Origin of the sequence: Spirillospora sp. NPDC052242 (assembly GCF_040679555.1) — a bacterium.
Lineage (GTDB): Bacteria > Actinomycetota > Actinomycetes > Streptosporangiales > Streptosporangiaceae > Spirillospora.
This window is the reverse complement of sequence record NZ_JBFAUZ010000017.1, coordinates 112,274-153,165: the sequence shown is the minus strand read 5'-3', so window position 1 is coordinate 153,165 and position 40,892 is coordinate 112,274. Positions and strand designations below refer to the sequence as shown.

The window sequence follows — 40,892 nt, the reverse complement described above, 5'->3', positions numbered from 1 at the left end:
GTCGCGATGACCGCGCTCGGCTTCGAGCGGGCCGGGATCGGCGCGACGATCAAGTACGAGCAGGCGCTCGCCGAGCGCCCCCGGCCGGACGGACGGCACGGCGCGGGCCGCGGGCCCGTTCGAGCCCGCGCGCGCCGCGGCCGTCCTCGCGCGCCGCGCGGAGGCGGTCCGGTCGGGCGACCGCGCCGCGTTCCTCGCGACCGTCGCCGCCGCGCCCGCCGGATTCCGCGCCGCGGAGGCGCGCCGCTTCGACAACCTGCGCCGGCTCCCGCTCGGCGGCTGGCGCGAGGAGATCGTCGACCCCCGCCTCGACGAGGACGGCGACGCGGTGGTCGTCCGCGTCGAGACCCGCTACCGGTTCCGCGGCTTCGACGACGGCGACGCCGCGCGCGTCCGCCAGCTGACGTTCGCGCCGCGCTCCGGCGCGTGGGCCGTGACCGGCGACGGCGCGGCCCGGGGGTTCGCCGACGACGCAGCGATCTGGGACGCCGGGCCGCTCGCCGTCGCCGCGGGCGCCACGAGCCTCGTCATCGGCGACACGACCGGGCTGGACGACCTCGCCGCGCTGCTCGACGCCGCGGTGCCGGCCGTCACCGACGTCGTCGGCACCGGCTGGGCGCGCCGCGCGGTGGCGCTCGCCCCCGCCGACCCCGCCCTGGCCGGAGACCTCGCCGGCGCCGGGACGGACGTCGCGTCGTTCGCCGCGCTCGCCGCCGTCACCCCCGGCCCCGGCGGGAAGGGCGGGCGGGACCGCGTGGTCGTGTCCCCCGCCGCGTTCGGCCGCCTCAACGACCTCGGCCGCCGGGTCGTCCTCACGCACGAGCTGACCCACGTCGCGACCGGCGGCGCCCGCGACGACACGACGCCGCTGTGGCTCATCGAGGGGTTCGCCGACTACGTCGGGTACCGCGGCGCCGGCATCGGCGTCCGCGACGCCGCCGCCGAGCTGCGCCGCGAGGTGGCGGCCGGGCGGGTGCCCGCGGGACTGCCCGCGCCGGACGACTTCGCCGGGGACGCGCGGCGGCTGTCGCAGGCGTACCAGGAGTCCTGGCTCGCCTGCCGGATGATCGCGGAGCGGTACGGTGAGGCGACGCTCGTCCGGCTCTACCGGGCCGCCGGGCGCACCCCCCTGGAGACCGTGCTGCGCGAGGAGCTGGGGCTCACCCCGGACCGCTTCACCGCGGAGTGGCGCGCCTACCTGACGAAGGAGCTCACGTGAGCGAGCAGGACGGGCGGCTGCGGCGCCCCCGGATCGCCGCGACCGTCGCCGCCGCCGCGCTGTTCGCCGCGGTCGGGACCGTCCTGGCCCTGACCACCCCGTGGAACCCGCTGCCCGGCCCGGTCCCCGGCGGCCGGACGGCGCCGGACCCGTCCGCGGACTACTCCCCCGCCGAGATCGCCCGCAGCGCCGCGTTCGACTCCGCGATCAACCCGCCCGCGTACGCGGGACTCGCCGCCGGGCTCGCGGTGGTGCTCCTCCTCGGCCTGACGCCGCTGGGGGCGCGGCTCATCCGGTTCGCGACGGCGCGCGTGCCGCGCCGCCCGCTGCGCGTCCTCACGGCCACCGTGGCGGTGACGACGCTGCTGTGGCTCGCCGGCCTGCCGTTCGACGTCTGGGGCGAGACGGTGCTGCGCGACTACGGGCTGTCCACGCAGGGCTGGTCCGCGTGGTTCGTGGACGAGCTGAAGTCCCTCGGGCTCACGTGGGCCGTCTACGGGCTCGTGCTGCTGCTCCTGTACGCGGCGGTGCGCCGCTTCCCCCGCTACTGGTGGACGGGCGCGGCCGTCGGCGGCTTCACGCTCGTCGTCGCGGCGTCGTTCGCGTATCCGGTGGTGGTGGAGCCGGTCTTCAACCGGTTCCACTCGCTGCCCGAGGGAAGGCTGCGCACCGACCTGCTGGCGATGGCCGAACGCGACGGCGTCCCGGTCGAGGACGTCCTCGTCGCGGACGCGTCCCGCCGGACGACCTCGCTGAACGCCTACGTGTCCGGGTTCGGCTCGACGCGCCGGATCGTCCTGTACGACACGCTGCTGGAGTCGCCGCCGGAGCGGGTCGAGTCCATCGTCGGGCACGAGCTGGGCCACGCCGACGACGGGGACGTGCTGTGGGGGACGCTCGTGGGGGCGCTCGCCGTCGCGGGCGGCGTGTGCCTGCTGTACCCGCTGATGACGTCGCCGCGGCTGCTGCGCCGCGCCGGGGTCGTCCCGCGCGGCCGGAGCGCCGACGCCGCGGACACCGGCGACGAGGGCGAGGGCGAAGGCGCGCACGCCGCCGCGGACGGACGGGCGGACGCCGCGCGGGGCGGGGCCGCGGACCCGCGGTCGGTCGCGCTCGTCGTGGCGCTGCTGGCGGTCGCGATGCAGCTCGCCGCGCCCGTGCAGAACCTCGTCAGCCGCCGGATCGAGGCGCGGGCGGACGTCCACGCCCTCGACCTCACCCGCGACCCGGCGACGTTCGTGTCGATGCAGCACGAGCTGTCGGTGCGCAACATCTCCGACCTGAGCCCGAACCCCGTCGAGCGGTTCCTGTGGATGACGCACCCGGCGGGACCCGAGCGGATCGCGAGGGCGCGCGACTGGGCGCGCCTGCACGGCGTCCGGGTCCCGCCGCCGCGCTCCGGCGGCTGAGCCCGGTCAGCTCCCGGCCGGCCGCCCGGCGGGCTTGTCGGCCTGCGCGGCCAGGTTCGCCGGGTCGGCGTTCGGCCCGATCTTCACGGACCGCTTCAGCGCGCTGCCCTTCACCCACTTCTTCCAGTCCATCTGCCAGTAGCTCCACCCGTTGTAGGGCTCCAGCTCCCGGTCGCTGCCCGTGACGATGATCGGGTCGCCGCGCATCGTCATCTCGTAGAACCACTCGGCGTTGGACGGGCTCACGTTGATGCAGCCGTGGCTGACGTTCGAGTTCCCCTGGCTGCCGACGGACCAAGGCGCGCTGTGGACGTACTCGCCGCTGTCGGAGATCCGCACGGCGTCGTCCACGACGAGGCTGTACCCGCCCGCGCTGCCCGGCGCGATCCCCATCCACGAGGACGTCATCGTGACGGGGTCGTCCTTCTGCATCGCCACGTGGATGCCGTTGGTGGTGGTGAACCTGCGCTCCGTCCCGTCGCCCATGCTGGTCGGGACCGTGCGCACCTTCTTGCCGTTGACCTTCACGACCATCTTGTGGGAGTCCTCGTCGGCGGTGCTGATCTGGGAGTCCCCGACCGTGAAGGCGACGTCGTGGTTCTTGCCGCCGTACACGCCCTTGCTCGTGCTCACGCCGGCCAGGTGCGCCTGGAACGTCACCTTGGTGTGCGCGGGCCAGTACTCCTTCGGGCGGAAGACGACCTGCTGGTCGTCGACCCAGTGCCAGGCGCCCTCGACGGGCTTGTTCGCGCGCACCACCAGCGCCCGCTCGACCTCGGCCTTGTCCTTGACCGGCTCCTCGAAGTTCATGACGATCGGGATGCCGACGCCGACGGTCTCCCCGTCGTACGGCGCCTCGAGCGTCATCGGGTTCGTCTTCTCCGCCGCCGCGGTGGTGAACTCGCTCCGCACCGTCCGGCTCCGCCCGTCCTCGCCGAGCGCCGTGGCGGAGACCGTGTACGTCTTGCCGGGCGTGAGCGCCCAGCGGGACCGCCACGCCGTCCCGTCCTCGGTCAGGCTTCCGTCGACGGCCGTCCCGCCGGTCGACACCGTCACGTCCGCGATCGTGCCGCGCTCCGCCCGGACGGCGATCGGCACGTCCGGCGCCACCGTCCCGCCCTGGCGCGGCGACACCGTGAGCTCGACGGACCGCGCCGTCGGCTCGTCCTGGGCCGTGCATCCCGCGGCCGCCGCCGCGCCGACGCCGACGAGCAGGGCGACGGCCCGCCGTCCCCGGTCCCTCGGTCCTGAGCAACGAAACCGCACTGTGGACCCCCCGGTCTCACCTGGGCGCCCATTTCGTCCGCTCCGGCCCGGTCGCTGGAGCGACGCCCAGTATGTGAAAGGGCCGGTACCCGGGAAATTCCGGATACCGGCCCTTCATGGGCGGTTTTTACCGATCAGTGGGCGAAATGACCCCGGTAGTACTCGAAGACCAGGCCGATCACCGACATCATGATGGCGACCGTACCGATGATCACGAGCCACCAGCCGAACACCAGGCCCAGCGTGATCGCCGCGGCCGACAGGCCGATGTACAGCGGCCACCAGCTGTGCGGGCTGAAGAAGCCCAGCTCTCCGGCCGCGTCCGCGATCTCGCCCTCCGGGTCGTCCTCGTACAGCGGGCCCGCGTTGGCCCGCTCGAGGCGCCGCACCGTGAAGTGGATGTAGAAGCCGATCAGGCCGGCGAGGCCGATCGACAGCGCGAGCGCGGTCGTCCCCGTCCAGTCCTTCGACCAGTACCAGTACACGATGTCGGTGATGAGGAAGAAGACGGCGCAGCCGTAGAACATGAACGCCTGAACGCGCATCGGTCAGTCTCCCTTCGAGACGGCCGAGCCGCCGGACGCGCCGGCCAGTTCGCCCTTCGCGCCCACGTGCGGGTGGTGCAGGTCGAACGCGGGCCGCTCGGACCGGATCTTCGGGATCGAGTTGAAGTTGTGCCGCGGCGGCGGGCACGACGTCGCCCACTCCAGCGACGCCCCGTAGCCCCACGGGTCGTCCACCTCGACGCGCTTGCCCTTCTTCCACGTGATGTAGACGTTGTAGAAGAACGGGATCATCGAGGCGCCGAGGATGAACGAGAAGATCGTCGAGACCACGTTCAGGCCCTCGAACTCGGCCGCGTAGTCGGCGTACCGGCGGGGCATGCCCGCGGCGCCCAGCCAGTGCTGGACCAGGAAGGTGCCGTGGAAGCCGATGAACAGCAGCCAGAAGTGCACCTTGCCGAGACGGTCGTTCAGCATCTTGCCGGTCCACTTCGGCCACCAGAAGTAGAAGCCCGCGAACATCGCGAACACCACGGTGCCGAACACGACGTAGTGGAAGTGCGCCACCACGAAGTAGGAGTCGGACAGCTGGAAGTCCATCGGCGGCGACGCGAGGATGACGCCGGTCAGGCCGCCGAACAGGAACGTGACGAGGAAGCCGAGAGACCAGAGCATCGGTGACTCGAAGGTCAACTGGCCTCTCCATATGGTCCCGATCCAGTTGAAGAACTTCACGCCCGTCGGTACGGCGATGAGGAACGTCATGAACGAGAAGAACGGCAGGAGCACCTGGCCGGTCACGTACATGTGGTGCGCCCAGACCGTGACGGACAGGCCCGCGATGCTGATGGTGGCGAACACCAGGCCGACGTAGCCGAAGACCGGCTTGCGGCTGAACACGGGGAGGATCTCCGTCACGATCCCGAAGAAGGGCAAGGCGATGATGTACACCTCTGGATGCCCGAAGAACCAGAAGAGGTGCTGCCACAGCAGCGCACCGCCGTGCGACGCGTCGAAGACGTGCGCGCCGAACTTCCGGTCGGCCTCCAGGGCGAGCAGCGCGGCGGCCAGCACCGGGAACGCGAGCAGGACCAGGATGGAGGTCAGCAGGACGTTCCAGGTGAAGATCGGCATCCGGAACATGGTCATGCCCGGCGCGCGCATGCACAGGATCGTGGTGATGAAGTTGACGGCGCCCATGATGGTGCCGAAGCCCGACATCGCCAGGCCGAGCACCCACATGTCACCGCCGATGCCCGGCGAGCGGACCGCGTTCGACAGCGGGGCGTAGGCGAACCAGCCGAAGCTCGCGGCGCCGTTCGGGGTCAGGAACCCGGCGAGGACGATCAGGCTGCCGAACAGGAACAGCCAGTACGCCAGCATGTTCATCCGCGGGAACGCGACGTCCGGCGCGCCGATCTGCAGCGGCATCACCACGTTGGCGAAGCCGGCGAACAGCGGGGTCGCGAACATCAGCAGCATGATCGTGCCGTGCATGGTGAACAGCTGGTTGAACTGCTCGTTGCTGACGACCTGGAGCCCCGGCTTGTACAGCTCGGCGCGCATGACCAGGGCGAGCACGCCGCCGATCAGGAACATGAAGAACGACGTGATCAGGTAGAGGTAGCCGATCGTCTTGTGGTCGGTGGACGACATCCACGAGGCGATGATCCGCCCCTTGCTCGTCCGCGACGCGGAGACCGGCGCGCTCGGTGCCTTGCTGATCGTCGTCAATTGGCACCCCCCGCGGCTTGGGTCGACGCGGCCTGCTTCTTGGCCTTGGCGTCGGCGATGAACTTGTCGTACTGCTCCGGCGTGACGACCTTCAGCTGGAACAGCATCCGGCTGTGGTCGACACCGCAGAGTTCGGCGCAGCGGCCCTCATAGGTGCCGAGCTTGTTCGCGGTGAACTCGAACTCGTTGGTGTAGCCCGGCATGACGTCCTTCTTGTAGATCATTGCCGGGACCCAGAACGAGTGGATGACGTCGTTGGCGTGCAGCCGGACGCGGATCTTCTCGTTCGCCGGGATCGTCATGACGGGCTTGGCGGGCGCCGGGCCGTTCGGGGCGACCGGCTGGCCGACCACGGTGGCGACGCTCTGGCCGTTCTCGACGTAGTCGAACTGCCAGCTCCACTGGAACGCCGTGACGTCGACGACGACGTCCGGATCGTCGGTGGTCTTCTCGACGAAGTTCTGGTCGCGCGCCGTGAAGTAGAACAGGACCGCGATGATGACGAACGGGACCGCCGTGTAGAGGATCTCGATCGGCATGTTGTAGCGGACCTGCGGCGGCAGGTCGTCGGAACGCTTGCGGTGGAACACCACAGCCCAGATGATCAGGCCCCAGACCACGGCCCCGACGGCGAACGCCGCGATCCAGGAGCCCTGCCAGAGCCTCAGCATGCGTTCGCCCTGGATGCTGATCGGCTCGGGCATGCCGAGGCGGGCCGCCTCACCGCTGCACGCGGTGGCGGTCAGCGCCAGCAGCCCTAGCGCGCCGGCGCTTGTGATTGCGCGGCGACTGCGCACAGGCGTACGCCGCTCCCTAGAGCGGGTCGGACTCACGGAATGCCTTCCCCACGGATGAAAGCCCGGTCGGCCGGGCGGTGTAGATCTGCTGTTACACGTGCGTTGGACACCCTAGCGCGAGGGTCGCGCGCACCCCCGATCGGGTGCCCGGTTAGTGTTCCGCCATGGCCGGAAGCAGCGGCTATCTCGACGCCGCCTCCACCGAACCGCCGCACCCCGCGGCGCGTGCCGCGCTGCTGGACGCGCTCGATTCGGCCTGGGCCGATCCCGCGCGCCTCTACGGTACGGCGCGCGGCACCCGCATCCTGCTCGACCGGGCCCGTGCGCGTGTCGCGGGCGTGCTCGGCGTCCGGCCCGACGAGGTGTCGTTCACGTCGTCCGGCACGCAGGCCGTCCACCTGGCCGTCCTCGGGGGGCTGCGGGCGCGGCGGCGGGTCGGCTCCCACCTGGTGGTGAGCGCCGTCGAGCACTCCAGCGTCCTGCACGCCGCCGAACTGCACGAGCGGGACGGCGGCGAGGTGACGGCCGTCGGCGTCGACCGGGCCGGCCGCGTCGACCCCGCCGAGTTCGCGGCGGCGCTGCGCCCCGACACCGCGCTGGCGTGCCTGCAGTCGGCCAACCACGAGGTCGGCACGCTGCAGCCGCTCGCCGAGGTCGCCGAGCACTGCCGGGCGGCGCGCGTCCCGCTGTTCACCGACGCGGCGCAGTCGCTCGGGCGCGCGGACGTCCCGGCGGGCTGGTCGCTGCTGGCGGGCAGCGCCCACAAGTGGGGCGGGCCCGCCGGGGTGGGGGTGCTCGCGATCCGCAAGGGGACGCGGTGGCGTTCCCCGCTGCCCGACGACGAGCGCGAGGCGCGCCGCGTCCCCGGGTTCGAGAACGTGCCCGGCGCGGTCGCCGCCGCCGCGGCGCTGGAGGCGCGGCACGTGGACATGGCGGCGGACGCGGCGCGGCTGTCGGCGCTCGTCGAACGGATCCGCGCGGAGGTGCCCCGGACCGTCCCGGACGTCGAGGTGGTCGGCGACCCGGTCCGGCGGCTGCCCCACCTGGTCACCTTCTCCTGCCTGTACGTGGCGGGCGAGGCGCTGCTCACCGAACTGGACCGGCTGGGTTTCGCGGTTTCGTCGGGGAGTTCGTGCACGGCGGATACGCTGCGTCCCAGTCATGTGCTGGAGGCGATGGGAGTGCTGACCCATGGGAACGTGCGGGTATCACTGCCTCGTGACGTCGAGGCGGCGGACGTCGAGCGCTTCCTGTCGGTGCTCCCCGGCACCGTCGCCCGGCTCCGCGGCGACCTGGGAGTGACCCCGCAGTGATCCGCCCCGCGACTCCTTCCCCCGGCACCCCCACTACCCCCGAGACAGGGAGGCGGTCCCGCCCATGAGGTTCCGAGGCCGCGCCAAGAACCGGCGGCCGGCGGCCGCGCCCGTCCCCGCCGCGCCCGAGCCGTCCGGTCCGGTGCCCGCGCTCGTCATCGACGCGCTGGGCCGCAAGTGCCCGATCCCGATCATCATGCTGGCCGAGCGGATCCGCGAGGTGCCGGTCGGGGAGGTCATCGCCGTCCTCGCCGACGATCCGGCCGCCCGCACCGACGTCCCCGCCTGGTGCCGGATGAAGTCGCAGGATTTCGTCCGCGAGGAGACCCTCGCGCAGGGCGGCTGGGGCTTCCACATCCGCCGGACGTACTGACCCCGCCGGCCCCGGCCCCGCCCCGGACGCGCGAAGGCCGCGCCCCCGGTGGGGACGCGGCCGGTCCGCGCGGACGTTACGGGTTCGGGCAGGTGACGTGCGGGGCCACCTCGGCGGACGCCTCCGGGCCGTAGGCGGCGGCGAAGCGGTCCAGGAACGCCTGGCGGGACAGCGTGTACTCCTGCGGGCCGGCGGCCTCGAGGGCGTGCGCGGCGATGGCGTTGCCGACCTGCGCGGCGCGCTCCAGCGGCAGGTTCCAGGCGAGGGCCGACAGGAAGCCGGCGCGGAACGCGTCGCCCACGCCGGTCGGGTCGACGATGGAGGAGACGGGGACGCACGGCACGTGGATCCCCTCCTGGCCCTCACGGTCGATGACGACGCCCTTGGCGCCGAGCGTGGTGACGCGGACGCCGACGCGGGAGAGGATCTCCTCGCCGGACCAGCCGGTCTTCTCCTCGCAGAGCGCCTTCTCGTACTCGTTGGTGAACAGGTACGCGGCGCCGTCGATGAGGCGGCGCACGTCCGGGCCGTCCATCCGGGCGAGCTGCTGGGACGGGTCCGCGGCGAACGGGATGCCGTGGGTGCGGCACTCGTCGGTGTGCCGCAGCATCGCCTCGGGGTCGTTCGGGCTGACCAGCACCAGGTCGAGGCCGCCGACGCGGTCGGCGACCGGCTGCAGCTCGATGGTGCGGGCCTCGCTCATCGCGCCCGCGTAGAAGGTGGCGATCTGGTTCTGGTCCTGGTCGGTGTTGCACAGGAACCGGGCGGTGTGGTGCAGCTCGGACACGTGCACCGAGGCGGTGTCGACGCCGTGCCGGTCGAGCCAGGAGCGGTAGTCGGCGAAGTCGTCGCCGACCGAGCCGACCAGGATCGACTCCTTGCCGAGGCTGCCCATCCCGAAGCAGATGTTGGCGGCGACGCCACCGCGGCGGATCTCCAGATCGTCCACCAGGAACGACAGCGACACCCGATCGAGCTGGTCGGGAAGGAGCTGGTCGGTGAACCTTCCCGGGAAGGTCATCAGATGGTCGGTCGCAATGGAACCGGTCACGGCGATGCGCACGCGTCGCTCTCCTCGTCGAGGTCGTCGTCCGGCTGGTTCACCGGCTGTTTCAGACTGGGAAAGCCTACTTGCAGCGGCGGCCGGTCACCTCGGGGGACGAACGGAAAGGGACGGCGCGGACGATCGTGCAGATCGTCCGGCCGTCCCTCCAGGCCGTGCGCACCTCGGCCGTGCGGCGGACGCCTCAGTTGAAGGAGTCGCCGCAGGCGCAGGAACCCGAGGCGTTCGGGTTGTCGATCGTGAAGCCCTGCTTCTCGATGGTGTCGACGAAGTCGATGGTGGCGCCCGTGAGGTAGGGCGCGCTCATCCGGTCGACGCGCACCGACAGGCCGTCGAAGTCCTGGATCTGGTCCCCGTCCATCTCGCGCTCGTCGAAGAAGAGCTGGTAGATCAGGCCGGAGCAGCCGCCCGGCTGCACGGCGACACGCAGCGCAAGGTCGTCACGGCCCTCCTGCTCGAGCAGGCCCTTGGCCTTCTCCGCGGCGGCGTCGGTGAGGACGACGCCCTGCTGCGTGGTCTCCTGCGTGGTCTCGCCTGAAACCGTCATGTGTTCAGCTCCCGGGTCTCGCTGCGCCGCGATGCGGCGATTTCCGCTTGTCCTGTGAGGACGCGTACGCCCCTTCCCGTAGGACAACGTACCTCGCCACAAGGCCATTCCGCTTCCGGGCGGTCTTGAACATCTCCCCGGTGTGCGTTCTACGTCACATCGGCGCACCCCGCCGGATGTGCCATCATTAGTCGTCAAAGCGACGATAAGTACGGTCGCCTGGAGGGAGATCCTCGTGAGCACACCGGTGCGCGACCTGCCCCTGCTGCTGCTCGGCAGCGGTACCGACCCGGCCAGCGAGCGCGGCGTGGACTGTCCCGGCGAGCTTCCGCCGGCCTCCGACCCGGACCTCGTCGAGCGGGCGGCCGCCGCGAAGGCCGCGCTCGGCGACCGCGTGTTCGTGCTCGGCCACCACTACCAGCGCGACGAGGTCATCCGGTTCGCCGACGTCACCGGCGACTCGTTCAAGCTCGCCCGCGAGGCCGCGGCCCGCCCGCAGGCCCCGTACGTGGTGTTCTGCGGCGTCCACTTCATGGCGGAGTCCGCCGACATCCTCACCGCCGACCACCAGCGGGTCGTGCTGCCCGACCTCGCCGCCGGGTGCTCGATGGCCGACATGGCCACGTTCGACCAGGTCGAGGACTGCTGGGACGTCCTGGAGGACGCGGGCGTCGCCGACGACGTGGTCCCCGTGACGTACATGAACTCGTCGGCCGACATCAAGGCGTTCGTCGGACGGCACGGCGGCGTCGTCTGCACGTCGTCCAACGCCAAGCGCGCGCTCGACTGGGCGTACGCGAAGGGCAAGAAGGTGCTGTTCCTGCCGGACCAGCACCTCGGCCGCAACACCGCCGTCCTGGAGATGGGCTTCTCGCTGGACGACTGCGTCGTCTACAGCCCCCACCGCAAGGAGGGCGGCCTGACGCACGGGCAGTTGCGGGACGCCAAGATGATCCTCTGGCGCGGGCACTGCTCGGTGCACGGCCGGTTCACCAAGGAGTCCGTGGACGACGTCCGCGCGCGCGTCCCCGGCGTGAACGTGCTGGTGCACCCCGAGTGCCGCCACGAGGTGGTGACGTCCGCCGACCTGATCGGCTCGACGGAGTACATCATCAAGACGCTCGACGCGGCCGCGCCCGGGACGTCGTGGGCGGTGGGCACCGAGCTGAACCTCGTCCGGCGGCTGGCGAACGCCCACCCGGACAAGAACGTCATGTTCCTGGACAAGACGGTCTGCTACTGCTCGACCATGAACCGCATCGACCTGCCGCACCTCGTGCGGTCGCTGGAGTCGCTCGCGCGGGACGAGGTCGAGAACGTCATCCGGGTCGACGAGGAGACCGCGCACTACGCCCGCCTCGCCCTCGACCAGATGCTCGCGCTGCCGTAGCCGGAACGCCCCGGAGAGCGCGTCCCGTGAACGGGGCGGGGCCGTCGCGCCCCGCCCCTCCCGGCTCACAGGCCGGGCGCGCCCCAGACCGGGAACCAGCGCCCCAGGTCGTCCTCGAACGGCAGGTCGGCGCCGACCGCGGCCCGGACCTGGAGCTCGAGGGCGTTGTCCCGCTTGTCGCCCGGAAGCGGGGCGAACGGGTAGAAGGTGCCGCGCTTGTAGAGGTACACGAGCGCGAGCCGCCGGCCGTCCGGGTCGCGGAACCCCACCAGGGAGCACAGCAGGTGCGGGCCGAACCCGCCCGACTCCAGGGTCGCGTTGACCGCGTGCAGGTCGGTGACGAGGTCGGGCAGCTCGTCCGGACGGTGCTCGGCGAGCAGCCACGTGAACCCGTAGGAGTCGTTGGAGAGCTCGACGGGCGGGCCCTCGTCGGCGTCCAGCAGCTCCCGGACGTCCTGCTGCAGGCGGGCGAACGCGCCGCCCTCCGCCGCCCGGAAGCACACCGAGCCGAGGCCGGTCGGGACGAACCCCGTCGCGGCCTCCAGCGTGACGGCGGCGGTGGACAGCGCGAACATCCGGTCGAGGTCGGGACGGGCCGGCTTGGAGCGGCCGAGCAGCGCGTCCAGGAATCCCACGGTCAGGCCCCCCTGCCGAGCTGGTCGGAGATCTTGCCGAGCTGGGCGAGTCGCTTGTCCAGCGACGGGTGCGTGGCGAACAGCGCCGCGACGCTCGCCCCGCGCCCGAGCGCCGGAGTGAAGAAGAACGCGTTGAACGGCTGCGCGGACCGCAGGTCGTTCGTCGGGATCCGGGCGATGTCGCCGCTGACCTTGGTGAGCGCGGACGCGAGCGCCGACGGGCGCCCGGTCAGCAGCGCGGCGGCCCGGTCGGCCGACAGCTCCCGGTACCGCGACAGCGCGCGGGTGAGCAGGAAGCTGACGGCGTAGGCGAGCGCGCTCGCGCCCACCACGGCCAGCAGGACGAGCCCGGTGTTCTGGTCGTTGCCCCGCCGGTTGAAGCCGCCCCACAGGCCGAACTGCAGCCCGAACCGGGTGATGAGGCCCGCGCAGACGCCGAGGAACGACGCGATCGTCATGACCGCGACGTCCTTGTGCGCGACGTGCGCCATCTCGTGCGCGAGGACGCCCTCCAGCTCGACCGGGTCGAGCCGGCGCAGCAGCCCGGTCGTCACGCAGACGACGGCCTTCTTCTGGTTGCGGCCCGTCGCGAACGCGTTCGGCACGTCGGTGTCGGCGATCGCGACCTTGGGCTTGGGCGCGTCCGACAGGGCGCAGATCCGGTCGATCACCCCGTGCAGTTCCGGCGCCTCCTGCGGCGAGACGACCCGGCCGTGCATGGCGAACAGCGTCATCCGGTCGGAGAAGAAGTACTGGGCGAGCAGGAACACCACCGCCACGGCCAGCGCGAAAACGCCCCATTCCGGCGCCAGCACGAAGAACGCCGAAACGAAGACGACATAGACCAGCCCCAGCAGGAACATGGTCACGAGCATGCGGGACGTCAGCCCCCTGTCGGGCGCATAACGAGTCCTGGCCATGCGCTCACCACCCCCCGGTGTCAACCCCGTTCACCAGGAAGAACGTGCGAGCGGCGTGTTTTGTGCCGGATGTCCCTTTCGCTGTGGGTGATCGGCCCCGTGGCTCCCCGTTCTCCCCCGCCTAGTCCGGAATCAGGCCCTCGTCGCCCAGCATGGACCGCACCTCGTCGATGTGCGCGTCCGCGGGCGGCAGGATCAGCTCCGACGGCGCCAGGCTGTCGGCGGGCAGCGGCTTGCCGACCTTGCGGACGTTGTCCAGCAGCGCGACCAGCGCGGCCCGGAACGTCGTCTCGTCGCCCGACTCGATCGCCGCCTCGAGCTCGTCGTCCAGCGCGTTGAGCGCCGTCAGGTCCTCGGCGGCGACGTCCAGCTGCCCCTCGCCCATCAGCCGGACGATCACTGGGCACCCCCGGGCTGCTGCGGCCACGCCTGCTTGGAGGTGTCCACCTGCGGCTGCTGCTGCCCGCTCGGGGAGCCCTCGTTCAGCTCCTTCGGAGCGGGCCCCTGGCCGAGTTCGGCCTTCATCCGCTCCAGCTCCAGGTCGACGCCGCCGCTCGCGCCCACCCGGTCCAGCTCGGCCTGGATGTCGTCCTTCGGACCGGAGAAGTCCTCGAGGGCGCCGGACGCCAGCAGCTCGTCGATCGCCCCGGCGCGGGCCTTCATGTTCTCGGTCTTCTCCTCGGCGCGCTGGATCGCCAGGCCGACGTCGCCCATCTCCTCGGAGATGCCGGAGAACGCCTCGTTGATCTTCGTCTGCGCCTCGGCCGCGGTGTAGGTGGCCTTGATGGTCTCCTTGCGCGTGCGGAAGGAGTCGACCTTGGCCTGCAGCCGCTGGGAGGCGAGCGTGAGCTTCTCCTCCTCGCCCTGCAACTGCTGGTACTGCGCCCGCAGGTCGTTCAGCTGGCCCTCGATCCCGGCGCGACGCTCGAGCGCCGTTCGGGCGAGGTCCTCACGGCCGACCTGGAGCGCCTTGCGGCCCTGGTCGGTCAGCTTCTCCTGCTGCTGTTCGAGCTGGTTGATCTGCAGCTCGAGACGCTTGCGGGAGGTGGCGACGTCGGCGACTCCCCGACGGACCTTCTGCAGCATCTCCAGCTGTCGCTGGTAGGAGTAGTCGAGCGTCTCGCGAGGATCCTCGGCTCGGTCCAGGGCCTTGTTCGCCTTGGCCTTGAAGATCATCGACATTCGCTTCATCACGCTCATCGCGCGGCGCCGGTCCCTTCGTGCTGTCGCTCAGTCGCAAACTGGGCTCAATGACCACTGCTGGGGTTCTTATCACCCTACGCGGTAACGTGCGAGGCAGTCACGACGTTCGCAGCCGGTAGGCTGATCCCGTGTTCAAGCGTCGTACCCAGGAAGCCCCTCCGAATCCTCCTCAGGTAGTAAAGCCGGGAGGAAAGGGCCGTCCCACGCCCAAGCGGCGGGAAGCCGAGAAGCGGAACCGGCAGCCGATCACCGCTCCGTCGAACCGCAAAGAGGCCTACAAGAAGGTCCGGGAACGGCAGGCCGCCGAGCGCGTCAAGGCCCGCGAGGGAATGCAGCGGGGCGACGACAAGTACCTCCTCAAGCGCGACAAGGGCCCCGTCCGCCGGCTCGCCCGCGACTACGTCGACTCGCGCCGGACGGTCGGCTCGTACCTGATGTACGCGATGTTCGCGATCGTCCTGCTCAGCCTCATCCCGATCCCGGCGGCCCGCCTGCTGGTGCTGTTCGCGCCGCCGCTGCTGCTGCTCGCGGTGTTCGGCGAGGGCCTGCTGCTCAGCCGCGGCATCAAGAAGCTGGCGGCCGAGCGGTACCCGGACGAGAACCACAAGGGCGTCGGGATGTACGCGGCGATGCGCGCGATGCAGATCCGCCGGCTGCGCGTCCCCGCCGCCCAGGTGAAGATCGGCGAGAAGGACAAGGTCTGACCGTCCGGTGACCCGGATCCGCCGGTACGCCCGGCGGGCTAGGGTTTTCGGCATGGAGTTCAGACACCTGGGCAGAAGCGGTCTCAAGATCAGCGAGATCGCGTACGGCAACTGGCTCACCCACGGCTCCCAGGTCGAGGAGGACGCCGCGAACGCGTGCGTGCGCGCGGCGCTCGACGAGGGCGTCACCACCTTCGACACCGCCGACGTCTACGCCGGCACGCGCGCCGAGGAGGTCCTCGGGCGGGCGCTGAAGGGGCAGCGCCGCGAGGGCCTGGAGATCTTCACCAAGGTCTACTGGCCCACCGGCCCCGGGCAGAACGACCGGGGCCTGTCGCGCAAGCACATCATGGAGTCGATCAACGGGTCGCTGCGCCGCCTCGGCACCGACTACGTCGACCTCTACCAGGCGCACCGTTTCGACTACGAGACCCCGCTGGAGGAGACCCTCCGCGCCTTCGACGATCTCGTCCGGCAGGGCAAGGTCCTGTACGTCGGCGTGTCCGAGTGGCGGGCCGAGGAGATCGAGCGGGCGCTGAAGATCGCCGACGAGATGGGCTTCGACCGGATCGTCTCCAGCCAGCCGCAGTACTCGATGCTGTGGCGGGTGATCGAGGACGAGGTCGTCCCGCTGTGCGAGCGGGAGGGCATCGGCCAGATCGTGTGGTCGCCGATCGCGCAGGGCGTGCTGACCGGCAAGTACAAGCCGGGGCAGCCGCTGCCCGAGGGGTCGCGGGCGACCGACGACAAGGGCGGCAGCGACATGATCAAGCGCTACCTGACCGACGACCACCTGACCCGGGTGCAGGAGCTGCGGCCGATCGCCGACGATCTCGGGCTGTCGATGGCGCAGCTCGCGATCGCGTGGACGCTGCAGAACCCGAACGTGTCGGCGGCGATCGTGGGCGCGTCCCGTCCCGAGCAGGTCCGCGACAACGTGAAGGCCGCCGGGGTGAAGCTGGACGCGGACGTCCTCAAGCGGATCGACGACGTGCTCGGCCCGGTCGTGATCCGCGACCCGGCCCGGACCCGCAGCCCCGAGTCCCGCCCCTGACCTCCCGCCGCACGCACGAGGGCCGCGGCGCTCCCGGTCTCCCGGGGGCCGCGGCCCTTCGCCGTCCCGCCGCTCACTCCGGTTCGTGCAGGCTCATCTCGTAGACGGCCGTGTCGCCCTCCAGCAGCGTCACCTTGTCGGCGCCGCCGGCGAGCAGGGCCCGCCAGTTCTCGCCCAGCCAGCTCTCCGCGTCCGCCTGGGTGGAGAAGGACTCCTCCGACACGCCCACGGTGCGCCCGTCGGCCGTCTCCAAACGCCAGCTCCACGCCATCGCGCCGTCTCTCCCTCGTGCCGCTCGTGCCCTGTCGCCGTGCCCTGCCGTGATCCACCGCCGTGGACGTGAGCGTAGCCCGTCACGCGGCGGCCTCGATGGCTTTGCGGAGCGCCTCGGGCGTGGCGATGTCGTCCTGGTCGAGGGTGCGGCCGTTCACCTGGACGGTCGGCGTGCCGCCCACCCCGGAGTCGACGTACCCCTCGCTGACCCGCTTGACCTCCCCGGCGTACCACTGGTCGAGCACGCACTCCTCGAACCGGGCGTCGGCCACCCCCGCCTCGGCGCCGATGGACACCAGCTCGCTGAGCGCGTACCCCTCGGTCTGCAGGTTCGCGGGCTGGTGCTCGTAGAGCGCGTCCTGGTAGGACAGCCACCGCGCGCCGTTCCCGACGCACCGCAGCGCGGACGCCGCCCGCAGCGCGTTGTCGTACGCCGGCTGCACGGACTCGTTGAAGATCACCATGGGGTGGAAGACGACCTTGGCGTCCCCGGCGACGGCCAGTTCCTTCAGCATCGGGTCGTTCGCCTTGTCGAAGGTCCCGCAGTGCGGGCAGGCGAAGTCGGTGTAGATGTCCACGACGGGGGCCGAGACGCCGGGCCGGGCCATCGCGAGGCTGCCGTCCTCGGCCGGAGTGGCCTTCGCCCCGCCGACGATGTCGCCGACCTGCAACTGGATCTCGCCGCCGCGTCCCCCGCCGCCCTCCTCCTCGGCGCCGCGGACCGCGAACACCACCGCCGCGACCGCGATGAGGACGACCACCAGCCCGCCGCCGACGAGCGCGATCACCAGCCCCGGGCCCCGTCCGCCACCGGACGGCGGGGGAACCGGCGGCCCGCCCTGCCAGGGCGCCCCCGGCCCGGGCGGCATCCCGCCCGGGGGCATCCCGCCCGGGGGCATCCCGCCCGGGGGCATCCCGCCGGGCGGCGGCGGAGGCGGCGGGAACGGCGAGTTCGGGGGGTAGCCCACCCGTGTCTCCTTCGGTCGACGTTTCGGTTCGATGGCGCGATTCGCCCATTCGGGAACTTCACCCCAAAGGCGATCTCCCTCCCGCGAGCGTAACGGCGCCCGCCCCGCCGTAGAGTCGTCCACCGACATGAACACCGAAGTCAACGCCCCCACCCCCGCCCCCGACGGGGACGACGCCGAGTCCGCTCCCGCCGGCGCCGGGACGGGCGGCACCACCGGACTTGGCGGGACGCCCCAGGGGAACGGTGGTGTGCCCGGGTCGGGGGTGGAGGTTCTGGGGGTCGCGTCGGCAGGCGGGTGGCCTGGGGACGGGTGCGGGTGCGCGTCGTGCAATGCGCTGCGGGCGCGCGGGGTCCGGTTCGAGGGGTTCGCCGCGACGGTCGGCGGGGTGCCGTGGGCGGAGTGCGACCGGACGGACGTGCCCGGCGGCCACGACGTGCGCGGGCCGTCGGGGGAACAGGTGCTCGTGGCGGCGGGGCCGGGGGCGCGCCCCGAGCCCGCCGGGGACGTCCGCTACGACGCGGCGCTCCTCGATCTCGTCGGGGCCCCCGAGCACCTCGGGTACCTGCGGAGCGTCGGCGCGGTGGCGGAGGGGACGCGCGTCGCGGCCGTCCACGTCGACCACCGCGTCCGGTCGCCGGCCGAGCTCGAGCGCCGGCTGGGGTTCTGGCTCCGCGCGGACGCCGGGCCCTGGCGGACGCTGTTGCTCGGCGGGGCGCGGTCGGGGAAGTCGGCGGAGGCGGAGCTGCGGTTAGCCGCCTGCCCGGAGGTGACGTACGTCGCGACGGGCGGCGCGCGGGACGGCGACGCCGAGTGGGCGGCGCGCGTGGCGGCGCACCGGCGGCGGCGCCCCGCCCGGTGGCGCACCCTGGAGACCACCGACGTCGCGGGCGTGCTGGGGTCGGCGACCGGCGCGGTCCTCGTGGACGGCCTCGGGACGTGGCTCGCGGCGGCGATGGACGAGACGCGGGCGTGGGACGAGCCTGCGGACGCCGTCCGCCGGGTCCTCCCCCGCGTCGACGCCCTGGTCGCCGCGTGGCGCGGCACCGCGGCGCGCGTGGTGGCGGTGAGCGACGAGGTGGGGTTGTCGCTGGTGCCGACCACGCCGTCCGGACGGGCGTTCCGGGACGCGCTCGGGCTGCTCAACCAGCGGCTCGCCGCCGAGTCGGAGGAGGCGGCGCTCGTGGTCGCGGGCCGCGTGACGGAACTGCCGTGATCGCGGGGCTCCGGCTGGCGGTCACGCTGCTCACCGTCGTGCCGTTCCCCGGCGAGGGACGGTTCGACCGCGCGACCGCGCGCACCGCGATGCTGCTCGCCCCGGCCGTCGGGGCGGTCACCGGGGGCGCGGCGGCGCTCGTCCTGCTCGCAGGCGGCGCGCTCGGCCTCTCCCCGGCGCTGTGCGCGGCGCTCGCGGTCGCGGCGTCGGCGGCGGTCACGCGGGCGCTGCACCTCGACGGCCTCGCCGACCTCGCCGACGGCCTGGGCAGCCGGAAGCCGGCCGCGGACGCGCTGGAGATCATGAAGCGGTCCGACATCGGCCCGTTCGGCGTCGTCACCCTGCTGCTGACCCTGCTGGTCCAGGTCGCGGCGCTGGCGTCGGCCCCGCACCCGGCGGTGGCGGCGCTCGTCGCGGGGGTCGCCGGACGGCTCGCGCTGCCGTGGGCGTGCCGCGCGTCCGTGCCGTCCGCCCGTCCGGGCGGGCTGGGGGCGCTCGTCGCGGGCACCGTGTCCGGGCGCGCGGCCCTCGCCGCCACGGCCGCCGTCCTCGCGGCCGCCGCCGCGGCCGGGGCGGCGTCCGGCGGAACGGACGGCGCCCTGCTCGCGGTCGCCGCCGCGGGGTTCGGGCTCGCCGCCGCGCTCGCGGCGCTGCGGCACGCGACCCGGCGGCTGGGCGGCGTCACCGGCGACGTCCTCGGCGCGCTCGTGGAGATCGCGGGGACGGGCGCGCTGATCGTCCTCGCCGCGGGATGAACCGGGACGAACCTTTGATCCCTGAGGACGAACCGGCCCCCCAAGAGGACTAACATCGGGCTACGTGACGACCATCAGCCTTGACAGCGCAGCCCCGGACAGCCTCGACGTCGACGCGATCGTGATCGGCGTCTCGCCCGGCGGGGACGGAGTCGCCCCCGCAGCCGGCGCCGAGGCGCTGGACCGGGCCCTGGACGGCCGGCTCTCCGCCGCGCTCGGCGCGCTGGGCGCGACCGGCAAGGCCGGGGAGATCACCCGCGTGCCCACGCTCGGCGCCGTGCCCGCGCCGGTGATCGTCGCCGCCGGGCTCGGCGAGGACCCCACCCCCGAGGACCTGCGCCGCGCCGCCGGAGCCGCCCTGCGCTCGCTCTCCGGTTCCGCCCGGGCCGCCGTCGCGCTGCCCGTCGCGTCCGCCGAGCAGGTCGAGGCGGCCGCCCTGGGCGCGCTCCTCGGCGCCTACTCCTTCGACTCCTTCCGCACCGGCGAGCACAAGAGCCCGGTCGAGGAGATCACGCTGCTGGCGGGCGGCGACGGCGCCGAGGCGGCCGTCGAGCGCGCCCGCGTGCTGGCCGAGTCGGTGAAGCTCGTCCGCGACCTGGTGAACACCCCGCCGTCGCACCTCTCCCCCGAGGACCTCGCGGGCGAGGCCGAGCGGATCGCCGGGGAGACCGGCCTGTCGATCGAGGTGCTCGACGAGAAGGCCCTGGTGGACGGCGGCTACGGCGGCCTCGTGGGGGTCGGGCAGGGCTCGGTCAACCCGCCGCGGCTGATCCGCCTCTCCTACACCCACCCCGAGGCGACGAAGACGCTCGCGCTGGTCGGCAAGGGCATCACGTTCGACTCGGGCGGCCTGTCGCTCAAGCCGTCCGAGGCCATGGACTGGATGAAGTCCGACATGGGCGGCGCGGGCGCCGTGCTCGGCGCGCTCGCCGCGATCGGCCGGCTCCGCCCGAAGGTCAACGTCGTCGGCTACCTCGCCGCCGCCGAGAACATGCCGAGCGGCACCGCGCAGCGCCCGTCCGACGTCATCCGCATCTACGGCGGCAAGACCGTCGAGGTCCTCAACACCGACGCCGAGGGACGCCTCGTGCTCGCCGACGCCCTGGTGCGCGCGGCCGAGGACGGCCCCGACCTGATCGTGGACGTCGCCACCCTCACCGGCGCGCAGCTCGTCGCGCTCGGCACCCGGACCACCGGGGTCATGGCCAACGACGACGCCGTCCGTGAGAAGGTGGTGGACGCGGCCGGGCGCGCCGGCGAGCCCTCCTGGGGCATGCCGCTGCCGGCCGAGCTGCGCAAGGGCCTGGACTCCGCGGTCGCCGACCTCGCCAACATCAGCGGCGACCGCTGGGGCGGCATGCTGGTCGCGGGCGTGTTCCTCCAGGAGTTCGTCGCGGACGGCGTCAAGTGGGCGCACCTCGACATCGCGGGCCCGTCGTTCCACAAGGGCGAGCCGTACGGCTACACCCCGAAGGGCGGCACCGGCGCCGCGACCCGCACGCTGGTGCAGATCGCCGAGGACCTCGCCGCGGGGACCCTCTGACGGCGACCCGGTGCGGCCGGAACGACAAGCGAATAGGTTTTCTCGTGGCGGTGGGGGCCCGTTGCCGGAGCGCCCCGCCCCGCCCCCGGCGCCGCGGTCCACGCGGCGCCAGAACCGGGAAAGGGAGCGTCCAGTGGCCAACAGCGGCCCCTTCGACATCGTGGTCCTAGGTGCCGGCAGCGGCGGATACGCGTGCGCGCTGCGCGCCGCCGAGCTCGGCAAGTCGGTCGCGCTCATCGAGCGGGACGAGTCCCTCGGCGGGACCTGCCTCAACCGGGGCTGCATCCCCACCAAGGCGCTGCTGCACGCGGCCGAGGTGGCGGACCAGACCCGCGAGGCCGCCAGGTTCGGCGTCAAGGCGTCGTTCGAGGGCATCGACGTCGCCGGCGTGAACGCCTACAAGGACAAGGTCGTCACGACGACCGTCAAGGGCCTCACCGGCCTCATCAAGGGCCGCGGCATCGAGGTCGTGCACGGCACCGGGCGGCTCACCGGCCCGACGTCCGTCGAGGTCACCGCGCAGGACGGAACGGTCCGCACGCTGGAGGGCGCGCACGTCGTGCTCGCCACCGGGTCCGCGCCGCGGTCGCTGCCCGGCCTGGAGATCGACGGCGAGCGCGTCATCTCCAGCGACCACGCGCTGCGGCTCGAGCACGTCCCCGGCTCCGTGGTCGTCCTCGGCGGCGGCGTCATCGGCGTCGAGTTCGCGAGCGTGTGGCGCTCGTTCGGCGCCGACGTCACGATCGTCGAGGCCCTGCCCCACCTGCTGCCGCTGGAGGAGGAGTCCAGCTCCAAGCGGCTGGAGCGGGCGTTCCGCAAGCGCGGCATCAAGTTCGAGCTGGGCGCCCGCTTCGAGGGCGTCAAGACCACGCAGGGCGGCATCGCGGTGTCGCTCGACAACGGCAAGACGATCGACGCGGAGCTGCTCCTCGTCGCCGTCGGCCGCGGCCCCGTCTCCGACGGCATCGGGCTCGCCGAGGCCGGCGTCGAGACCGAGCGCGGCTTCGTCAAGGTCGACGAGTACTGCCGCACCAGCGTCCCCACGATCTCGGCGGTCGGCGACCTGATCCGGACGCCGCAGTTGGCCCACGTCGGCTTCGCCGAGGGGATCCTCGTCGCCGAACGGCTGGGCGGGCTCACCCCGCCCCCGATCGACTACGACGGCGTCCCGCGCATCACCTACTCCGACCCCGAGGTCGCCTCCGTCGGCATCACCTCGGCGACGGCGCGGGAGCGCGGGCACGAGATCAAGGAGGTCACCTACGACCTGGCCGGCAACCCCAAGAGCAAGATCCTGGGGACGCAGGGCGAGATCAAGGTGATCGCGGCCGTGGACGGTCCCGTCCTCGGGCTGCACATGGTCGGCGCGCGCGTCGGCGAGCTCATCGCGGAGGGGCAGCTCATCTACAACTGGGAGGCCCTCCCCGACGAGGTCGCGCAGCTGATCCACCCCCATCCGACACAATCCGAGGCCGTCGGCGAGGCACATCTCGCCCTCGCCGGCAAGCCATTGCACGTGCACGGCTGAACGCCGCACGGTTCATTTCTTCGAAGGAGTCGCTGAGAGCCATGCCGGTCTCCGTCACCATGCCCCAGCTCGGCGAGAGCGTCACCGAGGGCACCGTCACCCGCTGGCTGAAGAAGGAGGGTGAGCGCGTCGAGACCGACGAGCCGCTTCTCGAAGTGTCGACCGACAAGGTCGACACCGAGATCCCTTCGCCCGCCTCGGGCATCCTGACCAGCATCACCGTCGCCGAGGACGAGACCGTCGAGGTCGGCGCGGAACTCGCCATCATCGGTGACGAGGGCGACGCGCCGTCCGGCGGCGCCGCTCCGGCCGCCGAGGAGAAGCCGCAGGAGGCGCCCGCCCCGCAGCAGGAGCAGGCCCCGCAGCAGCCGCAGGCGCAGCAGGCCCCGCCGCCCGCCGCCTGGCCGCCGCCCGCGCAGCAGCAGCCGGCCGCGCCGCCGGAGCCCGCCCCGCAGGCGCAGGCGCCGCAGCAGGCCCCGCCGGAGCCCGCGCCGCAGACGCCCGAGCAGCCGTCCGCGCCGGCCGCCGGGACGCCGTCCGACGGCCCGTACGTGACGCCGCTCGTCCGCAAGCTCGCCACCGAGCACGGCGTCGACCTGGCGTCGATCAACGGCACCGGCGTCGGCGGCCGCATCCGCAAGCAGGACGTCCTGGAGGCGGCCCGCGCCGCCAAGGAGCGGCAGGCGCAGCAGGCCGCCGCCCCGGCCGCCCCGGCGGCGCCCGCGGCCCCGGCCGCGCGCCCGGCGGCCCGCGCCGCGACCCCGCCGCCCGCCGCCGCCCCCGCCGAGCAGCTCGCGCTGCGCGGCAAGACCGAGCCGATGTCGCGGATCCGGCAGACGATCGCCCGCCGCATGGTGGAGTCGCTGCAGGTGTCGGCGCAGCTCACCACCGTCGTCGAGGTGGACGTCACCAAGATCGCGCGGCTGCGCGAGCAGGCCAAGGCCGACTTCGAGGCCCGCGAGGGCGTCAAGCTGTCCTTCCTGCCGTTCTTCGCGATGGCGGCGGTCGAGGCCCTCAAGGCGCACCCGAAGGTGAACGCCGTCATCAACAGCGAGACGAACGAGGTCACCTACCACGACGTCGAGAACCTGGGCATGGCGGTGGACGTCCAGGAGCGCGGCCTGATGGTCCCGGTGATCGACAACGCCGGCCAGCTCAACCTGGCCGGGCTCGCGCAGCGCATCGCCGACCTCGCCGAGCGGACCCGCACCGGCAAGGTCAGCCCGGACGAGCTGTCCGGCGGCACGTTCACGCTGACCAACACCGGCAGCCGCGGCGCCCTGTTCGACACCCCAATCCTCAACCAGCCGCAGGTCGGCATGCTCGGCACGGGCGCGGTCGTCAAGCGCCCCGCCGTCATCGACGACCCCGAGCTGGGCGAGGTCATCGCCGTCCGGTCCATGGTCTACCTGGCCCTGACCTACGACCACCGGCTCATCGACGGCGCCGACGCCGCCCGCTTCCTGGGCACCGTCAAGCACCGTCTGGAGGAGGGCAACTTCGAGGCCGAGCTCGGCCTCTGACCCTCCCCCGGTCACCGGAACCCCCGCCGCCCCACCGGGACGGCGGGGGTTCCGCGCGTTGTGCTCAAGATTCGTCAAAGTCGCGGCCCGCGATCCGCGGCGGCCGTACGGTGACAGCGACAGCGAACGGCCGTGCAGGACGGCCTTGAGGAGGGCGCATGAGCACCGACGGACAGCCGCACATTCTCGCGATCGGCGGCGGATCGTTCGTCCCCGACGGGCGGGAGGGGCTCGCGCCGAGCCCGCTGCTGCGCTACGCCGTCGACCTCACCGGGCAGGACCGTCCCCGCGTCTGCTTCCTCACCACCGCCCTCGGCGACGGCGCCGAGTACGTGTCCCGCTTCTACGCCGCGTTCGCCGCCCTGGACGCCGAGGTGAGCCACCTGGCGCTGTTCCCGATGCCGAACGTGGCGGACATGCGGGCGCACCTGCTCACCCAGGACCTCGTGTACGTGTCGGGCGGCAGCGTCGCCAACCTGCTCGCGCTGTGGCGGCTGCACGGCCTCGACGAGATCATGCGGGAGGCGTGGGAGGCGGGCGTCGTGCTGTCCGGGCAGAGCGCGGGGGCGCTGTGCTGGCACGTCGGCGGCAACACCGACTCGTTCGGCCCGCAGCTGCGCCCGCTGACCGACGGCCTCGGGTTCCTGCCGTACTCCTGCGGCGTCCACTACGACAGCGACCCGCAGCGGCGCCCCCTGCTGCAGCAGCTCGTGGGCGAGGGCACCCTGCCCGGCGGTTACGCGGCGGACGAGTCGGTCGCCCTGCACTACGTGGGTACCGAGTTCGTCCAGGCCGTCTCGTTCCGGCAGGAGGCGGGCGCCTACCGGGTGGAGCCGGACGGCCCGGGCACCGCGAAGGAGACGCGCCTCGAGCCCCGTCTCCTCGCCTCCCTCTGAGCTCTCGGGCCCTCAGGACGCGAACATCACCTTGTAGACGGCCTCGCCCTCGTCGGCGGCCGCGCGGAACAGGCCGGTGAGCGCCCGGTAGGCGGGCGCGAGCACCTCGTCGCGGGCGGCGGCGTCGAGACCGGCCGCCTCCTGGACGCCCGCGGCGTGCATCGCGGCGGGGTCGAAGCGGGCGGCGACGTCGGCGAACGGCGTCGCCGCGAGGTGGTCGGCGGCGGGCTTGACGCGGTCCGGGGCGAGGTAGACGACGTCCATGCCGAGCTCGTCGGCGCCGTCCTCGGTGAGCAGCCGGCCGCCGCACACCACGTCCGCCTCGGGCTGGCGGCCGTCCCACGCGTCGCCCGTCAGCAGGTAGTGCAGCGCCTGCCAGGCGCCGCCGAGGTCGACGGGCGCGGCGCGGCGGCGCCACTCGCGGTCGCCGAACACGTGGCGGGCGATCCGGCCGGGGTCGGTCTCCCCCTCCACCACGGGCGGCACCCTGAGGTACGACATTGCCAGACCCACCGCGCTCCTCCTGTCCGCTCGATGACCGTGAGACTCTTCGTGACGACAGGGAGCCACCCTAGAGACGTCCGGGGAAAGAGATGACCGAAACACGCGAATCCGCGGCGCCCCGCCGTTAACGTCACTCGTTCGAGATCCTCCCGATACGGCATCGACGCCGGGCGGGGCGGAGCGGGCGCGCGCGGTGTGCCGATCGCCGGAACCGCGACGTAGGCTGAACGGGTGACAACGGTGACACCAGAGGGGCGCAAGCTCCTGCGCATTGAGGCACGCAACAGCCAGACCCCGATCGAGCGCAAGCCGGAGTGGATCAAGACCCGGCTGAAGATGGGCCCGCAGTACCGGGAGCTCATCGGGCTGGTGAAGTCCGAGGGCCTGCACACGGTGTGCCAGGAGGCGGCCTGTCCCAACATCTTCGAATGCTGGGAGGACCGCGAGGCCACGTTCCTCATCGGCGGGGAGCAGTGCACCCGGCGCTGCGACTTCTGCAACATCGACACGGGCAAGCCCGCCGCGTTCGACCGGGACGAGCCGCGCCGCGTCGCCGAGTCCGTCGTGACGATGGGCCTGAAGTACGCGACCGTCACGGGCGTCGCCCGCGACGACCTGGAGGACGGCGGCGCCTGGCTGTACGCGGAGACGGTGCGGCAGATCCACGCGGCCGTGCCCGGCTGCGGCGTCGAGCTGCTGATCCCCGACTTCAACGCGGTGCCCGAGCAGCTCGCCGAGGTGTTCTCGTCGCGGCCCGAGGTCCTCGCGCACAACGTGGAAACCGTCCCGCGGATCTTCAAGCGGATCCGTCCCGGGTTCCGCTACGAGCGCTCCCTCGAGGTGATCTCCAAGGCCCGCGAGGACGGGCTGGTCACCAAGTCGAACCTGATCCTGGGCATGGGCGAGACCCGCGAGGAGATCTCCGCGGCGCTGCGCGACCTGCACGACGCCGGTTGCGAACTCATCACGATCACGCAGTACCTGCGGCCGTCCCCGCGGCACCACCCGGTGGAGCGCTGGGTGAAGCCGGAGGAGTTCGTCGAGCTGGCGGACGAGGCCAGGGAGATCGGCTACGCGGGCGTGATGTCGGGTCCGCTCGTCCGGTCCAGCTACCGCGCCGGACGCCTCTACAAGCAGGCGATCGAGGCCCGGGAGTCCTGACACGCACGCCGTTCGGGGACGAATCGGCTGTCCGGTGACGACCCCGACCCGACTATCCTTGGAACCATGTCGAAAAAGCCCGCAGACGGAGGCCAGGAGCGTCCGGGCCGCCTCAAGCAGATCCGCATGGTCGCCCAGGTGCTGCACCAGGCGAACCCGAAGGCCCTCCCGATCGTCTTCGCCTCGGCGCTCGGGACGCTGGCCGTCCTCGTCGTCATCGGGCTGATCTTCGGCCAGCTCTGGTTCTTCATCCCACTGGGCATCCTGGCCGCGTTCGCGGTCGGCATGATCGTGTTCGGTCAGCTGGCGCAGCGCGCCCAGTACAAGGTGATCGCCGGGCAGCCGGGCGCGGCCGCCGCGATCCTGAAGAACATGCGCGGCGGCTGGACGGTCACCGAGGCGGTGGCCGGCAACCGCAACCTCGACATGGTGCACCGCGCGGTCGGGCGCCCCGGGGTCGTGCTGGTCTCCGAGGGCCCCCGCAACCGGGTCGGGCACCTGCTCGGCGCGGAGAAGAAGCGCATTTCCCGCGCGGCCCAGCAGGTCCCCATCTACGACGTCCAGGTGGGCGACGAGGAGGGGCAGATCCCGGTGGACAAGCTGCAGCGGCACCTGATGAAGCTGCCGCGCAACCTCACCAAGGGCCAGGTCGCGGAGCTGAACGACCGGCTGCAGGCGCTGCCCCGCGCCATGCAGATGCCGAAGGGCCCGATCCCCAAGGGCGCGAAGATGCCCAAGGGCCCCAAGCCCCGGATGCGCTGACGACGGAACGACGAAGCGCCCTCTCCCGGACGGGAGGGGGCGCTTTCGCTCGGTCGGACGTGTGCGCGGTCGGGGCGGGGGTCAGATGTTCACGACGGCGGTGTTGGCCGCCCGGTCGTGCAGCCCGCGGTAGTCGCGGTCCCAGAGCAGGGCGGGGACGACGAGGAGCAGCAGGAGCGTGCGCGCGAGGCCCCAGCCGAGCCCGACCGGACGTCCGTCCAGCCGGATCACGCGGATCCCGCACAGCCGCTTGCCGATCGTCATGCCGATCATCGAGGTGAGCACCCACGCCTGGATGCCGAAGACGACGAGCGTCCAGGTGCTGCGCTCGGGCGGCCCCCAGTCGAGGGTGCGCGCCAGCAGGCTCGCGACCAGCATCGACAGCCCCCAGTCGACGAACAGCGCGCCGATCCTGCGCGGGTAGCTCGCGACGGCGCCGCTGCCGCTCTCCGGAAAACCGAACCGCTCCCCCGGGTCCCCGAGGTCGGCCCCTGCCGCGCGCGCGCCGCTCAGCCACGTCTGCGTCCAGCGCGGGCTCTTGCCACTGCTCATGTCCCTACGCTATCCGCTCCCCCGGCGGGTTCCGACGGGCCCTCACCCCGGACGACCCGTCACAGGAAGGACGGCCCGCGTAACACGCTCGAAACATATGGGACATGGCCGGGAAACGGCGGCTGCCTAGCCTCTTGGATAGCCAAGGAGTGCCAAGGAGGCCGGATGTTCAGCAGCGCCGAAGAGATCCTGAGCTATATCAGGGACGAGAACGTACGGTTCGTCGACTGCCGGTTCGTGGACCTGCCGGGGAAGATGCAGCACCTGACGTTCCCCGTCGAGCGCTTCGACGAGAGCATCTTCACCGAGGGCCTGATGTTCGACGGCTCGTCCGTCCGCGGGTTCCAGGAGATCCACGAGTCGGACATGCTGCTGCTGCCCGACCCGGCGACCGCCGTGATCGACCCGTTCCGGCAGCACAAGACGCTGAACCTGAACTTCTTCGTGCACGACCCGCTGACCGGGGAGCCCTACAGCCGCGACCCGCGCAACGTCGCGAAGAAGGCCCAGGACTACCTGCGCGGTTCCGGCATCGCCGACACCTGCTACTTCGGCCCCGAGGCGGAGTTCTACATCTTCGACGACGTCCGCTTCCAGACGTCGCCGAACGCCGGCTTCTACCACTTGGACTCCATCGAGGGCGCGTGGAACACCGGCCGCGAGGAGCCGGGCGGCAACCTCGGCGCCAAGCCCGGCTACAAGGGCGGCTACTTCCCCGTCCCGCCGATGGACCACTACGCGGACCTGCGCTCGGAGATGTCCGCGCAGCTGCTGAACGTCGGCATCGACGTCGAGCTGCACCACCACGAGGTCGGCACCGCGGGCCAGTCCGAGATCGGCGTCAAGTTCGACACCCTCCTGAAGGCCGCCGACAACCTCCTGCTCTACAAGTACGTCGTCAAGAGCGTCGCGCGCGCCGCGGGCAAGACCGTCACGTTCATGCCCAAGCCGATCTTCGGTGACAACGGGTCCGGCATGCACTGCCACCAGTCGCTGTGGAAGGACGGCTCGCCGCTCTTCTACGACGAGGTCGGGTACGCGGGCCTGTCCGACAACGCCCGCTACTACATCGGCGGCCTGCTCAAGCACGCGCCGTCCCTGCTGGCCTTCACCAACCCGACGGTGAACTCCTACCACCGCCTGGTGCCCGGCTTCGAGGCCCCGGTCAACCTCGTCTACTCGCAGCGGAACCGCTCGGCCTGCATCCGGATCCCGATCACCGGCTCCAACCCGAAGGCCAAGCGCGTCGAGTTCCGCGTCCCGGACCCGTCCTGCAACCCGTACCTGGCCTTCTCGGCGATGCTGATGGCCGGCCTGGACGGCATCAAGAACAAGATCGAGCCCGCCGAGCCGGTCGACAAGGACCTCTACGAGCTCCCGCCGGAGGAGGCCCGCGCGATCCCGCAGGTCCCCGGCTCGCTCCCCGAGGTCCTCGCGGCCCTCGAGGCCGACCACGACTACCTGCTCGAGGGCGGCGTCTTCACCCAGGACCTCATCGAGACCTGGATCTCGATGAAGAACGAGTACGAGATCGACCCGATCCGTCTCCGCCCGCACCCCCACGAGTTCGAGATGTACTACGACATCTAGGATGTCGTGATTCGCGTGGCCCCGGCGGGTTCCCCGCCGGGGCCACGCGGCGTTGTACGGGCCCGATGTCCAGGGCACGTCCGCGACGCGCGTCCCGGCGGGGACGTCGCCTGGCCGGCGGACCCCCGGAAGGCGTAGCCGGGGCCGCCGGAAATCAACCGGGAAGGCCTGGTGAACTCCACCCAAAGACCGGAGACGGCGTCGGGGTCGTACTACTCAGGTCTGAGGTGAAGACCGTTCGCTGCGGTGATCACATATCTGGGTCGCCGGAGAAGGATGGTCGGTATGGCCCAGATCGCCCCCCCGGTCGCCCACCGAGTCCCGGCCCACCCGGCCCCGCGCGGTGAGCGGCGACGGCCGGCCGCAACACCGCGGCGCCGGGTGTTCACGGTACCCCCGGTGTGGCGCGAGCTGCTGCTGATCGTCCTCTTCTACACCGGCTACTCGCTGACGCGCATCGTGCTGGTCCAGGACGGCACCGCGTCCGCGTTCGCCCACGCGGACCAGATCCTGCGGTTCGAGGGGGCGCTGGGCCTGGACGTCGAGCTGTCGCTCAACCGGGCGCTGCTGGATCTTCCGTGGCTGGCGAAGGCGGCGAACGTCTTCTACGCGACGATGCACTTCGCGGTGACGCTCGGCATGGTGGTGTGGCTGTACCTGCGCCGGCCGCAGGACTACCGGTGGCTCCGGACGTCCCTGATGATCGCGACCGGGGTGGCGGTGCTCGGCTTCTGGCTGTACCCGCTGGCGCCGCCGCGGTTCCTGCACGAGGAGGGGTTCGTCGACCCGGTGACGGCGCTGCAGTCGTTCGGCCTGTACGCGAGCGACGCGTCGGCGACGATGACGAACCAGTACGCGGCGATGCCGTCGATGCACGCGGGCTGGGCGCTGTGGTGCGGATTCATCGTGGTGCGGCTGGCGGGGCGGCGGTGGCTGAAGGCGCTGGGCGTGCTGTACCCGGTGACGACCACGCTGGTGATCCTGGCTACGGCGAACCACTACGTGCTGGACGCGGTCGCGGGGTTCGCGGTGGTCGCGGGGGCGCTGGCGCTGTCGTGGCTGCTGTACGCGCGGACCCCGCGGCGCCTGCTGGACGCGCGGGACCGGCTGTTCGGGCGGTCCGCGCCCGCCGTGCCCGCACCGGCGCCGCGGCCCGCCGCCGACGACCGTCCGGAACGGGTGGGCGCCGGTCAGTCGGCGTAGCCGTAGAAGACCCGCTCGACGACGGCGCGGGCGCGGCGGGTGCAGCGGCGGTGGTCCTCCAGCAGGTCCCCGGCGGTGGCGTGGCCGAGGACGCGGGCGACGGCGCTGCGGTCGCTGCGGTTGTCGGTGGGCAGCAGGTCGGACGCCCGGCCGCGGACGAGCATGACGGCGCCGCGGATGCGGGTCGCGAGCGTCCAGGCGGCGGCGAGCACCTCGGCGTCGGCGGGGTCGAGCAGGCCCGCGCCGGCGGCGGCGTCGAGCGCGGCGAGGGTGCGGGTGGTGCGCAGTTCGGGGACCTCGTGGGCGTGCTGGAGCTGGATGAGCTGGGCGACCCACTCGACGTCGGACAGGCCGCCGGGGCCGAGCTTGACGTGCAGGCGCGGGTCGGTGCCGCGCGGGAGCCGCTCGGACTCCATGCGGGCCTTCAGGCGGCGGATCTGCCGGACGGCGTCGTCGGCGATGCCGCCGGGCGGGCGGCGGATCGGGTCGATGAGGTCGCGGAACCGTTCGCGCAGCCCGGGGTCGCCGATGATCGGGTCGGCGCGCAGCAGCGCCTGCGTCTCCCACGGCTCGGACCAGCGGGCGTAGTAGGCGGCGTAGGACGCGAGGGTGCGGACGAGCGGGCCGCGGCGGCCCTCGGGCCGCAGGTCGGGGTCGATGGCCAGCGGCGGGTCGGGGGCGGGCAGCGACAGCAGCCGGCGCAGTTCCTCGGCGACGGCGCGGGCGGCGCGGTCGGCGGCGCGTTCGTCGGCGCCGGGGAGCGGGTCGTGGACGAACATGACGTCGGCGTCGCTGCCGTAGCCGAGTTCGCGCCCGCCGAAGCGGCCCATCGCGACGACCGCCATGCGGGTGGGGAGCGGCGCGCCGGTGCGGGCCTCGACCGCGTCGGTGGCCGCGCGCCGCGCGGCCTCGACGGTGACGGCGGCGATGTCGGTGAGCGCCTCCCCGACGGCGGTGACGTCGGCGAGGCCGAGCAGGTCGGCGACGGCGGCGCGGAACAGCTCGCGGCGGCGCAGGCCCCGCACGACGGTGACGGCGTCCTCGGCGGCGGCGGTGGCGACGTCGGCGCCGGTGGACGGGGCGTGCCTGCGGACGGCCGCGAGCGCCTCGGCGCGCAGCGCGTCGTGCGGGCGGGGCGCCAGTTCGGCGTCGCCGGCGAGCATCGCGACGGCCTCGGGGGCGCGCAGCAGCAGGTCGGTGGCGTAGCGGCTGGCGCCGAGCACCCACGCCATCCGCTCGGCGACGGTGATGTCGTCGCGGAGCAGCCGCAGGTACCAGGGGGTGGTGCCGAGGGCGTCGCTGACCTGCCGGAAGCCCAGCAGGCCGGCGTCCGGGTCGGGGGCGTCGGCGAACCAGCCGAGCATGACCGGCAGCAGGGTGCGCTGGATGGCGGCGCGGCGCGACACCCCGGCGGTGAGGGCCTCGATGTGCCGCAGGGCCCCGGCGGGGTCGTTGTAGCCGAGGGCCTCGAGGCGGGTGCGGGCGGCCTCGGGGGTGAGCCGCGCCTCCTCCTCGGGGAGCCGCGCGACGGCCCGCAGCAGCGGCGCGTAGAACAGCTTCTCGTGCAGCCGGCGGACCTCGCGGGCGTGCCGCCGCCACAGCGCGGTGAACTCGCCGACCGGGTCGGCGCGCAGGCCGAGGGCGCGGCCGAGGCGGCGCAGCTCGTCCTCGCCGTCGGGGACGAGGTGGGTGCGGCGCAGCCGGTGCAGCTGCAGGAGGTGCTCGACGCGGCGCAGGAACCGGTAGGCGGACGTGAGGGCCGCGGCGTCCTCGCGTCCGACGTAGCCGCCGCGCGACAGGTCGCCGAGCGCCTCGAGGGTGGTGGGGCTGCGGAGCGTGTCGTCGGTGCGGCCGTGGACGAGCTGGAGGAGCTGCACGGCGAACTCGACGTCGCGCAGGCCGCCGGGGCCGAGCTTGAGCTGCCGTTCGGCCTCGGCGGTGCGCCGGTTGAGGTCGGCCTCGACGCGGCGCCGCATGGCCTGGACGTCCTCGACGAAGCCCTCGCCTTCGGCGGCGGCCCACACGATGGGTGCGACGGCGTCGACGTAGCGGGCGCCGAGGTCGGCGTCGCCGGCGACGGGCCGGGCCTTCAGCAGCGCCTGGAACTCCCAGGTCTTCGCCCAGCGCTCGTAGTAGGCGCGGTGGCTGGCGAGGGTCCGGACGAGCGGGCCGGCCTTGCCCTCGGGGCGCAGCGCGGCGTCGACCTCCCAGAGGGAGCCCTCCTCGGTGCTGGCCGAGCAGGCCCGCATGGTGGCGGCGGCGAGGCGCGTCGCGGCGCGCAGCGCGGCGTCCTCGGGGGCGCCGTCGCGGGCTTCGGCGACGAACACGACGTCGACGTCGCTGACGTAGTTCAGCTCGCGGCCGCCGCACTTGCCCATGCCGATGACGGCGAGGCGGCAGGACGGGTGCTCGGGGACCTCGGCACGGGCGACCGCCAGGCCCGCCTCGAGCGCGGCGGCGGCGAGGTCGGCGAGCTCGGCGGCGACTCGGGCGACGTCGGCGGCGCCGACGAGGTCGCGCCCGGCGAGGTCGAGCAGGCGGCGGCGGTACGCGACGCGCAGCGCGGCGAGCACGCCGGCCCCCGCGGACGCGGCGACGGGCTCGGCGTCGCCGGGGCGGGCGCCGACGGCGGCGAGCAGTTCGGCGCGGACGTCGCCGAAGCCGGCGTGGTGGTCGCGCAGGACGTGCCAGTGCGCCGGGTGCCGGACGAGGTGGTCGCCGAGCGCGGCGCTGGCGCCGAGGACGGCGGTCAGCCGGTCGCGGAGGCCGTCCTCCTCGGCGAGGGCGGCGCGCAGCTCGGCGCCCTCGCCGTGCTCGTCGGCGGCGGCGAGCAGCCGGAGCAGCCCGCCGAGGGCGAGGTCGGGGTCGGCGGTGCCGCCGAGGACGCCGAGCAGCGCCTCCAGGAGCGGGCCGTCGAGCCGGACGCCGTCCGCCGCCTCGGCCTCGCGGACGAGCCGCTGCGCCCGTCCCGCGTCGGTGAAGCCGAGCCGCGCCAGGCGTCCGGCGAGGGACGGGCGGCGGTCGCGGCTCCTGGGCTCGGTGGTCCTGGGCTCGGTCACCCCTCAACCGTAATGCGCCGCGCCCCGGCCCGGGGTCACAGGACGGCCAGCAGCCGCCTGCGCTCGAACTCGGTGACCTCGCGGCGGTACTCCTCCCATTCCTGCCGCTTGTTGCGCAGGAAGAAGTCGAAGACGTGCTCGCCGAGGACGTCGGCCATCAGCTCGCTGCGCTCCATGGCGTGGATGGCCTCGTCGAGGTTCTGCGGGAGCGGCTCGATGCCGAGGGCGCGCCGCTCGGCGGGGGTGAGCGCCCACACGTCGTCCTCGGCGCCCGCCGGGAGCTCGTAGCCCTCCTCGATGCCCTTGAGCCCGGCGCCGAGGATCGCGGCGAACGCGAGGTACGGGTTGGCTGCCGTGTCGAGGGACCGGAACTCGATCCGGGTGGAGTGGCCCTTGTGCGGCTTGTACATCGGGACGCGGACGAGCGCGGAGCGGTTGTTGTGGCCCCAGCAGATGTACGACGGGGCCTCTCCCCCGGCGCCCGCGGCGGATCCGACGTTGCCCCACAGCCGCTTGTAGGAGTTGACCCACTGGTTGCAGACGGCCGTGATCTCGGCGGAGTGCCGCAGGACGCCCGCGATGAACGCGCGCCCGACCTTCGACAGCTTGTACTCGGCGCCCGGCTCGTAGAAGGCGTTGCGGTCGCCCTCGAACAGCGACATGTGGGTGTGCATGCCGGAGCCGGGGTGCTCGGTGAACGGCTTCGGCATGAAGGACGCGTGCACGCCCTGCTCGAGCGCGACCTCCTTCATGACCAGCCGGAACGTCATGATGTTGTCGGCGGTGGTGAGCGCGTCGGCGTAGCGCAGGTCGATCTCCTGCTGGCCGGGGGCGCCCTCGTGGTGGCTGTACTCGACGGAGATGCCCATCGACTCCAGCATCATGATCGCGTTGCGCCGGAAGTCGTGCGCGGCGCTGTGCGGGGTGTGGTCGAAGTAGCCGCCGGAGTCGGCGGGCTCGGGCTCGCTGCCGTCCTCCGGCTTGGTGTTCAGCAGGAAGAACTCGATCTCGGGGTGGGTGTAGAACGTGAACCCGAGGTCGGCGGCGCGGGCGAGCGAGCGCTTGAGGACGTACCGGGGATCGGCGAAGCTCGGCGACCCGTCCGGCATGAGGATGTCGCAGAACATCCGGCCGACGCCGGGCGACTCCGAGCGCCACGGCAGGACCTGGAACGTGGACGGGTCGGGCTTGGCGATCATGTCGGCCTCGTAGACGCGGGCGAAGCCCTCGATCGCCGAGCCGTCGAAACCGATGCCCTCGCCGAAGGCGCCCTCCAGTTCGGCGGGCGCGACGGCCACCGACTTCAGGAACCCGAGCACGTCGGTGAACCACAGCCGGATGAACCGGATGTCGCGCTCCTCCAGCGTGCGGAGCACGAACTCCTGCTGACGGTCCAAAGCCTTCTCCCTCGGTGCCTTGCTCCGCCGGCCCGCCCGGAGCGACGGGTCCGGCCACTGTGCAGTATGCCCGGCCGCTGTTACCACGACGTTACGCGTTCGGCGTCGTTCTCGTGGCCGCCGGGTGGCGTGTTCGCTCTCGGCCGTCGTCCGAAGGTATCGGACCTTTACCCCATACCGCCCGCCCATCCCGGCCCCGAGCAGCCGTTTCCCGAATCTTGACGTGCCGATCGGGCCTCCGCCGGGAACTGATCATTAACGTGAACCGCGTCGTGGACATCTCTCTTCTTCTCTCGACGGCCGACGGGGCCGCCGCGCTGGCGGCGCCCGCGGCCATGCACCCGGAGTCGTGGCGGCTGTGCGCGCAGGTGGAGACCTGGGCGCGCGGCCGCGGCCTGGTGCTCGGAGATCCGGACACCTCGCCGCTCGGCCGGGCCCGCTGCGAGCGGCTGGCCGCGCGCGTCTTCCCGGCCGCCGACCTCGCCGCCGTGGACCTGTTCGCCCGCTGGCTGACCTGGACGCTCGCGCTGGACGACATGCTCGACCACGCGCCGCTCGCCGACAGCGGCAGCGCCGTGCACGCGCTGTACGACGACCTGCTGCGCGCGACCCGCCGCGGGCACGCCCGTCCGGGGGCGCGGCCGCTGGAGGCGACCCTGGTGGAGCTGTGGCACGCCACGTCCAAGGGCATGAGCCGCGACTGGCGCCGCCGCTTCATGCTCCATCTGGAGGCGCACCGGGACGCCTGCGCGGAGGAGGCCGTGAACCGCCGCATCGGGCACGTGCCGGCGCCGCGCGAGTTCGCGCCGCTGCGCCGCCGCGCGTGCGGGCCGTTCCTGTACGACCTGATCGAGCCGGTCCTCGGCGTCGAGCTGCCCGCGCGGCTGCTGCGGACGCCCCGCTGGAAAGCGCTCGCGCACGCCGTCGCCGACGCCGTCGCATGGTCCAACGACCTCGCCTCGCACGATCTCGAGGCCGCGCGCGGCGACGTCCACGACCTGCCGGCGGTGCTCGCCCGGGCCGAGGGGACGGCGCCCGCGCAGGCCGGGCCGGCCGTGGCGGCGCGCGTCGCCGAGCGGATCGAGGACGCCCGGGAGGCCGCGCGGCGGCTGCCGGACATGCTCGACCGGCTGGAGCTGACCGTCGCGCAGCGCGCGGCGGCGGCCCAGGTCGTCCGGGTGCTGCTGGACACGCCGCGGGCGCACGTCGACTGGCTCGTCGAGTCCGGGCGGTACGAGGCGGGCGCGGCCGTCCCGGCGCCGCGGCTGGACGCGCTGGCGTCGCTGCGCTGACCCGGGCGGGGTCAGCGGGGCGCCGTGCCCGGCGCGGCGGCGAGGGCGTCGCCCGCCGCCGTCCGGGAGTACAGCACGCGGCGGCCGAGCCGGTGGCCGGTGACGAGCCCGCAGGCGCGGAGCACGCCGAGGTGCTGGCTGACCGCCGCGGGCGTGACGCCGAGCCGTCCGGCCAGCTCGGTCGTGGACGCCGGGGACGCGAGCGCGAGCAGCAGCCCGGCGCGGCGGCGGCCGAGCAGCGCGGCGAGCGCGGCGGCGGGGCCGTCCGGTCCGGCGGGGCGGCGCGTCTCCCAGAGGGCCGCGACGCCGGTCGGCGGGTAGCTGAGCATCGGCTGGTAGGGCGGGATCATCACCGACACCTCCGGCCACACGAACACGCTCGGGACCAGCAGCAGCCCGCGCCCGTCCAGGCCGCCGCGGAAGTCCCAGCGGCGGTCGATCGTCAGCGTTCCCGCCCGCCAGGCGACCGCCTCGTGCAGGCCGCCGAACACCCCGGCGGCGCCCTGCGCGGCGAGGGCCCGGGTGCGGCGCAGGACGTCGCCCTCCAGCAGGTCGCGGACCCGCGGCCAGTACGGCTCGACGGCCGCCGCCCAGTAGTCCTCGAGCAGATCGGCGACGACCGCGAGGGCGCGTGCGGGACGCGCCGCCATCTCCGCCCGGCCCGGGTCGGGCGGCATGAACCGCAGTTCGGCGGCGACGACCTCCGGCGGGGTGCCCCGGACGATCTCCAGTTCGGCGCCGAGGTCGGGCAGCGGGGTGTCCGGCGGCGGGGTGAGGAAGTCGGGAATGTACCCCCAGGCGGGGACGATCCGCCGCAGCGGCGCGAGGTCCAGGCCGCGCAGGCGGGGCCGGACGGCGTGCACCCACGGCAGGTGGAGGGCGTGCCCGGACGGGTCCGCGAGGACCCGCAGGCTGCGCACCATCTCCCACAGCGGGGAGAACGCGAACCGGACCCGCGCCGCGTCGTCCGGAGCGAACACCAGCTCGACCATTAAGTCCAGACTAAATCAATATCGCTCCCGCGATGGCTCCCCGAGCATCGGTCCGTGACCACCGCGCAACACGCCCCGCTCGGCCCGCCGCCCGGCCGGATCGCCGCGTTCCTCGCCCCCCGGATCGGCGGCTTCCCCCGCACCTTCTGGGTGCTGTGGGCGGGCACGCTGCTCAACCGGCTCGGCACGATGGTCGAGCCGTTCCTCGGCCTGTACCTGACCACCGTGCGGGGCCTGTCGCTGGCGCAGGCGGGCGCGGTGATGGCGCTGCTCGGCGCCGGATCGCTCGCCGGCCAGTTCGTCGGCGGGATCCTCGCCGACCGCGCCGGCCGCCGCGTCACGCTGACGGCCGCGACCGTCGGCACCGGCGCCGCGATGCTCGCCCTCGGCCACGCGCGGGGCCTCCCCGCGCTCGCCGCGTCCGCGCTCGTCCTCGGGCTGCTGCTGGACATGTACCGGCCCGCGTCGCAGGCGATGGTCGCCGACATCGTCTCCCCGGCGGACCGCCCGCGCGCCTTCGGGCTGCTGTTCTGGGCCGTCAACCTCGGCTGGGCCGTCGCGATGGTGCTCGGCGGGACGCTCGCCCGGCAGGGCTTCCTGTGGCTGTTCTGGATCGACGCCCTCACCTGCGCGGCGTTCGGCGTGCTGGTGTGGCGCGCCGTCCCCGAGACGCGGGACCGCGCGGCGCGGGCGTCGTCCGCCCCGGGCGGGTTCGGGCGCGCGCTGCGGGACCGCGTCATGGTCGCCTACGTCGTCATCACGCTGCTGTACACGTTCGTGCTGATGCAGGGCATGACGACCATGCCGCTGGCGATGCGGGAGGACGGCCTCGGCGCGCAGGCGTACGGGCTGGCGATCGCCGCGAACGGGGTGCTGATCGTCGTCGTGCAGCCGCTGGTCAACGCGTGGCTGAGCCGCCGCGACCACAGCCGCGTGCTGGTCGCCGGGTTCGTCCTCGTCGGCACCGGCTACGGGCTGACCTCGCTCGTCTCGTCGCTGCCCGGCTACACCGCGACGATCCTGGTGTGGACGTGCGGCGAGATCATCGCGGCGGCCGTCCTGCAGGCCGTCGTCGCCGACCTCGCCCCCGCCGACCTGCGCGGGCGCTACAACGGCCTGTACGGGATGGCGTGGTCGGGCGGGTTCCTGCTGGCGCCGCTCGGCGGCACCCAGCTGCTCGGCCTCGGCGGGGCGCCCGCGCTGTGGCTGACCTGCCTCGCCCTCGCCCTCGCCGCCGCGGCGGGCCAGCTCGCGCTCGCCCCCGCCGTCCGCCGCCGCCATTTCTCGTCAGATTGACGATACTGATCCCCGGCGTACTACCCTTGGAGGGTGGCACAGCTCCGGATCGCGCTCGCGCAGGTGAACCCGACCGTCGGCGACCTCGACGGCAACGCCGACCTCATCGTGGACTGGACACGGGCGGCCGCCGACGCCGGCGCCCACCTCGTCGCCTTCCCCGAGATGGCGCTCACCGGCTACCCCGTCGAGGACCTCGCGCTGCGGCCGTCCTTCGTCGAGGCGTCCCGGCGCGCCCTCGGCCGCGTCGCGCGCCGCCTCGCCGACGCCGGCATGGGCGGCGTCCCCGTCGTCGTGGGCACGCTCGACCGGCGGGAGGGCGGCCGCCGGCCGCTGAACGCCGTCGCGTGGCTGCACGGCGGCGACGTCCTGATCGTCTCGGCGAAGCACCACCTGCCGAACTACGGCGTGTTCGACGAGTACCGGATCTTCGAGAGCGCCGACACGCTCCCGGTCGTCCGGCTGCACGGCGTCGACGTCGCCACCGTCATCTGCGAGGACCTCTGGCAGGACGGCGGCCCCGTCAGCGTCACCCGCGCCGCGGGCGCCGGGCTCCTCCTCGCCGTCAACGCCTCCCCCTACGAGCGCGACAAGGACGACGTCCGCCTCGACCTGTGCGCCGGGCGCGCGCGCGAAGCGGGCTGCACCCTCGCCTACGTGAACATGGTCGGCGGCCAGGACGAACTGGTCTTCGACGGCGACTCCCTCATCGTCGGCCCGGACGGCTCGCCCATCGCCCGCGCGCCCCAGTTCGTCGACCACCTCCTCATCACCGACCTCGACCTGCCCGAGGCGTCCCCGGACGAGGGCCCCGCCTCCGTCGAGGCGCCCGGCGGCACGACGTTCACCATCGAGCGCCGCACGCTGTCCGCGTCCCCCCTGCCCGCCTACGAGCCCGAACCGCCGACCGTCGCCGAACCCCTGGACGACCTCGCGGAGATCTACGCGGCGCTCGTCGTCGGCACCCGCGACTACGCCCGCAAGAACGGGTTCCGCTCGGTCGTCCTCGGCCTGTCCGGCGGCATCGACTCCGCCCTCGTCGCGACGATCGCGTCCGACGCCGTCGGCCCCGAGAACGTGCACGCCGTCCTGCTGCCCAGCCGCTACTCGTCCGAGGGCTCGGTGTCCGACGCCGAGGACCTCGTCAAGCGGCAGGGCGTGCACTCCCGGATCGTCCCGATCGCCCGGATGGTCGAGGCGTTCGAGGCCGAACTCGACCTGCACGGCCTCGCCGCCGAGAACCTGCAGGCCCGCATCCGCGCGAACGTGTGGATGGGCCTGTCGAACGAGCACGGCCACCTCGTCCTCACCGGCGGCAACAAGAGCGAGCTCGCCACCGGCTACTCCACCCTCTACGGCGACTCCGCCGGCGGGTTCGCGCCGATCAAGGACGTCTTCAAGACCACCGTCTGGGACCTCGCCCGCTGGCGCAACACCGCGCTCGCCGCCGACCTGCCGTTCCTGCACCCCTTCGCGCAGGAGCCCGTCCCCGAGGCGATCATCGTGAAGGAGCCGTCCGCCGAACTGCGCCCCGGCCAGCGCGACCGCGACAGCCTCCCCGAGTACGCCGTCCTCGACCCCGTCCTCGCCGACTACGTCGAGCGCGACATGGGCCGCGACTTCCTCATCGCCGCCGGGCACGACGCCGAGCTCGTCGACCGCGTCGTCCGCCTGGTCGACCTCGCCGAGTACAAGCGCCGCCAGTACCCGCCCGGCCCCAAGATCACCCCGAAGAACTTCGGGCGCGACCGCCGCCTGCCCATCACCAACCGCTGGCGCGAGCGCGGCGACGTCACCCCATGAGCGTCACCCCATGAGCGTCACCCCATGAGCGTCGCTCCGTGACCGTCACTCCGTGAGCGACCGCCGCAGCGCCGTCGCGGCGATCGCGATCGCCGTCGTCCGCGTCGCGTAGGACAGCAGCGCGGGCGCCAGCTCCGCGCCCACCGCGAGGTGCCGGTCGAACTCCAGTACCACCACGTCCGCGCCCACGTCCCGCAGGATCTCCCGCACCTTCCCGACGTCCACCAGCCGCCGGTGCACCGGCGAGCGGACGGTCAGCACCACCAGCGTCCGGGGCACCAGCCCGCGCAGCTCGCCGGAGCCGAGCCAGTCCAGGGCGCGGCCCGCGGCGGCCGCGCCCTCCACCGTCGCCGGGGTCACCAGGATCTGCGCGTGCGCCGCGGCCAGGACGGCCCGGTGCAGCGGCGTGTGGACGCCCGCGCCGCAGTCGGTGACCGTCACGCCGAAGA

39 protein-coding genes (1 of these 39 cut by a window edge) are annotated in these 40,892 nt (G+C 73.1%); 20 read left to right on the top strand and 19 right to left on the bottom strand.

What is annotated here, in order from left to right:
• Positions 1-255 (bottom strand): hypothetical protein (locus tag AB0L25_RS16605; protein WP_500172833.1); only part of this gene is annotated, 255 nt, incomplete at its 3' end.
• A 73-nt stretch (positions 256-328) separates the two neighbouring features.
• Here AB0L25_RS16605 and AB0L25_RS16600 point away from each other — a divergent pair.
• Entirely contained in the window at positions 329-1,219 is an 891-nt protein-coding gene (locus AB0L25_RS16600) for a hypothetical protein (protein WP_500172831.1), read from the top strand.
• Positions 1,216-2,628, top strand: coding sequence for a M48 family metallopeptidase (locus AB0L25_RS16595; protein WP_500172829.1), 1,413 nt, complete (start codon positions 1,216-1,218; stop codon positions 2,626-2,628). The genes AB0L25_RS16600 and AB0L25_RS16595 overlap by 4 nt, the downstream gene beginning before the upstream one ends.
• Positions 2,629-2,634: 6 nt before the next feature.
• Here the strand turns inward: AB0L25_RS16595 and AB0L25_RS16590 are convergent, their stop codons facing one another.
• From AB0L25_RS16590 to ctaC, 4 genes are all read right to left on the bottom strand, one after another.
• Complete coding sequence (locus AB0L25_RS16590) at positions 2,635-3,894, bottom strand: L,D-transpeptidase (protein WP_500172827.1); 1,260 nt, start codon at positions 3,892-3,894, stop codon at positions 2,635-2,637.
• Positions 3,895-4,028: 134 nt separating this feature from the next.
• Positions 4,029-4,439, bottom strand: a complete 411-nt coding sequence (locus tag AB0L25_RS16585) for a cytochrome c oxidase subunit 4 (RefSeq protein ID WP_500172825.1) — start codon at positions 4,437-4,439, stop codon at positions 4,029-4,031.
• 3 nt (positions 4,440-4,442) lie between these two features.
• On the bottom strand, positions 4,443-6,131 hold the full coding sequence (ctaD, locus tag AB0L25_RS16580; protein WP_500172823.1) for an aa3-type cytochrome oxidase subunit I: 1,689 nt from the start codon (positions 6,129-6,131) through the stop codon (positions 4,443-4,445).
• Positions 6,128-6,928, bottom strand: coding sequence for an aa3-type cytochrome oxidase subunit II (gene ctaC, locus AB0L25_RS16575; protein ID WP_500172821.1), 801 nt, complete (start codon positions 6,926-6,928; stop codon positions 6,128-6,130). Before ctaC ends, ctaD begins: the two co-directional genes overlap by 4 nt.
• A 164-nt stretch (positions 6,929-7,092) precedes the next feature.
• Between ctaC and AB0L25_RS16570 the strand changes: the two genes are divergently transcribed.
• Both AB0L25_RS16570 and AB0L25_RS16565 read left to right on the top strand, forming a co-directional pair.
• Positions 7,093-8,241 carry a cysteine desulfurase family protein gene (locus AB0L25_RS16570; protein ID WP_500172819.1) on the top strand — a complete coding sequence of 383 codons (1,149 nt, stop codon included), beginning with the start codon at positions 7,093-7,095 and terminating at the stop codon, positions 8,239-8,241.
• 64 nt (positions 8,242-8,305) lie between these two features.
• Positions 8,306-8,614, top strand: coding sequence for a sulfurtransferase TusA family protein (locus tag AB0L25_RS16565; RefSeq protein ID WP_500172817.1), 309 nt, complete (start codon positions 8,306-8,308; stop codon positions 8,612-8,614).
• Positions 8,615-8,690: 76 nt separating this feature from the next.
• Here the strand turns inward: AB0L25_RS16565 and AB0L25_RS16560 are convergent, their stop codons facing one another.
• On the bottom strand, positions 8,691-9,677 hold the full coding sequence (locus AB0L25_RS16560) for a carbohydrate kinase family protein (RefSeq protein WP_500172815.1): 987 nt from the start codon (positions 9,675-9,677) through the stop codon (positions 8,691-8,693).
• Between the two features lie 184 nt (positions 9,678-9,861).
• Positions 9,862-10,224: a HesB/IscA family protein gene (locus AB0L25_RS16555; RefSeq protein WP_378306032.1), complete on the bottom strand. Its 363-nt coding sequence runs from the start codon at positions 10,222-10,224 to the stop codon at positions 9,862-9,864.
• 235 nt (positions 10,225-10,459) lie between these two features.
• Between AB0L25_RS16555 and nadA the strand changes: the two genes are divergently transcribed.
• Positions 10,460-11,614 (top strand): quinolinate synthase NadA, encoded by a 1,155-nt coding sequence (gene nadA, locus AB0L25_RS16550; protein WP_500172812.1) that lies wholly within the window; start codon positions 10,460-10,462, stop codon positions 11,612-11,614.
• Between the two features lie 65 nt (positions 11,615-11,679).
• Here the strand turns inward: nadA and pspAB are convergent, their stop codons facing one another.
• The 4 genes from pspAB to AB0L25_RS16530 all read right to left on the bottom strand — a co-directional run bounded on the left by pspAB (position 11,680) and on the right by AB0L25_RS16530 (position 14,369).
• The gene (gene pspAB, locus AB0L25_RS16545) at positions 11,680-12,249 is read right to left on the bottom strand and encodes a PspA-associated protein PspAB (RefSeq protein ID WP_500172810.1); all 570 of its coding nucleotides are present in this window, start codon (positions 12,247-12,249) and stop codon (positions 11,680-11,682) included.
• Positions 12,250-12,251: 2 nt separating this feature from the next.
• Positions 12,252-13,169 carry a zinc metalloprotease HtpX gene (gene htpX, locus AB0L25_RS16540; protein ID WP_500172808.1) on the bottom strand — a complete coding sequence of 306 codons (918 nt, stop codon included), beginning with the start codon at positions 13,167-13,169 and terminating at the stop codon, positions 12,252-12,254.
• 121 nt (positions 13,170-13,290) lie between these two features.
• Positions 13,291-13,569, bottom strand: a complete 279-nt coding sequence (pspAA, locus tag AB0L25_RS16535; protein WP_026405696.1) for a PspA-associated protein PspAA — start codon at positions 13,567-13,569, stop codon at positions 13,291-13,293.
• A complete protein-coding gene (locus AB0L25_RS16530) occupies positions 13,566-14,369 on the bottom strand; it encodes a PspA/IM30 family protein (RefSeq protein ID WP_500172806.1) in 804 nt (267 codons plus the stop codon). The genes pspAA and AB0L25_RS16530 overlap by 4 nt, the downstream gene beginning before the upstream one ends.
• Positions 14,370-14,500: 131 nt before the next feature.
• Between AB0L25_RS16530 and AB0L25_RS16525 the strand changes: the two genes are divergently transcribed.
• Positions 14,501-15,076 carry a DUF3043 domain-containing protein gene (locus tag AB0L25_RS16525; protein ID WP_500172804.1) on the top strand — a complete coding sequence of 192 codons (576 nt, stop codon included), beginning with the start codon at positions 14,501-14,503 and terminating at the stop codon, positions 15,074-15,076.
• Between the two features lie 52 nt (positions 15,077-15,128).
• On the top strand, positions 15,129-16,130 hold the full coding sequence (locus AB0L25_RS16520) for an aldo/keto reductase family protein (protein ID WP_500172802.1): 1,002 nt from the start codon (positions 15,129-15,131) through the stop codon (positions 16,128-16,130).
• A gap of 73 nt (positions 16,131-16,203) precedes the next feature.
• Here AB0L25_RS16520 and AB0L25_RS16515 read toward each other — a convergent pair whose 3' ends face one another.
• Positions 16,204-16,401 (bottom strand): hypothetical protein, encoded by a 198-nt coding sequence (locus tag AB0L25_RS16515; protein WP_500172800.1) that lies wholly within the window; start codon positions 16,399-16,401, stop codon positions 16,204-16,206.
• Between the two features lie 82 nt (positions 16,402-16,483).
• Positions 16,484-17,371 (bottom strand): DsbA family protein, encoded by an 888-nt coding sequence (locus AB0L25_RS16510; RefSeq protein WP_500172798.1) that lies wholly within the window; start codon positions 17,369-17,371, stop codon positions 16,484-16,486.
• A 127-nt stretch (positions 17,372-17,498) separates the two neighbouring features.
• Between AB0L25_RS16510 and AB0L25_RS16505 the strand changes: the two genes are divergently transcribed.
• The 6 genes from AB0L25_RS16505 to AB0L25_RS16480 all read left to right on the top strand — a co-directional run bounded on the left by AB0L25_RS16505 (position 17,499) and on the right by AB0L25_RS16480 (position 24,832).
• Positions 17,499-18,587: a bifunctional adenosylcobinamide kinase/adenosylcobinamide-phosphate guanylyltransferase gene (locus AB0L25_RS16505; RefSeq protein ID WP_500172796.1), complete on the top strand. Its 1,089-nt coding sequence runs from the start codon at positions 17,499-17,501 to the stop codon at positions 18,585-18,587.
• Positions 18,584-19,342 (top strand): adenosylcobinamide-GDP ribazoletransferase, encoded by a 759-nt coding sequence (locus AB0L25_RS16500; protein WP_500172794.1) that lies wholly within the window; start codon positions 18,584-18,586, stop codon positions 19,340-19,342. Before AB0L25_RS16505 ends, AB0L25_RS16500 begins: the two co-directional genes overlap by 4 nt.
• 64 nt (positions 19,343-19,406) lie before the next feature.
• A complete protein-coding gene (locus AB0L25_RS16495) occupies positions 19,407-20,885 on the top strand; it encodes a leucyl aminopeptidase (RefSeq protein WP_500172792.1) in 1,479 nt (492 codons plus the stop codon).
• 133 nt (positions 20,886-21,018) lie between these two features.
• Positions 21,019-22,413 (top strand): dihydrolipoyl dehydrogenase, encoded by a 1,395-nt coding sequence (gene lpdA / locus AB0L25_RS16490; protein WP_500172789.1) that lies wholly within the window; start codon positions 21,019-21,021, stop codon positions 22,411-22,413.
• A 41-nt stretch (positions 22,414-22,454) separates the two neighbouring features.
• Positions 22,455-23,936 (top strand): 2-oxoglutarate dehydrogenase, E2 component, dihydrolipoamide succinyltransferase, encoded by a 1,482-nt coding sequence (gene sucB / locus AB0L25_RS16485; RefSeq protein WP_500172787.1) that lies wholly within the window; start codon positions 22,455-22,457, stop codon positions 23,934-23,936.
• 158 nt (positions 23,937-24,094) lie between these two features.
• Positions 24,095-24,832: a Type 1 glutamine amidotransferase-like domain-containing protein gene (locus tag AB0L25_RS16480; RefSeq protein WP_500172785.1), complete on the top strand. Its 738-nt coding sequence runs from the start codon at positions 24,095-24,097 to the stop codon at positions 24,830-24,832.
• 12 nt (positions 24,833-24,844) lie between these two features.
• Here the strand turns inward: AB0L25_RS16480 and AB0L25_RS16475 are convergent, their stop codons facing one another.
• Positions 24,845-25,345, bottom strand: coding sequence for a YfbM family protein (locus tag AB0L25_RS16475; RefSeq protein WP_500172783.1), 501 nt, complete (start codon positions 25,343-25,345; stop codon positions 24,845-24,847).
• Between the two features lie 222 nt (positions 25,346-25,567).
• Between AB0L25_RS16475 and lipA the strand changes: the two genes are divergently transcribed.
• The gene (lipA, locus tag AB0L25_RS16470; RefSeq protein WP_500172780.1) at positions 25,568-26,497 is read left to right on the top strand and encodes a lipoyl synthase; all 930 of its coding nucleotides are present in this window, start codon (positions 25,568-25,570) and stop codon (positions 26,495-26,497) included.
• Positions 26,498-26,563: 66 nt separating this feature from the next.
• Positions 26,564-27,259 (top strand): DUF4191 domain-containing protein, encoded by a 696-nt coding sequence (locus AB0L25_RS16465; protein WP_500172778.1) that lies wholly within the window; start codon positions 26,564-26,566, stop codon positions 27,257-27,259.
• Positions 27,260-27,340: 81 nt separating this feature from the next.
• Here AB0L25_RS16465 and AB0L25_RS16460 read toward each other — a convergent pair whose 3' ends face one another.
• Positions 27,341-27,811: an RDD family protein gene (locus AB0L25_RS16460; protein ID WP_500172776.1), complete on the bottom strand. Its 471-nt coding sequence runs from the start codon at positions 27,809-27,811 to the stop codon at positions 27,341-27,343.
• A 165-nt stretch (positions 27,812-27,976) separates the two neighbouring features.
• Between AB0L25_RS16460 and glnA the strand changes: the two genes are divergently transcribed.
• Complete coding sequence (gene glnA / locus AB0L25_RS16455) at positions 27,977-29,401, top strand: type I glutamate--ammonia ligase (RefSeq protein WP_500172774.1); 1,425 nt, start codon at positions 27,977-27,979, stop codon at positions 29,399-29,401.
• A 399-nt stretch (positions 29,402-29,800) separates the two neighbouring features.
• Complete coding sequence (locus tag AB0L25_RS16450) at positions 29,801-30,604, top strand: phosphatase PAP2 family protein (protein ID WP_500172772.1); 804 nt, start codon at positions 29,801-29,803, stop codon at positions 30,602-30,604.
• Here the strand turns inward: AB0L25_RS16450 and AB0L25_RS16445 are convergent.
• A complete protein-coding gene (locus tag AB0L25_RS16445) occupies positions 30,592-33,663 on the bottom strand; it encodes a bifunctional [glutamine synthetase] adenylyltransferase/[glutamine synthetase]-adenylyl-L-tyrosine phosphorylase (RefSeq protein WP_500172770.1) in 3,072 nt (1,023 codons plus the stop codon). The two genes, AB0L25_RS16450 and AB0L25_RS16445, sit on opposite strands and share 13 nt — an antisense overlap.
• A gap of 35 nt (positions 33,664-33,698) precedes the next feature.
• Positions 33,699-35,060 carry a gamma-glutamylpolyamine synthetase GlnA2 gene (gene glnA2, locus AB0L25_RS16440; RefSeq protein ID WP_500172768.1) on the bottom strand — a complete coding sequence of 454 codons (1,362 nt, stop codon included), beginning with the start codon at positions 35,058-35,060 and terminating at the stop codon, positions 33,699-33,701.
• A 272-nt stretch (positions 35,061-35,332) separates the two neighbouring features.
• Here glnA2 and AB0L25_RS16435 point away from each other — a divergent pair, with 272 nt between their 5' ends.
• On the top strand, positions 35,333-36,352 hold the full coding sequence (locus AB0L25_RS16435) for a terpene synthase family protein (RefSeq protein WP_500172766.1): 1,020 nt from the start codon (positions 35,333-35,335) through the stop codon (positions 36,350-36,352).
• Between the two features lie 11 nt (positions 36,353-36,363).
• Here AB0L25_RS16435 and AB0L25_RS16430 read toward each other — a convergent pair whose 3' ends face one another.
• Positions 36,364-37,344 (bottom strand): ArsR/SmtB family transcription factor, encoded by a 981-nt coding sequence (locus AB0L25_RS16430; protein ID WP_500172764.1) that lies wholly within the window; start codon positions 37,342-37,344, stop codon positions 36,364-36,366.
• A 54-nt stretch (positions 37,345-37,398) separates the two neighbouring features.
• Here AB0L25_RS16430 and AB0L25_RS16425 point away from each other — a divergent pair, with 54 nt between their 5' ends.
• Complete coding sequence (locus AB0L25_RS16425) at positions 37,399-38,640, top strand: MDR family MFS transporter (RefSeq protein ID WP_500172762.1); 1,242 nt, start codon at positions 37,399-37,401, stop codon at positions 38,638-38,640.
• Between the two features lie 33 nt (positions 38,641-38,673).
• Positions 38,674-40,443 (top strand): NAD+ synthase, encoded by a 1,770-nt coding sequence (locus tag AB0L25_RS16420; RefSeq protein ID WP_500172760.1) that lies wholly within the window; start codon positions 38,674-38,676, stop codon positions 40,441-40,443.
• A gap of 45 nt (positions 40,444-40,488) precedes the next feature.
• Here AB0L25_RS16420 and AB0L25_RS16415 read toward each other — a convergent pair whose 3' ends face one another.
• Positions 40,489-40,892 carry the end of a MinD/ParA family ATP-binding protein gene (locus AB0L25_RS16415; RefSeq protein ID WP_500172758.1) on the bottom strand. The gene runs 490 nt beyond the window's last position, so only the last 404 of its 894 coding nucleotides appear in the window; its start codon lies beyond the right edge, outside the window; its stop codon occupies positions 40,489-40,491.

Excerpts from the sequence above, each read along its gene's own strand:
- AB0L25_RS16585 (WP_500172825.1), bottom strand. The coding sequence starts at position 4,439 with ATGCGCGTTCAGGCGTTCATGTTCTACGGCTGCGCCGTCTTCTTCCTC.
- AB0L25_RS16570 (WP_500172819.1), top strand. The coding sequence starts at position 7,093 with ATGGCCGGAAGCAGCGGCTATCTCGACGCCGCCTCCACCGAACCGCCG.
- AB0L25_RS16565 (WP_500172817.1), top strand. The coding sequence starts at position 8,306 with ATGAGGTTCCGAGGCCGCGCCAAGAACCGGCGGCCGGCGGCCGCGCCC.
- AB0L25_RS16555 (WP_378306032.1), bottom strand. The coding sequence starts at position 10,224 with ATGACGGTTTCAGGCGAGACCACGCAGGAGACCACGCAGCAGGGCGTC.
- htpX (WP_500172808.1), bottom strand. The coding sequence starts at position 13,169 with ATGGCCAGGACTCGTTATGCGCCCGACAGGGGGCTGACGTCCCGCATG.
- AB0L25_RS16530 (WP_500172806.1), bottom strand. The coding sequence starts at position 14,369 with ATGAGCGTGATGAAGCGAATGTCGATGATCTTCAAGGCCAAGGCGAAC.
- AB0L25_RS16520 (WP_500172802.1), top strand. The coding sequence starts at position 15,129 with ATGGAGTTCAGACACCTGGGCAGAAGCGGTCTCAAGATCAGCGAGATC.
- AB0L25_RS16515 (WP_500172800.1), bottom strand. The coding sequence starts at position 16,401 with ATGGCGTGGAGCTGGCGTTTGGAGACGGCCGACGGGCGCACCGTGGGC.
- AB0L25_RS16505 (WP_500172796.1), top strand. The coding sequence starts at position 17,499 with ATGAACACCGAAGTCAACGCCCCCACCCCCGCCCCCGACGGGGACGAC.
- sucB (WP_500172787.1), top strand. The coding sequence starts at position 22,455 with ATGCCGGTCTCCGTCACCATGCCCCAGCTCGGCGAGAGCGTCACCGAG.
- AB0L25_RS16480 (WP_500172785.1), top strand. The coding sequence starts at position 24,095 with ATGAGCACCGACGGACAGCCGCACATTCTCGCGATCGGCGGCGGATCG.
- AB0L25_RS16465 (WP_500172778.1), top strand. The coding sequence starts at position 26,564 with ATGTCGAAAAAGCCCGCAGACGGAGGCCAGGAGCGTCCGGGCCGCCTC.
- AB0L25_RS16460 (WP_500172776.1), bottom strand. The coding sequence starts at position 27,811 with ATGAGCAGTGGCAAGAGCCCGCGCTGGACGCAGACGTGGCTGAGCGGC.
- glnA (WP_500172774.1), top strand. The coding sequence starts at position 27,977 with ATGTTCAGCAGCGCCGAAGAGATCCTGAGCTATATCAGGGACGAGAAC.
- AB0L25_RS16430 (WP_500172764.1), bottom strand. The coding sequence starts at position 37,344 with ATGGTCGAGCTGGTGTTCGCTCCGGACGACGCGGCGCGGGTCCGGTTC.